Here is a 57,671-nt window from a genome sequence, read left to right on the forward strand (position 1 = left end):
TCTAGGCCGAATCGGCCGCCGCTTCGTGACCGCGGGCTGGCCTACGGGGGTCAGCGGCGCGCCGGCGGCGTCCAGTGCAGGCGTGCGTTGCGTGCCTGCAGCCACGCGTCCAGCGCGGCCGCGACCACGCGGTCGCCGGCGGCGAGGAGTTCGCCACCAGGCGTGGACAGCAGCGGCAGCTGCGCGCGTTCCCAGCGCGGCACGTCGAGCATCTGCAGTATCTGTTTCAGGCTGTGGTGATGGTCCCGCCCGGGCAGCCGGATGCGCTCGCCGCCGCGGCGCGCATGCACCCGCAACGGCACATCGAAGCGGGTTGGGCCCCCGGCCTCGAGCTGCAACCTGCCGCCATCGGGCAGTGCCAGCGGCGCGGCGCCATCCCATTCGAGATCGAGCTCCGCGCACAGCGGCACCTGCAGCGGCGCGGCGTGCAGCAGGTCGCGCCAGCGCTGCACCCGCGTGCCGGCGTAGTCGAAACAGGCATCGCCATCGCGCGCACCACCGGCGAGCATCCGTTCGATCTGCATCACGCCTTCGGCCGGCAGCGGCGGCAGCCCGAGCGTCGCGATCCAGTGCCGCAGCACGCGGGCACGGCGCGCCGACGGCAGCCCGCGCAGGGCATCCAGGCGCAACACCGCAGGAACATCGGTGCGTGCAGTGGCCATCGCAGCGGCATCGTCATCGGCCAGCAGGTCGCAGGCCTGCGCCGCGAGGCCCGCGCTGCGGGCGAGGCTTCCGGTGGCATGCGGCCAGCGTTCGCGCAGCCGGGGCAGCACCGCATGGCGCAGGAAGTTGCGGTCGGGGTCGAGCGCGGCATTGCTGGTGTCCTCGATCCACGCCAGCCCACGGGTGCGTGCGACCTGCAACACGTGCGCACGCGGCGTCGCCAGCAACGGGCGCCACAGCCAGCCCGCGCCATGTGCGCGCCACGGGCGCATGGCCGCCAGCCCCTCCACGCCGGACGCCCGCAGCGCGCGCAGCAGGAAGGTTTCCGCCTGGTCATCCAGATGGTGGGCCAGCGCGAGGATGTCGCCGGGCTGCAGCTGCGCCGCGAACGCGGCGTAACGTGCGCTACGCGCGGCCGCCTCGAGACCGCACCCCTCATCGGGCTGCACGTGGGCGCGGTGGATCTCCAGCGGTACGTCGAGCGCCGCGCAGACGTGCTGCGCATGCGCGGCCCAGTCGTCGGCGGCTGCGTGCAGGCCGTGGTGCACATGCACTGCACGCAGGCCGCGCGCGCGCGCGTCGGGATCGCCGGCAAGGCGGTGCAGCAGCACGGTGGAATCGAGCCCGCCGCTGAAACCGACCACGACCGGCGCGGCGGCGCTAGGCGGGATCCACAGTGGCAGGTCGACGGTGGACGCGGACATTCGCGCATGGTGCCACGCGCGCGACGCTGCGATCCGCGATGCGCATCTTGCGGTCAACCGGCTTCGCCTAGAGTGCGCTGTCCTCATGCGGGAGTCCTCGATGACCCGGTTGTTCGCACCGCTCGCCCAACGCTCCATCGTCATGCGCAACCGCATCGCGGTGTCGCCGATGTGCCAGTACAGCGCCACCGACGGCGTGCCCGACGCATGGCATCTCGTCCACCTGGGCAGCCGCGCGGTCGGCGGTGCGGGCGTGGTGATGGCCGAGGCCACCGCGGTGTCGCCGGAGGGGCGCATCTCTCCGGCCGATACCGGGCTGTGGAGCGTCGCGCAGGCGCAGGCATGGGCGCCGGTTGCCGCGTTCGCGCGTGCGCACGGCGCGGTGCCTGCGGTGCAGCTCGCGCACGCCGGCCGCAAGGCCAGTACGCAGGTGCCATGGTTGGGCCGCCTGGCGGTCCGGCCGGAGGACGGTGGCTGGCAGGTCGTGGCACCCTGCGGGGGCGCGTACGACGCCGGCTATCCGGAGCCCGTAGCGCTCGATGCCGCAGGCATCGGCAGGGTCATCGACGACTTCCGTGCCGCCGCACGGCGCGCGCTGGATGCCGGCTTCGAGCTGGTCGAGATCCACGCCGCGCATGGTTACCTGCTGCACCAGTTCCTCTCGCCGCTGACCAATCATCGCGACGATGCCTGGGGCGGGGACTTCGAAGGGCGGATCCGGCTGACGCTGGAAGTGATCGCCGCGGTGCGCGAGGTATGGCCGGAGCGCCTGCCGCTGTGGCTGCGGATCTCGGCAACCGACTGGGCCGACGACGGCTGGGACCTCGAGCAGAGCATCGCGCTGTGCAGGCAGCTGGGCGATGCCGGCGTGGACCTGGTCGATGTGTCCAGCGGCGGGCTGGTGCCCTGGCAGCGGATCGAGGTCGGCCCGGGTTACCAGGTGCCATTTGCCGGCGAGATCCGCCGCGCCAGCGGCATTTCCACCGGTGCGGTCGGGCTGATCACCAGCGCCACGCAGGCCGAGGACGTGCTGGCCCGCGAGGACGCCGACATGGTGCTGCTGGGCCGCGAACTGCTGCGCGACCCGTACTTCCCGCAGCACGCGGCACGCGAGCTGGGCGCCGATCTCCCGGTACCGGTGCAGTACGCCCGGGCGTGGTGAGGGGCCTCAGGGGTTCTGGCCGGGCCCAGTGCGGAGAATATCGGTGACGTCGAAGTAGAACGACCGCTTCCGCCCATTGTTCATGCGTACGTCGAGCCGGTCGTACGAACGGCCATCGTGTTGCACGACCGACTGGCGCCGCACCTCGCGCACGCCCAGCACATGACGGGCCAGCACGTACTCGTTGGAAGCCAGGCATGTCCGGAAGGCGCGGGCAGGGGACGCGCCGTCGCGTCCTTCGATCATCATCTCAAGCAACGCCGTTGCATAGGCGCGCCGGTCAGCGTGTCGCGCCGTATCGCCGGCGGCTTCAGCAAGTACCGCGAGCAGGAATTGCAATTCAAGCGACGGGAGTGCATCCAGGTCACCAAACTGCTCGGCGAGCTGGTCCAGGGTCGGCTGCGCGGCCGCGACAACGTCAGGTCCGGTCACGACGTTGCTTATCTCATCGATCGCGCCAAGCACGGCCAGATCGACGAGTCCGGGAAGCATCGGGCGGGTACCGACGCGTTCGCAGTCTGCAAGTGCGGCCTCCCGGTAAATCGTTGCCTCACCAGGTGGTGTTACCGGATCGCCTGCAAAGGCCGGCGACACGAAGAGTGCCGCAACGAGCGGCGTAACGAGTTTAGGCCGCACGGTTGTCCGGCTTGCGCGCAGGGTGCCAGCCATTTCGTACCTCCGTGTCGTGCTGATGGTTTTCCCGGCGTGCGTGGCGCTCCTCAGGCCGCCTCGTACGCCCCGTAGCCGCGCAGGCGCTCGTAGCGGCGCTGCAGGAGGTCGGGCAGCGGCAGCGCCTCGAGGGCGTCGAGTTCGTTGAGCAGCACCGACTTCAGGCGGATCGCGGTCTGGCGCGGATTGCGGTGCGCGCCGCCGATCGGTTCGCGGATCACCTTGTCCACCAGGCCCAGCCCGTGCAGGCGGCGCGCGGTCAGACCCAGTTGCTCGGCGGCGTCGCGCGCCTTGCCGGCGTCCTTCCACAGGATCGATGCACAGCCTTCCGGGGAGATCACCGAATAGGTGCTGTACTCGAACATCAGCGTGCGGTCGCCGACGCCGATGGCGAGCGCGCCGCCGGAGCCGCCTTCGCCGATCACCGTGCAGATGATCGGCGTCTTCAGCTCGGCCATCTCCATCAGGTTGCGGGCGATGGCTTCGGACTGCCCGCGCTCCTCGGCGCCGATGCCGGGATAGGCGCCCGGGGTGTCGATGAAGGTCAGCAGTGGCAGGCCGAAGCGCTCGGCCATCTTCATCAGCCGCAGCGCCTTGCGGTAACCCTCCGGGCGCGGCATGCCGAAGTTGCGGCGTACCTTGGACTTGGTGTCGCGGCCCTTCTGGTGGCCGATGATCATCACGCTGCGGCCGTTGATGCGGCCCAGGCCACCGACGATGGCGTGATCGTCGGCGTAGGCGCGATCACCGGCGAGTTCCTGGAACTCGTCGCAGATATGGCGGATGTAGTCGTGGGTGTAGGGCCGGGCAGGGTGGCGCGCGAGCTGCGACACCTGCCACGGAGTGAGGTCGCGGAAGATCTGCGCGGTGCGGCGGCGCAGCTTCTCCTGCAGCGCGTGCACTTCGTTGTCGACGTTCACCGCGGGGCCGGCACTGGCCTGGCGCAGTTCCTGGATCTTGGCTTCGAGGTCGGCGATGGGCTGCTCGAAGTCGAGGTAGTTCGGGTTCATCTGATACCGGGGCCCGGAAACAATCGCGAGAGTCTATCCGACCGCCTGCCACGGCACCGTACCCCGGCGTGTCGTCACGCGCGAACGACCACCGCGACGGGCAGACACCGTCACCCGCACGTGACGCGGCTTCTGGTGCCGTTGCCAGCCTCCGTACCGCCGGGACATCGGCCTCGACGAGGTCGCGAACAGGGGTTTTTAGAGATCGACGACCGCATCACCCTGCGTACCGCCTGCCGGATGGTCCGGACCCTTTGCCGACCCGATGGAGGGCCCGATGCTGACCCGGCTGCATGATCTTCTCGGCCTGCGGACCGGCCCGGTGACGTTCTTCGTCTCCGTGCTGGTCATCTTCGCCTTCGCCGCGGCGATGTCCTTGTTCCCGGGGCCCGTGCAGAGCGGCTTCGGCGTGGTGTCGGGCTACCTGCGCTACGAGCTCGGCTGGCTGTATACCCTCGGCACGACCGGACTGGTGGTGTTCGCCTTCGGGCTGGCGGCCAGCCGCTACGGGCGGGTGAAGCTCGGTGACGACGATGCGGAGCCGGAGTACTCCGGGGTGGCCTGGTTCGGCATGCTCTTCGCGGCGGGCGTGGGGGCCGTCCTGATGTTCTGGGGCGTGGCGGAGCCCATGAGCCACTACGCCAACCCGCCGCTCTACGGGACCGTGCCGGGGACCGACACGGCCGCCCTGCAGGCACTGGCCATCGCCAACTTCCATTTCGGCATCCACATGTGGGCCCTGCTGGTGATTCCGGGGCTGTGCTTCGGCTACTTCACCTACAAGCGCCGGCTGCCCCCGCGCGTGTCTTCAGCGCTGCAGCCACTGCTCGGGGAGGGGATCCACGGGCCGTGGGGGAGGGCGGTGGACATCATCTGCGTGGTGGCGACCGTCTTCGGGCTGGCGGTGTCGGTCGGTCTGGGCGCGATGCAGATCAACGCCGGCATGAACTACGTCATGGGCATTCCCATGAACGGATGGCTGCAGGCCGGCATCATCGCCGTCATCACCGCGCTCGCACTGGTCTCGGCGCTGGCCGGCCTCGACAAGGGGATCAAGCGGCTTTCCTACCTGAACATCGTCCTGATGGTCGCGTTGCTGGTGTTCGTGCTGATGTGGGGCGCCAGCATGGACACCATCCGCGGCATCGTGGAGTCGGCAGGGGCGTATGTGTCCCATCTGCCCATGCTTTCCTTCTTCAACGATTCCTTCGGCAATGGGCGATGGTCTGGCGACTGGACCGTTTTCTACTACGCATGGACCGTCACCTGGTCGCCCTTCGTCGGGCTGTTCATCGCGCGCATTTCGCGCGGCCGCTCGATCCGGGCCTTCGTCCTTGCATCGCTGTGCCTGCCGACGGCCTTCGTGGTCATCTGGATGGGCACCTTCGGCTTCAGTGCCTTCCGCATCGAACGGGCGCCCGCGACGGCCGGCACCCTGACCGAAACCATCGTGGCGAACGGGAATGTGGAAGCCGCGCTGTTCCAGTTCCTGCAGTCCTTCCCGTTCTTCGGGTTCACGGCTGTGCTGGCGCTGCTGGTGATCACCATCTTTTTCATCACGTCCCTCGACTCCGGGGCGCTGGTGCTCGACAACCTGGCTTCCGGTTACGAAGACGTGGGGCCCAAACGCCAGCGCGTGATCTGGGCCCTGTCGGTGGGCCTGGTCTGCACCGTGATCCTGGTGACCTCGGGCGAACACGGGCTCGCGGCATTGCAGGAGGTCATCATCGTCATCGGGGCCCCGGTGCTGATGCTGGTGGTGGGCCTGTGCCTGTTGCTCGTGCAGGCGTTGCGCGAGGACGCCGGTGCGGTCAAGCCGATGCGCACGCGCCAGTGGAAGAAGGTGCTTCCGGTAGAGGAGTACCAGCGGCGCGCACGGGAGGACGAGCACGACATGGCCGAGTACGTGATCCGGCCGGAGTACGAGCCGGGCACCGAGCCGGAATACGACATCTACCAGCCGGACACGCGGCAGTCGCGGCGGGCCCGCGGCGGGGCGGCGCTGCTGACCATCGGGCTGACCGGCGGTATCGGCTCGGGCCGGTCACTCGCCGCCCGCGATTTCCGCGCGCTGGGGGCGGTGGTGATCAGTGCCGACGAGCTGGTCGGCCGGGTGGTCGTGCCCGGAAGCCAGACACTGGAGGAAATCGCTGAGGTCTTTGGCGAGGACGTCATCACCGAAGACGGGGAACTGAACCGCTACGCCCTGGGCAAGCTCGTGTCCGGCAACGACACCGCCCGGGCCAGGCTCAACCGGATCATCCATCCGCGGGTACGCGCCGAGATCATGCGCTGCGCCGCGGAGGCCGGCCCCGACGCGGTGGTGGTGGCCGACGTGCCGTTGCTGGCCGAAACCGACGAGCCACGGGCCGGGCTCGACCTCGTGCTCGTGGTGGAGGCGCCTGCCGAGGTGCGGGTGGCGAGGCTGGTCAGCGAGCGCGGCATGTCCAGGAAGCAGGCCTGGGAGCGGGTGGACGCCCAGGCGACGGACGCGGAGCGTCGTGAAATCGCCGACGAAGTGATCGTCAACGATTCGGGACGCGAGGCGCTCGCCCAGGCGGTGCGCCGGTTCTGGAGCGAGCGGGTGCAGCCGCTGCTCGATCAGCATCGGGCCGCCGCGCGCGCGGACGACGCGCGCGGACGGGACGAGTGACTGGCTGCGGTTCCCGATGACCGAAAGCGCCTCCGACGCGGCGCGTGATGCCGAGGCGGTGAACCAGGCCCGGTCAGCGCATCAGGACGCTGCCCATGGGCGCGACATCGCCACCCGCACGTGCACGCCGTCACGCGCGCGCAGCGCGCCGATGAGGTCGGCATCCACCCGCACCGAGCGCGCGCCGTTGACCTCCAGGGTGCCGGCCGCGCCCGCGGGCACGGTGAGGTCGTAGCGCAGCGGGGTCTCGCCGGGGCGGTGGGCGTCGAGCAGGCGCTCGACATCCTGCAGCAGGCCGGGCATGCGCAGGTCCAGCCGCAGCGCGACGCGCTTCGCGATCTGCGGGCACAGCTGCAGGTAGTCCCAGGCGCGGCGCGCGCGCAGCGCGAAGCCGCCGCTGAACTCGTCCTCGCGCAGGCCACCCTCGACGATCAGGATGCGGTCGCGGGTCAACAGCGGGGCGAACTCCTGCCAGGCCTCGGCGAAGAATGCGCATTCCAGCCGCCCGTGGCCGTCCTCCAGCTGCACGAAGGCCTGGGTGTCGCCACGCTTGCGCATGCCCACCACCAGGCCGGCGACGATCGTGTTGACCTCGGGGCGCCAGCCACCACGACCGGAGTCCGGCCGCGCCGCCCACACCGCATCCAGCTCGCCGAGGTGGTGGCCGAGCAGGTCGCGCAACTCGGTGCGGTACGGGTCCATCGGGTGACCACTGAGGAACAGCCCCAGGGTCTCGCGCTCGCCGGCCAGCAGCTGCGCCAGCGGCCATTCGCTGGTCTCCGGCAGCTCGATGTGGATCGGTGCGGATTCGGACGGCCCGCCGAACAGCGACACCTGGCCGGCGGCGCGCTCGCGGGCGAGCTGGTCGCAGGCCTTGAGCACCTCCGGCAACTGCAGCATCAGCGAAGCGCGGTTGCTGCCCAGTGCATCCAGCGCACCGGCCTGGATCAGGGCTTCGAGCGTGCGCCGGTTGAGCCGCGCGCCTTCGCAGCGACGGCAGAAATCGAGCAGGTCCCGGAACGGCCCGCCGGACGTGCGCTGCGCGGCGATCGCCTCGCAGGCGCCGCGGCCGACGCCCTTCACCGCGCCCAGGCCGTAGCGGATGGTGGCGGGGTCGGTGGCCTCGAACATGTACGCCGAGGCGTTGACGTCGGGCGGCAGGACTTCGAGCCCCAGTGCACGCGCCTCGTCGAGGAAGCCGACGACCTTGTCGGTGTTGTCCATGTCCGACGACAGCACCGCGGCCATGAACTCGGCCGGGTAATGCACCTTCAGCCATGCGGTCTGGTAGGCGACCAGCGCATACGCCGCCGAGTGCGACTTGTTGAAGCCGTACTCGGCGAACTTCTCCATCAGGTCGAAGATGCCGGTGGCGACCTTGGGGTCGACGCCGTTCTCCGCGGCCCCGGCCTCGAACTTGGCGCGCTCCTTGGCCATCTCCTCGGGCTTCTTCTTGCCCATCGCGCGACGCAGCAGGTCGGCGCCGCCCAGCGAGTAACCCGCCAGGACCTGGGCGATCTGCATCACCTGTTCCTGGTAGACGATCACGCCGTAGGTCGGCTTGAGCACCGGCTCGAGCAGCGGATGCGGATAGGTGACCTCGGCATTGCCGTGCTTGCGGTCGACCCAGTCGCGGTCCATCCCCGAGCCCAGCGGGCCGGGGCGGAACAGCGCGGCCAGCGCGATGATGTCCTCGAAGGTGTCGGGTTTCGCGCGCTTCAACAGCTCGCGCATGCCGCGTGATTCGAACTGGAACACCGCCACCGTGTCGCCGCGCGCGAACAGTTCGTAGGACGCACGGTCGTCGAGCGGCAGCGCGGCGATGTCGAGCGGCGCCTCGCCACCCGTGGCACGCCGTGCGTTGATCGCCTTCACCGCCCAGTCGATGATCGTGAGCGTACGCAGGCCGAGGAAGTCGAACTTCACCAGGCCCACGGCTTCGACATCGTCCTTGTCGAACTGGGTGACCGGGTTGCGTCCGCGGCCGCCCTCGTCGTGTTCGGCGAACAGCGGGCAGAAGTCGGACAGCGGCGAGGGCGCGATCACCACGCCGCCGGCGTGCTTGCCGGCGTTGCGCGTCAGGTCCTCGAGCTGCAGGGCGAGGTCGATGAGGTCGCGGACCTCGTCCTCGTCCTGGTAGCGCTGGATGAGCTCCGGCGAGCGCCAGGCCTCGTCGCTGCGCGACTTGTCGGTGCGGCCCATCGCATCCGACAGCGAGATGCCCAGCACGTTGGGCACCAGCTTGGCGATGCCGTCGACCATGCCGTACGGGTAGCCGAGCACGCGGCCGACGTCGCGCACCACCGCCTTCGCCGCCATCGTGCCGTAGGTGATGATCTGGCTGACGCGGTCGCGGCCGTACTTCGCGGCGACGTAGTCGATGACCTCGTCGCGCCGGTCCATGCAGAAGTCGATGTCGAAGTCCGGCATCGACACGCGTTCGGGGTTGAGGAACCGCTCGAACAGCAGGTCGTAGGGCAGCGGGTCGATGTCGGTGATCTTCAGCGCCCACGCCACCAGCGAGCCGGCGCCGGAACCGCGGCCCGGGCCCACCGGGATGTCGTGCTCCTTGGCCCACCGGATGAAGTCCGACACGATCAGGAAGTAGCCCGGGAACCCCATCTTGGTGATGACGTCGAGCTCGATCTCCAGCCGCTCGGCGTAGCTCTCGCGGGTGTGGCCTGCGGCCACCGGATACTTCGCCAGCCGCTCCTCCAGGCCATCGCGCGCTTCCTTGCGGATCCAGCTGTCGAGGGTGTGGTCGTCCGGCACCGGGAACTGCGGCAGGTAGTACGTGCCCAGGCCGAGTTCGACGTTGCAGCGCTGCGCAAGCGCCACGGTGTTGTCGATCGCATCGGGGATGTCGGCGAACAGCTCGCACATCTCCTCGCTGGACTTCAGGTACTGCTCGCGGCTGTAGTCGCGCGGGCGGCGCGGATCGTCGAGCACGCGCCCGGAGGCGATGCACACGCGCGCCTCGTGCGCTTCGAAACCATCGGCGTCGAGGAAGCGCACGTCGTTGCTGGCGACCACCGGGATCCCGCGCACCGACGAGGCATGCAGGGCGAAGTCGTTGAACTGCGCCTCGCCATCGCGCCCGGTGCGGGTCAGTTCCAGATGCAGGCGGTCGTCGAAGGCGGCCTGCAGGTCGGCCAGCCAGCCGAGTGCGAGCTCGTGCTTGCCGGTGGCGGCGAGTCGCCCGGCTTCGGTGTGGCGGCCGACCAGCGCGAACAGGTCGCCGGCATGGGCCTTCAGCCAGTCCGGGCGCACCACCACGCCGTCATTGCGGTGGCCTTCCAGCCAGGCGCGGGTGAGCAGTCGCGAGAGATTGAGGTAGCCGTCGCGGTTGCGGCACAGCAGCGTCACCGGATACGCGGGCTCGTCGCCGAGGGCCACCAACACGTCGGCGCCGGCGATCGGCTTGACGCCTGCCGACTCGCACTTGCCGTAGAAGCCGACCAGCCCGAACAGGTTGTTGCGGTCGGTCACCGCCAGCGCCGGCTGGTTCAGCGCAGCACAACGCCCGACCAGCTGCGGAATGCGGATCGTCGAGTCGGCGAGCGAGAACTCGCTGTGGAGGTGGAGATGGACGAAGCGGCTGGACATCGGACGGGCGTCGCGTCAACTCCGCAGGGTAGGCCGGGGGCATGGACCCGACAAGACTTGACATGCCCCCCCGAAGAAAACCGGCGGCCGCAGGCCGCCCGCCGACGCCCCTCTCCTGCGAGGCGGGAGAGGGGGGTACCACCTGCGAAGGCAGGTGGTGGGGTGAGGGCAAGGCGCGACGGCTCGAGGTCAGCAGGCGTCGCGGTGCTGTCTTGCGGACGGGCCGTCTGCAGCGACCCGCGGAAGCCGCGGGTGATGGGTCAGGCGGGCACCAGCCCCACCGGTGCGAACAGGTCCCCGCAGACCGGCGCCGCGGGTTCCAGCGCCTGACGCACCGGGGCGAAGCTGCGGCGATGGATCACGCACGGCCCGTGCGCGCGCAATGCCGCCAGGTGCTCGGGGGTGGAATAGCCCTTGTGGCGGTCGAAGCCGTACGCCGGGTGGTCGGCATGCAGGGCGACCATCGCGCGGTCGCGCGCCACCTTGGCGAGGATCGACGCGGCCATGATCGCGCGGTCGCGTGCATCGCCGTCGATCCAGGCCTCGGCACGGCAGGGCAGGGCCTTGGGCAGGTGGTTGCCGTCGATGCGCGCCACGCAGCGTTCGCGCTCCAGCCCGGCAATGGCGTTCTCCAGCGCGCGGCGCATGCCCTGCATGGTGGCGTGGAAGATGTTGATGCGGTCGATCTCGTCGACGTCGACCGACACGATGCTCCACGCCAGCGCACGCTCGACGATGCGCGCATACAGCGTCTCTCGTCGTTCGGCGTTGAGTTGCTTGGAGTCGTTGAGACCATTGATGCGCGGCCGTGCGGGGTCGAAGACCACCGCTGCGACCACGACCGGCCCCGCCAGAGGGCCGCGGCCGGCCTCGTCGACGCCGACGATCCAGTCGCCTGGCGCACTCATGCGCGGCAGCCCCCGAGGACCCGGGAGGGCCCGGCGCTGGGACGCGGCATGACGGGAGTCGGGAACGGATGGTGCTGCACGCGGGCAGGGTATCGGCGACGGGCCGGTGCGACAAGGACGGCGAGCTGACTGCGTCAACCGGGCGCTGGGACGCGGCTCAGCGGCGGTCGATCAGGGTTTCGATGACATCCGCAGCACGTGCAGAGGCATCGCGACGGAGGCTGCGGTGGATCTCCGTGAATCGCGGCGCCAGTGCGGCGGCTGCGGCCGGGTCCTGCAGGAACCGCAGCACCGCCGCCGACAGGCGTTCCGCGGTGCAGTCCTCCTGGATCAGCTCCGGCACCACGGGCCTGCCGGCCAGCACGTTCGGCAACGAGTAGGTGTCGACCTTGAGCAGGCCCAGCGCGCGCACGATCGCCGCCGTGCTGCGCGACACGCGGTAGCCGACCACCATCGGACGCTTGGCCAGCAGGCCTTCCAGTGTGGCCGTGCCCGAGGCCAGCAGCACCACGTCGGCGGCGACCATCGCGTCACGCGCCTGGCCGTGGATGATGTGCAGCGCGTCGCCACGCAGCGGCGAGGCGGCGGCGATGGCGTCGAGCATGCGCCGGCAGGCCGCGTTGGCCGCAGGCACCACCACCTGCAGGCCGGGCGCGGCGCCGGCAACGAGCGCGGCGGCATCGAGGAAGACCTGGCCCAGCCGTGCGATCTCGCCCTGTCGCGAACCCGGAAGCACCGCCAGCACCGGCCCCTGCTTCTGCAGGCCGAGCCGCTGGCGCGCGGCGCGCCGATCGGGCTCGAGCGGCATCTCGTCGGCCATCGGGTGGCCGACGAAACGCGCGTCCACGCCGTACTTCGCGTAGATCGGCGGCTCCATCGGAAACAGACACAGCACCCGGTCCGCACTGCGGCCGAGCTTCGCGGCGCGGCCGCGGCGCCAGGCCCAGATCGACGGGCTGACGTAGTGCACGGTGCGCAGCCCGTGCTGCTTCAGGCGGCGCTCCAGGCCGAGGTTGAAGTCCGGTGCATCGATGCCGATGAAGACATCCGGTTGCCAGTCGAGCACGCGCTTGTGCAGGCCGGCGCGCAGGCGCAGCAGGCGCGGCAGGTGCGCGAGCACTTCGCTCAGGCCCATCACCGCGAGTTCGGAGGCGTCGTGCCAGGTATCGACGCCGGCGCGGCGCATCGCATCGCCGCCGACGCCGGCGAAGCTCGCCTGCGGGAAGCGTGCGCGCAGTGCATCGACAAGGCCGGCGCCGAGCAGGTCGCCGGAGGTTTCGCCCGCCACCAGCGCGAAACGCGGTGCCGCCGGCAGCGTGGCCGGGTGCGGGGACTGGAGCGCTGCGGTGGCCGGACGCGGTGCGGTCGTGGTCGTGGTGTTCACGGGCGCGCGTGGTTCCGGGCCGGGCCGGTCATCTTAGCAACGGGCGCTGCCCGGCCTCGACGAAGTCCAGGAAGGCGCGCACGTCCGCGCTGTCCGCGGCCAGATCGGCGAGCTTCGCGCGCGCCTCCTCCAGCGAACCGCCGCCCATGTACAGCGCGCGGTAGGCGCGCTTGATCGCCGCGGTGCGCGTGGTGTCGAAGCCACGGCGCTTGAGCCCCTCGCTGTTGATGCCGCGCGGGCGGCCATAGCCGTCCTGCGCCACCATCACGAACGGCGGCACGTCGCCGTTGACGAATGCGCCCATACCGATGAAGGCGTGCATGCCGATCCGGCAGAACTGGTGCACACCGACGAACCCGCTGAGGATCACGTGGTCGCCGACCTCGACATGGCCGGCCAGCGTGGCGTTGTTGGAAAACACGCAATGGTTGCCGACCACGCAGTCGTGGGCCACATGCGTATAGGCCAGCAACCAGTTGTCGTTGCCGATGCGGGTGCAGCCGCCGCCGTCCCCGGTGCCGCGGTTGATCGTGGTGAACTCGCGGATCGTGTTGCGGTCGCCGATCACAAGCTCCACCCGTTCGCCGTGGAACTTCTTGTCCTGCGGCTCGCCACCGATGGCGGCGTGGCCATGGATGCGGTTGTCGCGGCCGATCCGGGTCGGCCCGTGGATGCTGCAATGCGGCCCGATGCGGGTGCCGTCACCGATCTCGACCTCGGGCCCGACCAGCGTGAACGCGCCGATCTCGACGCCGTCACCCAGGCGCGCGGCCGGATCGACGACAGCGCTCGGATGGATCGTCGCGCCCGCAGCCATGTCAGCTGCGGGCCTCGGCGCAGAGGATCTCCGCGCAGGCGACTTCGTTGCCGTCCACCCGCGCGGTACCGCAGTACAGCGTCATGTTGCGGATCGCGCGCTTCAGGTGCACCTCGAGCTCCAGGCGGTCGCCCGGCATCACCATCCGCGAGAACTTGGCCTTGTCCACCTTGACCAGGTACGACAGCCCGCCGCGCTGGGTGGCGTCGAGGTCGAGGTGGCTGAGCACGCCGCCGGCCTGCGCCAGCGCCTCGATCACCAGCACGCCCGGCATCACCGGACGCCCGGGGAAGTGGCCCTGGAAGAACTGCTCGTTGCCGCTGACCGACTTGTGGCAGAGCACGCGCCTGCCACGCTCGTACTCGACCACGCGGTCGATCATCAGGAACGGGTACCGGTGCGGCAGCAGCTTGAGTACGCCGTCGTGCTCGATCGGCAGCTTGAATTCGTCGCTCATTCCTTCCCCTTCTCCAGCGCGCCGACGCGGCGCGCGAGCGCATCGAGTTGCCGGAAACGCGCTGCATTGCGGCGCCAGTCGCGCGTCGCCATGGCCGGCATTCCCGACGAATATTCCCCCGGCTCGGTGATCGAGCTCGACACCATCGACATCGCGTGCACCAGCACCCGGTCGCAGATCTCCAGATGACCGGAAATGCCGGCGGCGCCCGCGATCAGGCAGTACCGCCCGATGCGCGTGCTGCCAGCCACGCCGACGCAACCGGCCATCGCCGTATGCGCACCGACATGGACGTTGTGGGCGATCTGGATCAGGTTGTCCAGGCGCACGCCTTCTTCCAGCACGGTGTCGTCGAGTGCACCGCGGTCGACGGTGGTGTTGGCGCCGATCTCGACATCATCGCCGCAGACCACGCCGCCCAGCTGCGGCACCTTGATCCAGCGGCCGTCCTCCATCGCCATGCCGAAGCCTTCGGCGCCGAGCACCGCGCCCGGCTGGATCTGCACCCGCCTGCCGAGCCGCACGCGGCGGTCGAGGGTGACTCGGGCCACCAGCACGCAGTCGATATCGAGATGGCAGTCCTCGCCGATCACGCAGCCCGCGCCGACCACGCAGCCCGCGCCGATGCTGCTGCGCGCACCGATGCTCACCAGCGGGCCGATCTCGGCCTCCGGGTGCACCTGTGCCGTCGGGTCGACGACCGCGCTCGGATGGATGCCGGGGCGCGAAGGGCGTTTCGGCTCGAACAGCGCGGCGATCTTCGCGTAGGCCACGTACGGGTCGCGCGCGACCAGCGCGGTGCCCGCGAACGAGCCCGCGTCACCTTCGCGCAGCACCACGATGCCGGCGCCGGTCGATGCGAGCTGGTCGCGCAGCCGCGGGTTGGAGAGGAAGCTGAGTTCAGTCGCGGTGGCACGCGACAGCGGGGCCACGCCGGAGACCTGCACCTGCCCGTCGCCCCGCAGTTCCAGCCCGAAACGCCGCGCAAGATCGGCGGCGCTGTGGTATTGCGTATCCATCGTCGCGTTGCGGGCCGTCAGAACGCGCCGCCGAAGGTGAACTGCAGGCGCTCGGTCTCGTCGCCGCGGCGCAGGAGTTCGCCCGAGCCGCCGTACACGTCCTTCTGCGATTCCAGCGGGATCGCGTAGCTGATCGAGATCGGGCCCACCGGGGCGCGCCACATCAGCGCAACGCCGGCGGAAATGCGCAGGTCCTTGGCATCGAACGCGTCGAGGTCGCGGAACACGTTGCCGAAGTCGACGAACGCGGAAATGCGCGCGGCCGGCGAGTCGAGCAGGGTCGGGAAGTACATCTCCAGCGAGCCCACGGTCTTCAGCGCGCCACCGATCGGCTGCAGGTAGGTGCTTCCCTGCGCGGACTCGCGCGGCCCCAAGGTGTTGTCACGGAAGCCGCGCACCGAGCGCGTACCGCCGGCGTAGAAGTTCTCGAAGAACGGCAGGCCGGACGCGGTGATCGTGCGCAGGTAATCCGGCGAGGTCGGGTCGCAGGGGTTGGACGGGTCCGGACCCGGCTGGTACACCGGCGGCGTGGCCGGATCGTTGTCGTGATCGACCAGTTGCGGATCGGTGAAGCAGACATTGCGGGTGACGTCGTCGCCGTAGCTGTCGCCGTAGCCGATCTCGGCGCGGGTGTTGAGCACGAGGGCGCGGCTGATCGGCCAGTACTTGGAGAACTCGTAGTTGAGCTTGTAGAACTCCGCGGTCGAACCGGGCAGGGTGACCTCGAGGCCGACGCGCTGGTAGGTACCGCGGGTGGGCTGCAGGAAGTCGTTGCGGCTGTCGCGCGCCCAGCCGAGCTCGGTGCGCCACGAATTGAAGGTGCGCGAGCCGAAGGCGTCGATGTAGTCGACGATGGAATCCGGCGTGCCACCGCGCCAGGCGTAGATCTCGTTGCGGTCGATGCCGAACATCAGCGAGATGCTGTCGTTCTCGGTGATCGGAATCCCGAAGAACATCTGTGCCGCGGCATTGGTCGAGGAGTACTGCGCGGTGTTGAACTCGGAGTTGTCGAACTCGCGCCACCACAGGTTGTAGCCCAGCGACATGCCGTCGTCGGTGAAGTACGGGTTGAGGTAGGAGAACGCGTAGCGCTGCAGGTAGACGTTGCGGCTGGCCTCGATCGACACGCGGTTGCCGCTGCCGAGGAAGTTGTTCTGCGACAGCTGCACCGAGGTGGTGACGCCGGCCAGCTGCGAGTAGCCCAGGCCGAACACGAAGCTGCCCGACGCGGTTTCCTTGACGTTGAACACCACGTCGACCTGGTCGTCGCTGCCCGGGACCGGCTGGGTCTCGACGTTGACGCTGCCCGACTCGAAGAAGCCCAGGCGCTGCAGGCGCACCTTCGAGCGATCGACCGCGGCCTGCGAATACCAGCTGCCTTCGAACTGGCGCATCTCGCGGCGCAGCACCTCGTCGGAGGTGCGGGTGTTGCCCTTGAACACCACCCGGCGCACGTTGACGCGCGGGCCCGGCACCACCTGCATGTTGATGGCCACGGTGCGGTCGTCACGGTTGACGTCCGGGATCGGGTTCACCTGCGCGAACGCGTAGCCGATGTTGGACAGCGTGGCCACGATCGCGTCGGAGCTCAGTTCCAGCAGCGCGCGCGAGAACGTCTGGCCCTCGCGCACGAACACACGCTCCTCGATCTGCTCCCTGGGCAGGATCGTGTCGCCGGTGACCTCGACCCCCGAAATCGTGTAGATCTCGCCCTCGGTCAGGCCCGCGGTGAGGTACATGTCGCGGCGGTCTGGGCTGATCGCGACCTGCGTGCTGTCGATCGAGAAATCGACGTAGCCGCGGTCGAGATAGAAATTGTTGAGCTTCTCGAGGTCGCCGGAGAGCTTCTCGCGCGAGTACTGGTCGTCGCGGCGGTACCAGCTCAGCCAGTTGCTCTCGGACGACTCCCAGCTGTCGGTGATCGTCTCCTGGTCGTAGGTTTCGTTGCCGACCAGGTTGATGTGGCGGATCTTCGCCGCCTTGCCCTCGTCGACCGCGATCGTCACGTCGACGCGGTTGCGGTCGAGCTGCGAGACGGTCGGGGTGATGGTGACGTTGTACTTGCCGCGGTTGTTGTACTGGCGGGTCAGTTCCTGGGTGACGCGGTCGAGCGCGAGGCGGTCGAAGGTGTCGCCTTCCGACAGGCCGATGTCGGCCAGGCCGCGCTGCAGGTCCTCGGTCTTGATGTCCTTGTTGCCGGTCAGCGTGAGCCGGTTGATCGCCGGGCGCTCGGTCACGGCAACCACCAGGATGTCGCCCTGGCGGCCGACCTGCACGTCCTCGAAGAAGCCGGTGCGATACAGCGCGCGCACCGCCTCGCCGACGCGGACCTGGTCGATGGTGTCGCCACGCTCGATCGGCAGGTAGGTGAACACCGTGCCCGCGCCGATGCGCTGCAGGCCGTCGATGCGGATGTCGGAGACGGTGAACGCGCCGCTGGCCGCCGGTTGCGCGGCAGGTGCCTCCGGCATGGTCTGGGCCCAGGCGGGGGCGGTAAGGGCCGCGGACAGGGCAAGTGCAAGCAGGCGGCGGCTGGGAATTCGCGTCATCTAAAACGTCCGTTGGGGAAGCGCCCGCGGTGGTCGCGGGGCGGGATTCGTGCGGTCAGCGTTGCACCAGTTGCAGGATGTCGTTGTAGAACGCCAGCCCCATGAGGCCGGCCAGCAGCACCAGGCCGACCGATTGGCCGGCCGCCATCGCACGTTCGCTGACCGGGCTGCCTTTGACCAACTCGATAAGGTAATACAACAGGTGTCCGCCATCCAGCAGCGGGATCGGCAGCAGGTTGATGACCGCGAGGCTCAGCGAGAGCAGCGCGAGGATGGTCAGGTACCAGGCAACGCCCTGCTGCGCATAGGTATTCGTGGCCCGGGCGATGGTGATCGGGCCGGCCACGGTGTTCTCGACGGCAATGCGGCCGGTGAACGCGCGGCCGATCATCCCGACCAGTTGCCCGGTCAGATGCGCGGTTTCACGCAGCGCCGCCGGCACCGCCGCGAGCGGCCCATAGCGTTGCAGTGCGTCCTTGGCTGGCAGTTCCGTCCGTGCGGATTCGATGCCCAGCGCCCAGAAGTCACCGCGCGCGTCGTCGTGGATACGTCGCGGGGTGACCTCCAGCGCCATCCGCTCGCCGTTGCGCTCCACCTCGATCATCGCCGCGCCGCCGCGCTCGCCCAGCGCCTGCACCAGCGGGCCGATCTGGTCGAAGGTGGCCACCGGGTTGCCGTCGAGCGCGGTGACACGGTCGTCCTCGGCCAGCACGCCCCAGGCGGGCGAGTCCGGATGGACCCGGCCGATCACCGGCGATGCCAGCAGGTGTCGTGGCAGCACGCCGACGGCGGGCAGCAGCGCGCGGTCGTCGAGTTCCGGTGCCAGCTTCGACAGCGGTAGGGTGCGTTCGGCTGGGTTGCCATCGGCATCCACCACCGCCAGGCGTACGTCGGCGCGGTCGAGCGCCGCCGGCAGCAGCGCCATCTGCACTTCGTTCCAGGTCGGCGTCGCGCGCTCCCCGACCGCTTCGATACGGTCGCCGCGGGCCAGCCCGGCCTCGGCGGCCACGCCCTGCACATGGCCGACCACCGGAGCGTAATCCGGCCGGCCGACCACGAACATCGCCCACAGCAGCGCCACGCACAGCAACAGGTTGGCGGCAGGCCCGGCGGCGACGATCGCCATGCGCTGGCCAACCGACTTGCGGTTGAACGCCTGCGACACCTCGTCCGCAGCCACCGGTGCCTCGCGCTCGTCGAGCATCTTCACGTAGCCGCCGAGCGGGATCGCGGCGATCGCGTACTCGGTGCCGTCGCGGCCGCGGCGCATCCACAGCGGGCGGCCGAAGCCGACCGAGAAACGCAGCACCCTGACCCCGTTGCGGCGTGCCACCCAGTAGTGGCCGAACTCGTGGAACGTGACCAGCAGGCCCAGGCTCACGATGAGCCACCAGACCGAACCGAGGAAGTCGCTCATTGACGCGGGCTCATGGGGCGGGGCTCATGTCGTTCATGCGCAGGCATGACGGGGCAGGGCCAGGGTGGCGTGGTGGCGCGCCTGCGCGTCCGCCTCGCGTGCGGCCTCCAGCGAGGCGATCTCGACCGGGGGCAACGCCGCGAGCGCGGATTCGACGATGGCGGGAATGCTCAGGAAACCGATGCGGCCCTGAAGGAAGGCTGAAACCGCCACCTCGTTGGCGGCGTTGAGCACCGCCGGTGCCGAGCCGCCGGCATCCAGCGCCTCGCGCGCCAGGCGCAGGCAGGCGAAGGTGTCCATGTCGGGCGCCTCGAAGTCCAGCCGGCCGTGGGCGATGAGGTCGAGCGCGGGCACGCCGGACGGGATGCGTTCGGGCCATGCGAAGCCGACCGCGAGCGCGGTGCGCATGTCGGGCAGGCCCAGCTGGGCGATCGTGGAGCCGTCGGTGTATTCCACCAGCGCGTGCACCAGGCTCTGCGGATGCACGACCACGCCGATGCGTCCGTTGCCGAGCCCGAACAGGTGGTGGGCCTCGATCACCTCGAGACCCTTGTTCATCAGCGTCGCCGAATCGACCGAGATCTTGGGGCCCATCGACCACTTCGGATGCGCCACCGCCTGTGCCGGGGTGATCGATGCAAGCGAAGCGCGGTCGCGGCCACGGAACGGCCCGCCCGACGCGGTCAGCACCAGGCGCTGGACGCCGGCACCGACCCGGCCATCGGGCAGGCACTGGAACAGCGCGTTGTGTTCGCTGTCGATCGGCAGGATGCAGGCGCCCGACTCGCGTGCCGTGGCCATCACCAGGTCACCGGCCATCACCAGCGATTCCTTGTTGGCCAGCAGCAGCCGCTTGCCGGCGCGTGCCGCGGCCAGCGTCGAATCGAGCCCGGCGGCGCCGACGATCGCCGCGACCACACTGTCACAGGCGTCACCGGCCGCCAGCGCGCAGAGCGCCTCGTCGCCGGCGTGTGCCTCCGTCGCGAGCCCGGCCACGCGCAGGCCGTCGCGCAGCGCGCCGTAGAGGGCGGGCTCGCCGATGACCGCATGCGCCGGCTGGTGCTGCACGCACAGCGCGACCAGCGCGTCGACGTTGCGGCCGGCGGCCAGCACACTGGCCGACAGGTGCTGCGGATGGCGGGCGATGACGTCGAGCGCGGACCCGCCGATGGAGCCGGTTGCGCCGAGGACCGCGACGCGCTGCGGCTTCATCGCGTCGCCGTACGCGTGGACGGGGTGCTGCGCACGCTCAGAACCCCAGCCAGATCTGGCCGATGGCGAACACCGGCAGCGCGGCGATGACGCCATCGACGCGGTCGAGCAGGCCGCCGTGGCCGGGGATCAGGTTGCCGGAATCCTTCATGCCGACCTGGCGTTTGAGCAGGCTCTCGAACAGGTCGCCGACCACCGAGAACAGCACCGCGATCAACGCCACCAGCACCACCGCCCACAGCTGCGTGGCCGGCGTGCCCAGCAGCAGGGCGCCGGCCAGCGCCACGACCAGGCCGGCGAGCAGGCCACCCAGCAGCCCTTCCACGGTCTTGTTGGGGCTGATGCGCGGTGCCAGCTTGCGCCGCCCGAACTTCCTGCCGGCGAAGTAGGCGCCGGAATCGGCGGCCCAGACGATCATCAGTGCCACCAGCAACCAGCCGGCGCCTGCCGGCTCGCCGGCGTGGATCAGCCCGAGCGCGGCCCAGGCGGGAATGATCGCGGCGGTGCCGGCGGCGAGCTTGAGGATGCGCGCGCTGCCGGAGCCGGCGGTGCCGAATTCGAAACGGCGCAGCCAGGCCATCGCCACCAGCCACCAGCCGATGCCGGCCACGCACAGCAGCTTCAGCAGTACCAGCGACCTGCCGGGGTCGTTGGCCGATGCCCAGACCACCGCGACCATCAGCAGCAGGTTGGCCAGCAGCAGCACGCCACGCGCCGTGGTGTCCTCCACTTCGGCCAGCCGGTACCACTCCCACAGTGCGCCCAGGAACAGCACCGCGGCGAGCGCGGCCATCCAGGGGGTGGGAAGCAGCAGGACCGCGGCGATCGCCAGGGGCGCCATCACCAGTGCGGCGAGCACGCGGGTTCGGGTCATGCGTCTGGGGTATCCGTGTCGTGTGGGGCGGTGGGTGCGACCTGGGCGCTGGTGAGCCCGAAGCGCCGCTCGCGGGCGGCGTAGTCGGCCAACGCACGGTCGAGCACGGCCGCATCGAGGTCGGGCCACAGGGTATCGGTGAACCACAGTTCGGTATAGGCCAGCTGCCACAGCAGGAAGTTGCTGATGCGCAGGTCGCCGCCGGTGCGGATGAAGAGATCCGGCGGCGGCAGTTCGGCCAGCGCGACACGCGTGCCCAGCAGCTGCTCGTCGATGTCCTCGGGGCGCAGCCGGCCGGCGGCGACGTCGTGCGCCAGCGCGCGCGCGGCCGCGGCGATGTCCTGGCGGCCGCCATAGCTCACCGCGATGTTGAGCGCGAGACGCGAATGGCGCCCCGTGCGCGCTTCGGCCGTGGCCATGCGCGCCTGCAGCGGCGGCGCGAAACGGCTGCGTTCGCCGATGAAGCGGATGCGGATGCCGCGGCGGTCGAGCTCGTCGATCTCGCGGTCGAGCGCACCCATGAACAGCTTCATCAGCGCGCCGACTTCGTCCTCGGGCCGCCCCCAGTTCTCGCTGGAGAACGCGAACAGGGTGAGCGCGCCGATGCCACGTTCGACGCACCAGTCGATGCAGAGGTTGACCGCGCGCGCGCCGGCGCGGTGGCCGATCGCACGGGGGCGTCGGCGCCGCGCGGCCCAGCGGCCGTTGCCGTCCATGATGATCGCCAGGTGCCGTGGCACCGCGTCGACATCCCTGGCGCCGGCGACGGCCGGATCACGTGGATCCGGACGCGCGGGCGGGGGCCGGGCGTCAGCCGGCGCTGGTGTGTGTCCGATCACAACCCGCGACTGACCGGTCCTCAGACCGCCATCAGCTCCTGTTCCTTGGCCTTGACCACTTCGTCGACGTCCTTGATCGCCTTGTCGGTGAGCTTCTGGATCTCGTCTTCGCTGCGGCGCTCGTCGTCCTCGGAGATCAGCTTCTCCTTGAGGAGTTCCTTGACCTGCTGGTTGGCATCGCGGCGGATGTTGCGGATCGCGACCTTCGCGTCCTCACCCTCGCTGTGCACGACCTTGGACAGCTCGCGGCGACGCTCCTCGGTCAGGGCCGGCAGGTTCAGGCGGATGGTGGTGCCGGCGGTGTTGGGCGTCAGCCCGAGATCGGAGGCGAGGATCGCCTTCTCGACCGCGGCGACCATCGGCTTTTCCCACGGAGTGATCGTGAGCGAGCGTGCATCGCTCACCGACACGCTGGCGACCTGCGACAGCGGCATGTCGGAGCCGTAGTAGTTGACCTTCAGGTGCTCGACCAGCGCGGTCGAGGCACGGCCGGTACGGACCTTGACCAGCGTGTGGCGAAGCGCCTCGACGCTCTTGGCCATGCGGGTCTGGGTGTCTTTCTTGATATCGTCGAGCATCGCCGGCTCCAGCTGCGGTCGGGAACCGCGGGATTATACGTGCACCACGCGGCGCGACGCTGCCCGACGGGCTGGCGTGCGATCAGCGGCCGGTGACCAGGGTGCCGATCGCCTCGCCGCGCAGGATGCGCAGCAGCACGCCCGGCTGGCCCATGTCGAACACCCGCATCGGCAGGCTGCTGTCGCGGGCGAGCGCGAACGCCGCGGTATCCATGACCTCCAGGCCGCGCGAGATCACCTCGTCGTAGCTGAGCTGCTCGAAGCGCACCGCGTCGGCGTGCTTCTTGGGGTCCTTGTCGTAGACGCCATCGACCTTGGTCGCCTTGAGCAGCAGGTCGGCGCCGATCTCGATCGCGCGCAGCGCGGCGCCGGAATCGGTGGTGAAGAACGGGCTGCCGACACCGGCGGCGAAGATCACCAGGCGGCCCTTCTCGAGATGGCGGATCGCGCGGCGGCGGATGTAGTCCTCGCAGACGTCGTTGATCTTGATCGCGCTCATCACCCGCGCCTTGGCGCCGAGCTTCTCCAGCGCGTCCTGCATCGCCAGCGCGTTGATCACGGTGGCGAGCATGCCCATCTGGTCACCGGTGACGCGGTCCATGCCGCTGGCGGCCAGCCCGGCACCGCGGAAGATGTTGCCGCCGCCGATGACCAGCGCCACTTCCGCGCCGGCGTGCTGGGCCTCGATCACCTCGCGGGCGAGGCGGCCGATGACCTTGGGGTCGATGCCGTAATCCTCGTCGCCCATCAGGGCCTCGCCGGACAGTTTGAGCAGGACGCGGCGATAGGCGAGTGTGGACATGCGGGCCTCGGGGATGGGTAAACCGCCGGGATTCTAGCCGATCGCCCGCTCGCCGCGCCGTCGCGCGCTATGCACGATCCGGCGGGTACGCCGCGCGCGGCTGCATCGCCACCTGGTTGCGGCCCTCGCGCTTGGCGCCGTACAGCGCTTCGTCGGCGGCAGCGAGCATGGCGTGCGCATCAATGAAACGCGCGTCCTCGCCATGGGTCGCGAGGCCCGCGGAAAAGGTGATGTGGATGGGCGTGCCGTCCATCGTGGCCAGCGGCATCCCGGCGATGTCGGCGAGGATGCGTTCGAGGATCTGCCTGCCGCGTTCGGCGCCACAGCGGCGCAGCACCACCAGGAACTCCTCGCCGCCATAGCGCGCGAGCAGGTCGCTGGCGCGCAGCATCCGCGTCAGCGTCTGGCTGAACTCGCGCAGCACGGTGTCGCCGACGAGGTGCCCGTAGCGGTCGTTGACCAGCTTGAAGTCGTCGAGGTCGATGAAGGCGATCGACAGCGGCTCGCGGCGGCGCTCGGCCTCCTCGAACGCCTGCTGCAGGACATCCTCGAGCTGGCGGCGGTTGTATGCGCCGGTCAGCGGGTCGCGCCGCACCAGGTCGTCGAGCTCGCGGGTGCGCGCCTTCAGGCGTGTCGCCTCGCGCACCGCCTCCTGCAGGTCCTCGCGCTCGAGCAGGTGGCGGATCATCGCCAGTTCGCGGCCCTGCTGTTCGATCTCGCGCGCCTGTTCCTCGCGCTGGATGCGGATGTCGAACAGGGCCGACATCTCCGGCGCCAGCGCCGAGAGCCGGTCCACCAGCGTCTCGATGTCCAGCGGCTCCAGTTCCAGCGCCGTGGCCACCTGGCCGAGCTGCTGGCCGGCATGTTCGTCGTCCGGTCGCACCCACACATCGGCAAGCAAGCCGGCGGCCACCACGCAGCCCAGGGTGCGGTCGCCGGTCTCGACGGTCTCGCTGCCGCGGATCATCCGCTGCAGGTATGCCGACAGCCCCCAGCGGCCCGCAAGCCAGGCGCCGACTTCGGTGTGGTCACCGCCGAGATGGTCGCGTTCGACCTCCAGTCGCTCGCGGCCCTGCAGCGGCACCTGCGGCAGCTCCGCGTAACGCTCCGGCATGGCGTGCAGCAGGGCGAGGATGCCGATGTCCTGCAGCAGCGCGCCGAGCATCAGTTCTTCCGGACGCTCGAGCTGCAGGCGCTCGGCCAGCAGGCGCGCAGCCATCGCCGCGAGGGCGCTGCGCTGCCACACGCGTTCGTGCATGCCGGCCAGTGCATGGTCGGGCTGCAGCGTACGTGCGACCACGAACCCCAGCGCCAGGCTGAGCGCGGCGTTGAGCCCGAGCAGCGCGAGCGCCTGCGAGAGGGTGTCGACGCGCCGGCGGTGTGCGCTCGCGTACAGCGGCGAATTGGCGATGCGCAACAGCCGCGCGCTCAGTGCGGGATCCATCGCGATGGCATCGGCGGCCACGGCGAGGTCGGTTGCCGGATCCTCCGCCAGTTCGATCATGCGCAGCGCAACGCCCGGAAGCGTGGGCAGCGTCCGGCAGTGCGAGAGCAGGGAAACCAGTTCGGGGTGCATGGCGGCGATCGGTATGCGTCGACGGCCTTATCGGCGCGCGCCGGCGAACCTTTAGCGCGCAGGTGATGGGCGTCACGCCAGTGGACGGCGGTTGTTCATGCAGACGGGTGCGTGCCAGGGCCAACGCAGGCCTGCCATATCCTGCGGGCGTCCCTTGAGAAGACGCGCCTGTGGTGCCACGGAGTCCGGGCACACGGCGGAAGCTTGCAACCCCCGACTTCTGCCATGGCCAGGTGCGGACAAAAGAAAAAGCCGCGGAGGTCCGCGGCTTTTCCGGTACAGCGCGAAGCGTGACGCGTCAGGCCAGGCCGGCCTGCTTCATCACTTCGGCGGCGTAGTCCTCAACCACCTTCTCGATGCCTTCGCCCACGGCCAGGCGCTGGAAGCCGACGACTTCGGCGCCGGCGGCCTTGAGCACCTGCTCGACGGTCTTGTCGGTGTCGAGCACGTACGGCTGGCCCGCCAGGGTCACCTCGTTGACGATCTTGGCGATCTTGCCGCTGATGATCTTCTCGAGGATCTCGGCCGGCTTGGCCTTGTCCTTCTCGGACATCTTCGCCAGCTCGATTTCCTTTTCCTTGGCGACGAAGTCGGCCGGCACGTCGGCGGCGTTGTTGTACGGCGGGTTCATCGCGGCCACGTGCATCGCCAGGCCGCGGGCGAGGTCGGCGTCACCGCCCTTGACCTCGACCAGCACGCCGATGCGGCCACCGTGCACGTAGGCGGCGATGTTGTTGCCGCTGTCCACGCGCGCCATGCGGCGCACCTGCACGTTCTCGCCGACCTTGGCGATCAGCGCGGCGCGGGCTTCCTCGACGGTCTCGCCGGAGGCGAGCTTCGCGGCCTTGAGCGACTCGACATCGGTGCCGTCGATTGCCAGCGCGGCAGCGGCCACGGCATCGGTGAAGGCGAGGAAGTTCTCGTCCTTGGCCACGAAATCGGTCTCGGAGTTGACCTCGACCAGCACGGCACGGCCATCCGCCTGGGCGGTGGCCACGCGGCCTTCCGCGGCAACGCGGCTGGCCTTCTTGTCGGCCTTGGCCAGGCCGGACTTGCGCAGCGCCTCGGCGGCTGCGTCGACGTCGCCATTGGCTTCGGTGAGTGCCTTCTTGCACTCCATCATGCCGGCGCCGGTGCGCTCGCGCAGTTCCTTGACCAGGCTTGCGGTGATTTCCATCGGATACCTCGAGATAGCGGAATGGGGTCGCGGGACGGAACAGCCGTCCCGGTACGGCGCGGCCCGGAGGCCGCGTCGCGGGCCGCCGCGGGTGGCGGCGGCGTGCCTGGGCTGCCTTACTCGGCAGCCGGTGCCGGTGCCGGTGCCGGTGCGGCGGCTTCTTCGGCCTCGTCGGCCTTCTTGCCCTTGCGAGCGCCCGGCTTGCGGCCACGGCCTTCGCCACCCTCGGCGAACTCTTCCTCGCGCACGCTGGCGGCGGACGGTGCAGCGGCCTTGCCCTCGAGCACGGCGTCGGCGGCGGCGCTGGCGTACAGCTGCACGGCGCGGATGGCGTCGTCATTGCCCGGGATGGCGTAGTCGACCAGCTCCGGGTTGTAGTTGGTGTCGACCACCGCGATCACCGGGATACCGAGCTTCTTGGCTTCCTTGATCGCGATGTCCTCATGGCCGATGTCGACCACGAACAGCGCGTCGGGCAGGCGCGCCATGTCCTTGATGCCGCCCAGCGAGGCCAGCAGCTTCTCGCGCTCGCGGCGCAGGCCCAGCACTTCGTGCTTGACCAGCTTCTCGAAGGTGCCGTCGGTTTCGGCGGCTTCCAGCTCCTTCAGGCGCGACACCGACTTCTTGACGGTGGCGAAGTTGGTCAGCGTGCCGCCCAGCCAGCGCTGGGTCATGTACGGCATGCCGCAACGCTCGGCCTCTTCCTTGATCGCGTCGCGCGCGCTGCGCTTGGTGCCGACGAACAGGATGATGCCGCGCTTCTGGGCGATGCCCGAGATGAAGTTCATCGCGTCGTTGAACAGCGGAACCGTCTTCTCGAGGTTGATGATGTGGATCTTGCCGCGGGCACCGAAGATGTACGGCGACATCTTGGGGTTCCAGTAGCGGGTCTGGTGGCCGAAGTGGACGCCGGCCTCCAGCATCTGGCGCATGGTGATCTGGGGCATTGCTGATGACTCCAGTGATGGAACCGCCGCCCGGCATGTGGTGGGCGGGCGCAGGGCAGGGCCGTGCGCGATGGTTCCGGGGTTGGTCCTCCCCGCCGCCTCCGTGACCGACGCCATGCCGCACCAGCCCGGGGGCTCTTGCCTGCACGCGCACCCCGGCACGGGGGTTTGCAGCGGGTGTGTATTTGCCGGTGACGTCCGGCATCGACGGACCGGCCCGGGCGGGCAGGTCAGCCGGCGATCATACGCCGGCGGCCGGGGGCGGGCAAGTTGGCGCAATTTTGCTGCCGGACCCGCGGCGGCGGCGACGGCGTGCCGGCGCGCGGTGACCGCGGGAGGCAGCGCGGCGCGCGATCGGGGATAATGCCGTGATGGCCATCAACCTGAAGACTCCCCAAGACATCGAGAAGATGCGCGAGGCCGGCCGCCTGGCCGCCGAGGTGCTGCATATGGTCGCCCCGTACGTGAAGCCGGGCGTGACCACCGAGGAACTCGACCGCATCTGCCACGACCATATCGTCCAGGTGCAGGGCGCGGTGCCGGCGAACGTCGGCTACCGCGGCTACCCGCGTGCCACCTGCATCTCCGCCAACAACGTCATCTGCCACGGCATCCCGGGCGACAAGGTGCTCAAGGACGGCGACATCATCAATATCGATGTCACCGTCATCAAGGACGGCTGGCATGGCGACACCAGCCGCATGTACTACGTCGGCACGCCCTCGGTGATGGCGCGCCGGCTGGTCGAGGTGACGCGCCAGGCGCTGTTCGAGGGCATCCGCGCGGTGCGCCCGGGCGCCACCCTCGGCGACGTCGGCCACGCCATTCAGACCTATGCGGAGTCCGAGCGCTTCAGCGTGGTGCGCGAGTACTGCGGGCACGGCATCGGCAAGGTCTACCACGACGAGCCGCAGGTGCTGCACTACGGGCGTCCGGGCGAGGGCCTGGTGCTGCAGGAGGGCATGACCTTCACCATCGAGCCGATGATCAACGAGGGCGCACGGCATACCCGCGTGCTGCCGGATGGCTGGACCGTGGTCACCAGGGACCGCAAGCTCTCGGCGCAGTGGGAACACACCGTCGCCGTGACCGCTGACGGGTTCGACATCCTGACCCGCCTGCCGGGCGACGACAACGACGCGTTCCTGTAGGCGTCGATACCGATGCACACCGTCGGGCCACGCTGCCGCTCCCGCCATCGGCTGCCGCAATACGCGGCGCCAGTGGCGATCCGGCGGCGCTGACGATGGCCACCATGCCGCCGCCCCCCGGAGCGGAGCGCGAGTCCACGAGTGATGCGGCGTGGGCTGCCGAGGCCCGCGCCGCGCTCGCCGACCACGATGCCCAGCTCGCCGCGCGCTTCGACGACGGTGAGGATGTCGACCGCCTGCTTGCCGCCCGCGCCACCGCGGTCGACGGCTGGGTGCGCCAGGCATGGGCGCGCTGCGTGCCTGCGGATGCGCCACTGGCGCTGTTCGCGGTCGGCGGCTACGGCCGCGGCGAACTGTTCCCGCATTCCGACATCGATGTGCTCGCGCTCGCCGGCGAGGGCGCCGGGGCGCCGCATGCCGACGCCCTTGGCCGGCTGTTCGCGCTGCTCTGGGACGCCGGCCTCAAGGTGGGCCACGCGGTGCGTACCGCAGGCGAATGCACCTGCGAGGCCGACGCCGACCTGACCGTGCAGACCAACCTCCAGGATGCGCGCCCGTTGCTGGCAAGCCAGCAGGACGTGCGCACGCTGGCGCAGGCCATCGCCCCCGAGCGCACCGGTTGGACCGCGCAGCGCTACTTCGACGGCAAGCGCGAGGAGCAGGCCCGTCGCCACGCGCGCTTCGGCGACACCGCCGACAACCTCGAGCCGAACCTCAAGGACGGTCCGGGCGGCCTGCGCGACATCCAGACCCTGCGCTGGATGGCGCGCGCGGTGTTCGGCGTGCACGGCTTCGAGCAGCTGATCGCGCTCGGCCAGCTCGGCGTCGACGAACTGGCTACCCTGGAGCGCGAACGCCAGGCGCTGTCGCGGTTGCGCTTCGGCCTGCACCTGGTGGCCGGCAAGGCCGAGGAACGCCTGCGGTTCGACCACCAGAAGGCGCTCGCCGCCCGGCTCGACCACGTCGGGGAAGCCGACAACGCACTGGTCGAGCAGATGATGCAGGGCTTCTACCGCAGTGCCGCGGTGGTGCTGCGCATCAACGATCGCCTGCTGCAGCGCTTCGAGGAACATATCGAGGGCGAGGGCGAGCTGGTGGTGCTGGATGCGGCCTTCGTGTCGCGCCGCGGCTATCTTGCCGCGCGCGACGAGGTGTGGCCGCGCGCGGATATCGGTGCCGTGTTCGACCTGTTTGCCGCCTGGGCGGCGCAATCCGATCTGCGCGGACTGCACTCGCAGACCGCGCGCGCGCTGGCCGAGTCCCTGCATGCATTGCCGTCGTGGCGCGACGCCACGGCCGCAGAACGCCTGCGTTTCCTGGAGTTGCTGCGCGGGCCGGTGCCGGTGCGCACGCTCGAGCGCATGGCGCGCCTGGGCGTGCTCGGCACCTGGATCCCCGAGTTCGCGCGGGTGACCGGGCGCATGCAGTTCGACCTGTTCCACGTCTACACCGTGGATCAGCACACGCTGGCGGTGCTGCGCAACATCGCGAGTTTCGCCGACGAGGCCGACGACGCGCGCTTTTCCGGCGCGCACGGGGTCTGGCCGGCGCTGCGCAAGCCCGAGCTGCTGTTGCTGGCCGGGCTGTTCCACGACATCGCCAAGGGCCGCGGTGGCGATCATTCCGAGCTCGGCGCGGTGGACGCCCGTGAGTTCTGCGAAGGCCACGGCCTGGCGGACGCGGACACCGCGCTGGTCGAATGGCTGGTCCGCCAGCACCTGCTGATGTCGACGGTGGCGCAGAAGCACGACATCTCCGACCCCGCGGTGATCCACCGCTTCGCCGGCGAGGTCGCCGACCGCGAGCGGCTGGACTATCTGTACCTGCTGACCTGCGCGGATATCGCCGGCACCTCGCCGCGCCTGTGGAACGCCTGGAAGGACCGCCTGCTGACCGACCTGCGCACCGCCACCCGGCTGGCCCTGCGGCGTGGCCTGGAGCACCCGGTTGCGGCCGCCCAGCGCATTGCCGAAACGCGCGACCAGGCCCGCGGGTTGCTTGCCGCGCGCGGTGTGGACGAGGCCGATGCGCTGTTCGCGCGGATGCCGGAAGAGGCCTTCCTGCGCGGTCGTGCCGACCAGGTCGCCTGGCAGGCGCTGTCGCTGCGCGGCGCCGCTGCCGGTGACACCGTCGTGCGCGTGCGCAGGCTGGCCGAGGGCGTGCCTGCACTCGAGGTGTTCGTGCACTCGCCCGACCGCGATGGCCTGTTCACCGCCATCGCGATCACCCTCGACCGCAGCGGGCTTGCGATCCAGCTGGCGCGTGCGCTCGATGGCCCGGCCGGCACGATCTTCGACGTGTTCCAGGTGCTGCCGTCCGATCCGCGCCACATGCCCGACCCGCAGGCGATCGAGCGCAAGCTGGCCAGCGTGCTTGCCGGCTCGCTCGACGTGCACCCGGCGCGCCGCACCCAGCCGCGCCATCTGCGGCATTTCCGCGTGGTGCCGCAGATCGGCTTCGACGACAGCGCCGACGGCCGCCACACCATCTTCAGCCTGGTGGCCACCGACCGCCCGGGCCTGCTCGCCGATGTCGCCCATGTGCTGCGCAGCCAGCGCATGCGGGTGCACGATGCCCGCATCGCCACCTTCGGCGAGCGCGTCGAGGACGTGTTCCGGCTGAGCGACCGCCACAACCAACCACTCGACGGGCCCGCGCGCGATGCACTGCGCGAGGCGCTGCTCTCGACCCTGGACGCCGGCTGAGCAATCGCCGGCGTCTTCCACCGCACTACGTACGGATCCCCCGATGACCCTGCCCACGTTCAACACCGACCCCGCCGCCGTGGCGGTCCTGCACACCACCATCGACAGCGCGTTCGACCGCCGCGGCACGCTGACCCCCGAGGAGGTGGACGGCGCCGTGCGTCCGGCCGTCGAGCAGACCATGGTCGGGCTGGAAAGCGGCGAGCTGCGCGTGGCCGAGCCCGACGGCCGCGGCGGCTGGCAGGTCAACGAGTGGGTGAAGAAGGCGGTGCTGCTGTATTTCCGCATCAACGAGATGGCGATGGTGGAGGCCGACCCCGCGCCGTACTGGGACAAGGTGGAGGCACGGTTCGCCGATTACGACGAGACCATGTTCCGCGAAGCCGGTGTGCGCGTGGTGCCCGGGGCGTACGTGCGGCGTGGCAGCCATGTCGCACGCGACGTGGTGCTGATGCCGAGCTTCGTCAATATCGGCGCGTACGTGGGCGGGGGCACGATGGTTGACACCTGGGCCACCGTGGGGTCCTGCGCGCAGGTCGGCAGGCACTGCCACATCTCCGGCGGCGCCGGCATCGGCGGCGTGCTGGAGCCGTTGCAGGCGGCGCCGACCATCATCGAGGACCACTGCTTCATCGGGGCGCGCTCGGAGGTGGTGGAGGGCGTCGTGGTCGGCCACCACAGCGTGATCGGCATGGGCGTGTTCCTCGGCCAGTCGACGCGCATCTACAACCGCGCCACCCGCGAGGTGAGCTACGGCTACGTGCCGCCGGGCAGCGTGGTGGTGGCGGGTTCGCTGCCGGCAGAGGACGGCAGCCATTCGCTGTACTGCGCGGTGATCGTCAAGCAGGTCGACGAGCGCACCCGCGCCAAGACCAGCGTCAACGACCTGCTGCGCGGACTGGCGGGCTGAGCATGGCGACCACGCTGTATGGCCTGAAGAACTGCGACACCTGCAAAAAGGCACGCAAGTGGCTGGACCGCTTCGGCGTTGCCCATGGGTTCGTCGATTACCGCGACACCCCGCAGCCGCCCGACGTGCTGGCCGGCTGGGCGCAACAGGCCGGTGGCTGGGACGCGCTGGTCAACCGCTCGTCCACCACCTGGCGCACGCTGCCTGCAAACCGCAAGGCGCCGGGCAGCGACGCCGAATGGAAGCTGCTGCTGCGCGAATATCCGCAGCTGATGCGTCGACCGGTGGTCGTCACCGATGACGGTGTGGTCACCCAGGGCTTTACCGACAACGGCTTCAAGAAACGCTTCGGCGTGGGCTGAGCGACCCGCGATGTCCGACGTCCTCGACCTCACCTGCGAACTGATCGCGCGTCCCTCGGTGACACCGGATGACGCCGGTTGCCAGAGCATGCTTGCCGATCGTCTGGCCCGCGCCGGTTTCGCCTGCGAGCACCTGCGCTTCGGTGCCGTCGACAACCTCTGGGCCACGCATGGCAGCGGCGGGCCGGTGCTGGTGCTGCTGGGCCATACCGATGTGGTGCCGCCGGGCCCGCGCGAGGCGTGGACCAGCGATCCGTTCGTGCCGGAGGTCCGCGACGGCGTGCTGTACGGGCGCGGGGCCGCCGACATGAAGAGTGGCGTGGCCGCCTTCGTGGTGGCCGCCGAGCGTTTCGTCGCAGCACACCCCGATCACCCCGGGACGCTGGCCCTGCTGCTGACCTCCGACGAGGAAGGCGACGCCATCGACGGCGTACGCCGGGTGGCCGAACACTTCCGCCAACGTGGCCAGCGCATCGACTGGTGCATCACCGGAGAACCGTCGTCCACGGCGGTGCTCGGCGACCTGCTGCGGGTCGGTCGCCGCGGGTCGCTGTCGGCCACGCTCACCGTGCGCGGCGTGCAGGGGCACGTGGCCTATCCGCAGCTGGCGCGCAATCCCGTGCACGAGGCGATGCCGCTGCTGGCCGAACTCACCGCGCGTACGTGGGATGACGGCTACGAGAGCTTTCCGCCGACCAGCCTGCAGGTCAGCAACATCCATGCCGGGACCGGCGCGACCAACGTGGTGCCGGGCACGCTCGAGGTGCAGTTCAACCTGCGCTACAACCCGCACTGGACCGCCGACCGGCTGATCCAGGCCATCGAGGCGATGTGCCTGCGCCACGGGTTGGACCATGCGCTGTCCTGGCACCGCAGCGGCGAACCCTTCCATACCCCGGAGGGTCCCCTGCGCGCGGCCGCGCGCGAGGTGCTGGCGGCATTCGCCGGCGCGGCGCCGGAGGAGAGCACCGGGGGTGGCACCTCGGATGCGCGCTTCATTGCGCCGCTTGGCGCGCAGTGCATCGAGATCGGCCCGGTCAACGCCAGCATCCACAAGGTCGACGAGCACGTGCGGGTGGCGGATCTCGAAGCGCTGCCGGGGCTGTACCTCGCGATCATCGAGCGGCTGCTGGCGGCCAACGCTGGCGTTTGAGGAGGCGGACGGTTGCCGTTGAAACCGTTGCGGCGCGCACCCGTGCGGTGTAGCGTCGGCCCATGTCCCGCCATGGCCACAACCGCAATCCCAACGGCAACGTCGCGCGCGCGAACAATCGCACGTGGCCGACGCGGGATCGTGGACCGGCGTAGCAGGACAGGCCCCGCCAGGACACCGGAACCCGCATCGGCCGATGCGGGTTTTTTTATTGGCCGCGATACCGATGGCCTGCGGTCCCGGCGGATTGCGTTGCTTCCAACCTGAGGCGGGGGACTTCCATATGTGTTCGATCTTCGGCGTGTTCGACCTGCAACCCGGCGACGACCTCGCCAGCCTGCGCCGGGAGGCCCTGGAGTGTTCCCTGCGGCAGCGCCATCGCGGCCCGGACTGGAGCGGCGTGCACGTCGACGCCGGTGCGATCCTGGTCCACGAGCGGCTGGCCATCGTCGATCCGGCCGGCGGCGCGCAGCCGCTGCGGTCGGAGGACGGCGCGCTGGTGCTCGCGGTCAATGGCGAGATCTACAACCACCAGGCGCTGCGGGCGGACCTGGGCGACCGCTACGCCTTCCAGAGCGGTTCCGATTGCGAGGTCATCAACGCCCTGTATCGCGAGGAGGCGCCGGAGGTATTCCTCGAGCGCCTCAACGGCATCTTCGCGTTCGCGCTGTGGGACCGTGCCGCCAGCCGCGTGCTGATCGCGCGTGACCCGATCGGCGTGGTGCCGCTGTACTGGGGGCACGATCGCGAGGGACGCCTGCGCGTGGCCTCCGAGATGAAGGCGCTTGCCGGCAGCTGCGCCGACGTCGCGCAGTTCCCGCCCGGGCACTGCTACGACAGCGCTACCGGCGCGCTGACCCGCTACTACAGGCCGGGCTGGCGCGACTACGCCGCCGTAGAGGGTGAGCCGGTGTCGCTGACCGGGCTGCGGGAGGCCTTCGAGGCCGCCGTGCACCGCCAGCTGATGACCGACGTGCCGTACGGCGTGCTGTTGTCGGGTGGGCTGGATTCGTCGCTGGTCGCCGCCGTCGCCGCGCGCTACGCACGCCATCGCATCGAGGATGGCGACCGCAGCGAAGCCTGGTGGCCGCGCCTGCATTCATTCGCGATCGGGCTGAAAGGGTCGCCGGACCTTGCCGCGGCCGAGGTTGCCGCCCGGGCGCTGGGCACCGTGCACCACGGATTCGAATACAGCTTCGAGGAAGGCCTGGATGCCCTGCCGGAGGTGATCCGCCATATCGAGACCTACGACGTCACCACCATCCGCGCCTCCACCCCGATGTTCCTGCTGGCCCGGCGGATCAAGGCGATGGGAGTGAAGATGGTGCTGTCGGGCGAGGGCAGCGACGAGGTGTTCGGCGGTTACCTGTATTTCCACAAGGCACCGGATGCGCGCGAGTTCCACGACGAGCTGGTGCGCAAGCTCGATGGACTGCACAACTACGACTGCCTGCGTGCCAACAAGTCGATGATGGCCTGGGGCGTCGAGCCGCGCGTGCCCTTCCTCGACCGTGAATTCCTCGATGTCGCGATGCGCATCGATGCGCGCCACAAGATGGTCGAGAAGGGGTCCTCGGGCCCGCAACGGATGGAGAAGGGCGTGCTGCGCCAGGCCTTCGAGGGCTGGCTGCCCGACGAGATCCTCTGGCGGCAGAAAGAGCAGTTCAGCGATGGCGTCGGCTATGGCTGGATCGACGGTCTCAAGGCCTGTGCCGGCACCCGGGTCAGCGACCGCGAACTCGCCGCCGCGGCGCGGCGCTTCCCGCACAACCCGCCGCAGACGAAGGAGGCGTACTGGTATCGCTGCCTGTTCGAGCAGCAGTTTCCCGGCGCCGCGGCGGCGGAAACGGTACCCGGCGGAAAGTCGATCGCCTGCTCGTCGCCGGCGGCGATTGCATGGGACGCGTCGTTCGCCAATGCCGCCGACCCCTCCGGTCGCGCGGTTGCGGGCGTGCACAACGATGCGGTCGTGGTTGATCCGCAGCCGTCGCCGGTGATCGCGGCCTGACGCTGGCATCGGCCGGAGAACCCGGGCCATGCGGTATGGCAGCGCGCCTGCGCGAAGGCCTTCCCGCGGGGGCTGGCCGCGGCCGGGGCCGCTCCTGTCAGGCGCCACCATCGACCCGCGTACGGACGGTCGCCGACGACCGCGCAGTAAACTTGCCCGTCTGTCCGACTGGCAACGAGCACACCGTGATCATCCAACCCAAGGTCCGCGGCTTCATCTGCACCACCACCCATCCGACTGGTTGCGCGCTCAACGTGCGCGACCAGATCGCGGCGACGAAGGCACAGGGGGTGCGCAACGACGGGCCGAAGAAGGTGCTGGTGATCGGCGCATCCAGCGGCTACGGGCTGGCCGCACGCATCAGCGCCGCGTTCGGTTTCGGCGCGGACACACTGGGCGTGTTCTTCGAGAAGCCGGGTAGCGAGAAGAAGCCCGGTACCGCCGGCTGGTACAACGCCGCCGCGTTCGACCGCGAAGCCAAAGCGGCGGGCCTGTACAGCCGCTCGATCAACGGCGATGCGTTCTCCGATGCCGCACGCGAGAAGGTGATCGAGCTGATCCGCGACGAAATGGGTGGGCAGGTGGACCTGGTGGTCTATTCGCTGGCATCGCCTGTGCGCAAGCTGCCCGACACCGGCGAGGTCAAGCGTTCGGCGCTCAAGCCGATCGGCGAGGCCTACACCTCGACCGCCATCGATACCAACAGGGACCAGGTCATCGAGGCCACGATCGAGCCGGCCAGCGAGCAGGAGATCGAGGACACCATCGCGGTGATGGGCGGCCAGGACTGGCAGCTGTGGATCGACGCGCTGGAGGCCGCTGGCGTGCTCGCCGATGGCGCCAGGACGGTGGCCTTCAGCTATATCGGCACCGAGATCACCTGGCCGATCTACTGGCATGGCGCGCTGGGCCGCGCCAAGGTCGACCTCGATGCCACCGCGCGGCGGCTTGATGCAAGGCTCGCCGCGAACGGCGGCAGCGCGAACGTCGCGGTGCTGAAGTCGGTGGTCACCCAGGCCAGCGCGGCGATCCCGGTGCTGCCGCTGTACATCGCCATCGTGTTCAAGGTGATGAAGGAAAAGGGCCTGCACGAAGGCACCATCGAACAGCTCGACCGCCTGTTCCGCGAGCGCATGTACCGCGCCGACGGCACTGTCGGTGAAGTCGACGACGAAGGGCGTTTCCGCCTCGACGACTGGGAACTGCGCGACGACGTGCAGGCGCAATGTCAGGCCGTGTGGCCGCAGGTGCGCACGGAGAACCTGTTCGAGCTGACCGACTACGCCAGCTACAAGCACGAGTTCCTGAAGTTGTTCGGCTTCGAGCGCGACGACGTCGACTACGACGCCGAGGTGGATCCGGTGGCCGATTTCGACGTGATCGAACTCTGACGGGCAGACAGGCCGATGGCGGGGTGCACAAAAGGCGGATGACGGGATACGCGGACGCCAGCCGTCCGCGTTTACTCACGCCTTGCCGGCACCTCCCGGCCCATGAAACGATTCATCCCGGCGATCGTTCTGTTTTTGCGGCGAAAGGCCCATAGCCTTCTCTCATCCATCCACTGATGAGCAGATGCCCATGTCCCAGACCTTTCTCGATGCCATCCGTCGTCGCCGCAGCCAGTACGCGCTGGGCCCCGAGCTGCCGCTGTCGCGTGACGACACCACCGCGCTGATCCAGGAGGCGATCCGCCTGGCGCCGTCGTCGTTCAACTCGCAGAGCTCGCGCGCGGTGATCCTCCACGGCGACGAGAGCCTGCGCTTCTGGGACATCGTCCGCGAGGCGCTGCGCGGGATCGTGCCGGCCGAGGCGTTCGCCGCCACCGGGCAGAAGATCGACAGCTTCGCCGCCGGCGCCGGCACCGTGCTGTTCTACGAGGACCAGGACGTGGTGAAGGCCCTGCAGGAACAGTTCCCGCTGTATGCCGACAACTTCCCGGTGTGGTCCGAACATTCCACCGGTATCGCCCAGTTCGCGGTCTGGACCGCGCTGGCCAATGCCGGGATCGGCGCCAGCCTGCAGCACTACAACCCGCTGCCCGACGAGGCCGCGGCGCAGGCCTGGAACCTGCCGGCGAGCTGGAAGCTGCGCGCGCAGATGCCGTTCGGCGCCAACGCAGGCCCGATCGGCGAGAAGACCTTTATCGACGACAGCGCCCGTTTCCGCGTCTTCGGCTGAGCGGCGGCTGGCGCTGACGGGATCGCCTATCGGCGAAGCGGCTGCCGGGTCGAAAGCGTGGCCCCGGCGGCAGGCATCGCACGAAAGCGCTCCCAGCGGTTACGCGTTTCGTTTGGGAGCGGCCTGGCCGCGGTTGCGCCCTTGACCCAAAGGGATGTGCAGTGCCTGGTCGGACCGGGGTCGCGCCGCCGGTCGGGCGCATGGACGTCAGTCGCCCGCGGCGCTCGCCGGCGACAGCAGGAGCTGGTGGCGGGTTTCTCCGGGCAGGAACGGCGAGGCGCGGCCACGGGCCCAGTCGTCATGGCCGGCGCCCCAGAACGGCGACAGCGGATGGCCGCTCTGGCCGCCGGGCATGTGGGCGATGCCATCGGCCTCGTGCCCCGGGGCCACCACCATCCGCTGCGAGGCGCCGAAGCCGGGGCCCTGCACGCGCGGCATCATGCTGTCGCCCGGCAGTGGCTCGGCCGGCATGCACAGCAGACGACGACCGATGAGCGGAATCGCACCCGCCAGCGGATGGCAGATCGAGGCGGTGTTGCGTTCGCCCCAGGTCCGCGCCGCCAGAGGGCCGGTTTGGCCGAGCTCGTCGCGCACCTGGGCTGCCGCATCCTCGAGCAGCGCGGTCCAGCCATCGCGGGCGTCGTCGCAGACGGCGTCGCCGGGTGCGCGCGTCGCGCAGCTGTAGCGGCGCGGCAGCAGATGCGCAGGACGTGCGCCCAGCAATGGCCATGCCACGCCTTCGAGGTGTGGCAACGACGGCAGCGCGAAGTCGGTACCCAGAGTTGCCAGCGCGGGCGAGGCCAGGCCGTCGGCGATCCGCGCATGCACCGCCAGGCGCCAGGCCCGCACGATGCGGTAACTCGCCGAATCGACATCGGCGTGGCCGCTCCAGTCAGCGGATGCCGCCGCAAGCGCGCGCAGCGCGGGCGCGTTGTGGTCGTCGCTGCCGGCGGTCGCGTCGTTGCCAGCGAACGTGCGCAGCAGTTCCCACCAGCGCGTCATCAGCAGCGCGCGATCGTCGAGCTGGATGTCCAGCAGGTCGCGCTCGTCGAACCGTTCGCGTGCGGCCAGGGCGTCACGGATCTGCCTCGCGCGTGCGCCGAGGGTGGCGCCGCCGTCGCCGACGCGGCGGAACGCCTCGCCATCGACGATGCGGTTGTTGGCCGTCCACAACCGGTCCGCCGTGGGCGAGCGCAGCAGCGGGGATGCGTTGGTGGCGATCGGCCAGGGCTCGCAGGTCGTGCCGTCGCCATCGCCATCGCCACCGGGCGCGGTGGAAATCCGCGCGCCGTCGCAACCCGGCGCGCGCTGTGGCAGCGGGCCGAGCAGCCGCCAGGCGATCGCGCCATGGCGGTCGCCGGCGACGAGGTTCTGCGTGGGCGTGGCGGTGCGGTTGGCGATCTGCAGCAGATGGTCGAGGTTGCGTGCGCGCACGAAATCCGCAAGCCCGAAGTCCAGTGATCCGGGCAGGTGTGCCACCCAGCGCAGCGCCAGCGCGCTGCCGTCGGCCTCGCGATGCAGGATCGGGCCCCATGCGGTTTCGTCGACCGCCACGGTGACGGGTTCGCCGCCAGCCACCGCGATCCGTTCCTCGTGGCGTTCGTAGCCGGTGCAACCCGCCGTGGTCGCCGGCCCGGGCGCGGCGCACGGCCGTACCCGCTGCCAGTCGAGGTAGTCGCCGTAGCTGTTGGTGAAACCCCAGGCCACGTGGCCGGTGCTGCCCACGATCACCGCGGGCAGGCCGGGCAGGGTGAAGCCGGTGACATCGACCTGCCCGCCGGGTGCGGTGGCGTCGGGATAGCGCAGGCGCACGCGGAACCAGATGTTCGGCGCGCGCAGGCCGAGGTGCATGTCGTCGGCCACCAGTGCACGGCCGTCGTCGGTGAGTCGGCCGGAAACCGCGAAATTGTTGCTGCCGGGCAGGAGGTCGGTCTCCGCAGGCAAGCCGCCAATGAATCTCTCCGGCATCACGGCAGAGAGGGCGAGCGACCGCGGAGCGGACGGTGGAGTGAGGGCAGACATTCCGGACGCAAGGCGCGCGCCACCGCTCCTGTCGCCCGTCCCCGGCACCGATCCGATCAGCTGCTGGGCCGGCGCCACCGGTGTATCCGCTGCCGGCGTGGGCAACGTCCGCAGGTCGAGGACGGCGGCATCGGGCAGCGTCGCGTCGCCCCAGACCTTGCCGGACAGCGGCGCATCCCAGCTGCTGCCCGAGTGGGCGAGCAGGCTATAGAGCGGTGGCGGCAGCTGGTCGCGCAGGCGCGCCAGCGCCAGCTCGCGCGTGTTGGCCGCGTCCTGCAGGTCGAAGTACATCGCATAGCCCGCCAGCACCGAGTCGGACGTGGTCCACGGTTGCGGTCGCTGGCGCAGCAGCAGGTAGGGCCACGGGCGTACGCGCAATGCGTCGCGGCCTGCGTTGACGCCATCCACATAGGCCTGCAGCGCCGCCTCGCGGCCGGCGACGATTTCCGGCAGCCGCGCCTCCACGCGTGCGCGCATGCGATGCATGCGGTTGGCGCGGTCCACGTCCAGGGCGCGGGCGCCGAACAGCGCCGACAGTTCGCCCGCCGGCACCCGACGCATCAGGTCCATCTCGAAATAGCGCTCCTGCGCGTGCACCCAGCCCAGCACGCGCATCGCATCGGCCTCGCTGCCGGCCTCGATGGTCACAACGCCGCGCGCGTCGCGGCTGACCGACACCGGCGCCTCCAAGCCCTGGAGGCCGGAATCGCCGTCCAGCCGCGGCACGCTGCCGCGCAGCAGCAGCCACGCCGCCATGGCCATCAGCGCCGCCAACAGAATGATCGCGATCAGCAACAGCGCGCCCGCGCGTAGCGGGCGCCGGATTCCAGGCCGCATGGTCCATCCCCCTTGTCGAAGGTCCGATTCTAGGAGAGCGCGGCGTGGAAGCAGCGGCGGACCTTGCCGGACCCTGCCGACACGCGAATGCGACTCGGACGGATTCTCATCCGATCGCGCCCGCGCACAAGCCGGCATACTCCGGCCGTCCAGCTGTCCGTCGAGAGGTCGCGTCATGAAGGGTCACCCCGAAGTCATCGAATACCTGAAGGAGCTGCTGCGCGGCGAGCTGGCGGCGCGCGACCAGTACTTCCTGCATTCGCGCCGCTACGAGGACCTCGGGCTGCACCGCCTCTACGAGCGCATCAACCACGAGATGGAGGAGGAAACCCATCACGCCGATGCGCTGCTGCGGCGGATCCTGTTCCTGGAAGGCGATCCCGACATGCGCCCGCACGCGTTCGAACCCGGGCGCACGGTGGAGGAGATGCTGCAGCGCGACCTCGACCTCGAGTACAAGGTGCGCGGCGATCTCGCCCGCGGCATCGCGCTGTGCGAGCAGCACCAGGACTACGTGAGCCGGGAAGTGCTGGTCACCCAGCTCGCCGACACCGAGGAAGATCACACCTACTGGCTGGAACAGCAGCTGCGCCTGATCAGGATGATCGGCCTAGAGAACTACCAGCAGAGCGGGATGGGCGAGGCCGGCGGCACGGACGCCGGCACGCACTAGGGGGTCCGCGCCGCGTGCGATTTCGACGCGGCCGCATACGTCCTTTCCGGACACCCTGGATTCGCGGATGTGCAACGCAACCCCACGCGTCGCCACGCGCTGCGTTACTCGACTGCGAGCGCCTCCACCTTCTGCCAACCGCGCGGCAACAGTCCGCCACGACTCGCCCGCACCCCGATGTAGCTTTCCAGGTCCTTCCACGACAGCGACATCGTGCGCGCGCCGGACTTCACCTGCAGTGTCTGCCCGGCGCCGAGCACCGCCACCGCGACCACCCGCTCCGTGCCCCGCTTGGCCTTGGGGATCTCGATGATCTTGTTGCCCTTGCCGCGCTCGAGTTCCGGCAGTTCGCTGACCGGAAACGCCAGCAGGTGCCCGGCGCTGGTCACCGCGACGATGCGGTCGTCCGCGCCGCCGGTCAGCTGTGCGGGCTGCAGCACCTGCGCGCCTTCCGACAGCGACAGCATCGCCTTGCCGGCCTTCTGCCGGCCGACCAGGTTCTCGAAGCGGGTCACGAAGCCGTAGCCCTGCGACGACGCCAGTACGAAGCGCGCATCCGGCTCGCCGCTGGCCAGGGCCACGAACGATGCGCCGGGCGCCGGCGAGAAGCGCCCGGTCAGCGGTTCGCCGTTGCCGCGCGCCGATGGCAGGCTGTGGGCGATCGTCGAATAACTGCGGCCGCCGGAATCGAGGAACACCACGGTCTGCGTGCTGCGGCCACGCACCGCCGCCAGCAGCTGGTCGCCCTCGCGGTACGAAAGCCCGGCCGGGTCGACGTCATGGCCCTTGGCCGCGCGCACCCAGCCCTTGGCGCTGAGCGCGATGGTCACCGGCTCGCTGGGCACCAGGTCGGTCTCCGCCAGCGCCTGGGCCGCGCCGCGCGCCACCAGCGGCGAACGCCGTTGGTCGCCGTACTTCTTCGCGTCGGCCAGCAGCTCGTCCTTGACCAGCTTCTTCAGCTTCGCATTCGAGCCCAGCGTCGCAGTGATGCGGTCGCGCTCGGTGGCGAGTTCGTCCTGCTCGCCGCGGATCTTCATTTCCTCCAGCCGTGCCAGCTGGCGCAGGCGCGTCTCGAGGATGTACTCGGCCTGTTCCTCCGAGAGGCCGAAGCGCGCGATCAGCGCCGGCTTCGGCTCGTCCTCGGTGCGGATGATGCGGATCACCTCGTCGAGGTTGAGGAACGCCACCAGCAGGCCTTCCAGCAGGTGCAGGCGGCGCTCGACCTTCTCCAGGCGGTGCTGCAGGCGGCGGGTCACGGTGGCGAAGCGGAACTCCAGCCATTCCGACAGCAGCATCTTCAGGTTCTTCACCTGCGGGCGGCCGTCGAGCCCGATGACATTGAAGTTCGCGCGGTAGCTGCGCTCGAGGTCGGTCGTGGCGAACAGGTGGCCCATCAGCTGTTCGGCATCGACACGGTTCGAGCGCGGCACCATCACGATGCGGGTCGGGTTGGCGTGGTCGGACTCGTCGCGGATGTCCTCCAGCCACGGCAGCTTCTTGGCGCGCATCTGCGCGGCGATCTGCTCGATCACCTTCGAAGGCGAGACCTGGTGCGGCAGCGCGGTCACCACGATGTTGTGCGCCTCGCGCGCCCAGGTCGCGCGCGCGCGGATCGCGCCGCTGCCGGTCTCGTACAGCGTCAGCAGGTCGGATGCCGGGGTGATGATCTCGGCGGTGGTCGGGTAGTCCGGGCCGCGCACGTGCTCGCAGAGGTCGCGCACGCTGGCGTCCGGATCCTCGAGCAGGCGCACGCACGCGCTCACCACCTCGTTGAGGTTGTGCGGCGGCACGTCGGTGGCCATGCCGACCGCGATGCCGGTGGTGCCGTTGAGCAGCAGGTGCGGCAGCCGCGCCGGCAGCCACGAAGGCTCGTCGAGGGTGCCGTCGAAGTTGGCGGTCCAGTCGACGGTGCCGTGCGCGAGTTCGCCCAGCAGCATCTCCGCGATCGGGGTCATCTTCGATTCGGTGTAGCGCATCGCGGCGAACGACTTCGGGTCGTCGCTGGAGCCGAAGTTGCCCTGGCCGTCGATCAGTGGATAGCGGTACGAGAACGGCTGCGCCATCAGCACCATCGCCTCGTAGCAGGCGCTGTCGCCGTGCGGGTGGTACTTGCCGATCACGTCACCCACGGTGCGCGCGGACTTCTTCGGCTTGGCCGCGGAGCCCAGGCCGAGCTCGCTCATCGCATAGATGATCCGGCGCTGCACCGGCTTCAGGCCGTCGCCGATGAAGGGCAGGGCGCGGTCCAGCACCACGTACATCGAGTAGTCGAGATAGGCGCGTTCGGCGTACTCGCGCAGCGGGATCTGCTCGAAGCCATGGAAGACGGGACGGACGGTGTCGTTCATCGGGACCGGTACTGCGGGGAAACCGTCGATTCTACCGGGGCAGCCAGGGTTCACGCCCTGCCTGGCTAGAATGACCACCCGCGACGGAGTCCATGATGAGCAAGCGCGCCAGCCCGCAGGCGGCTCCGCAAGGAGTACGCGGGCGCACCGATGCACCGCGACGCGAGCCCCACGTGGGCTGCGACGGGTGCCTGGCCCGGCACCTGTCGGTGTGCGCGTCGCTGCCGCAGGAGGAAACCCGCAATCTGGAGGCCGCGGCCGGCAAGCTGCGGCTGCCGGCGGGCGCCACGCTGGCGCGCGAGGGCGCGCCGCGCCGTGATGTCTACACCGTCACCAGCGGCATGCTGCGCCAGGTGCGCGTGCTGGCCGATGGCCGCCGCCTGGTGGCCGGGTTCCTGCAGGCCGGCGACTTCATCGGCCTGACCGGTTCGCTGACCCACCGGCACACCATCGAGGCGATCAGCGACACCGCGCTGTGCGCGTTCCCGCTGCAGGGCATGCGCGCGCTGTGCGAGCGCCACCCGGAGCTCGGTTCGGGCATGCTCGACCGCGCGTTCAACGCCCTCGATGCCAGCGAATCCAACCACATGGCGCTGGCACGGATGACGCCGCTCGAACGCCTCGCGGGCTTCCTGCTCGACATGGCCGCGCGCCAGCACCAGCGCGGTGGCGAGGCGGATCGCGTCGATCTGCCGATGACGCGCGCCGATATCGCCGACCATCTCGGGCTCACGGTGGAAACCGTCAGCCGCAGCTTCACCCGGCTGCGCCGGGAGGAGTTCGTGCATTTCGACGATCCGCACCACATCCAACTGCGCGCGCCCGACCGGCTGCGCGCGCTGGTGCAGCCCTCGGGCTGAGCGTTCCTCGCGGCAAGGCCCGCGGCGCTATGCGTCGGCCGCTTGCAGCTGACCATCGCGCAGGCGGTAGCGCCGGTGCACGACGCCCGCGGGCAGGGTGTCGTGACTGATCATCAGCACGCTGCGGCCTTCGGCAAGGCGGGCGACGTCGTGCAGCAGCGCATGCGCGGTGTCCACGTCGAGGCCTTCGGTGGGTTCATCGAGCAGGATCACCGGCGCATCGCGCAGCAATGCACGCGCCAGCGCCAGCCGCCGTGCCTGCCCGCCGGAGAGGCTGCTGCCGCTCTCGCCGATCCAGCCGTCGAGTCCACCCTGCAGGCCGCGCACGGTGTCACCGAGACGCACCGCCTCCAGTACCTGCCACATGCGTGCGTCGTCGGCGGCGGCGTCGCCCATCGCGAGGTTGTCGCGCACGCTGCCGGCGAACACCGGCGCATCCTGCGGCAGCCAGGCGAGCCTCGCGTGCCAGTCCGCGAGGTCGGCTTCGCGCAGATCCACCCCGCCGAACGCGATGTGCCCGGCATCGGGATCGCGCAGCCGCAGCAGCAGCGCCATCAACGAGGATTTCCCGGCGCCGCTGTCGCCGGAGATCGCAACGCGTTCGCCGGGGCGCAGTTCGAGGTCGACGCCGTCGAGTACCGCGCGCGGTGCAGCACCGCCCCAGTCGAAGCGCACGCCGGACAGCTGCAGCATGCCCTGTGCCGGCAGCGCGACAGGTTCCGCCGGTGGCTCCACCGGCGCTGCACGCATCGCGATGTCATCGAGCCGCCGCAGCGAGGCCCGTGCCGCTCGCAGCGCCTGCCAGGCCTGGCCGACGCCGGCCGCGACCTCGAACAGGGCGACGCCTGCAAACAGCACCGCCGCGGCGGCCGCGGTGCCGATCTCGCCGGCATGGTGCGCCACCAGTAGCAGCCACAGCAGCGCCGGCAATGCGAGCGCGACCACCAGCGCATGCACCAGTCCCGACCAGGACAGGCGCTGCAGCAGCCGCGATTCGCGCGCGGCCAGTTCGCCGGCAGCGGCGTCGATGCGAGCCAGCTGCCCGGCCTGTGCGTCCAGTGCGATCAGGTCGGCCGCGCCTTCGATGCCTTCCTGCATCGCCTGCCGCAGCCCGGAACGTGCGGTCGCGCGGTCGTGCTCGGCATTGCGCGCGCCCCAGCCGGTGGTCGCCGGCACACCCACGCCGATCGCCAGCGCCGCGGCTAGCAGGCACAGCGCAGCGGGCGGCAACACCAGTGCGGTGGCCGCGATCACCACCACCGTGATGGCTGCCAGTGCCAGCAGCGGGCCGAGTGCACGGATCAGCAGGCCGTCGGCGGTCTCGATATCGCCCACCAGCCGCGCCAGCAGGTCGCCCAGCCGCTCGCGGCCGAGCCCCAGCGGCGCCTGCGGCAGGGCGCGTGCGAAGAACCACACCCGCAGGTCGCGCGCGAGGCGCAGGGTGACGTCGTGCCCGTAGAGCTTTTCCGCATAGCGCGAGACGATGCGCGCGAAGGTCAGCGCGCGGATCCCGGCCGACGGTCCGAAGAAATTGAATCCCGATGCCAGTCCGCCGGCGAGCGCGGCCGCGGTGAGGAAATGGCCCGAGAGTGCCAGCAACCCGGTGCCCGCGGCCACGGTCGCCGCCAGCAACAGGATCGCCAGCGTGATCGGCAGCGCATGGCGGCGGAACACCGCCGCCGAACCGGTCGCGGGTCCGCTCATTGCAGGCCACCCGCGGCATGGAGTTTCACCACCCGGCCGGCTGCTTCGAGTGCCGCATCGCTGTGGGTGGCCACGATCAGCGTGCGCCCGCGGGCGAAGGCCACCAGCGCCTCGAGCACGGCGCGTTCGGTGTCGGGGTCGAGGAACGCGGTGGGCTCGTCGAGCAGGGCGAGGGCGGGGTCACGCAGGAACAGCCGCGCCAGCGCAATGCGCCGGGCCTCGCCGCCGGACAGCCCGAAGCCGCGCTCGCCGATCACGGTGTCGAGCCCGCCGGGCAGGCGGGTGGCGAAACGCATGACCTGCGCGGCTTCGGCGGCGGCCTGCAGCGACGCGTCGTCGGCGTCGGGACGGGCGATGCGCAGGTTGTCGGCGATGCTGCCGTGGAACAGGTAAGGACGCTGCGGCGCATAGCCGATGCGCGCGTCGTGCGGCGCGATGACGATGCGGCCCTCGCGCAGCGGCAGCCAGCCGGCGATCGCTTCCAGCAACGTGCTCTTGCCACTGCCGCTGCCACCCGCCAGGGCCACGAATTCACCGGGCGCGATCTCCAGGTCGAGCGCGGACAGCGCGTCGCGCCCGGCGCCGGCGTGGCGCACGCTGATCCCCTGCAACGTCACCGCAGGTGCAGTGGTGGATGCCGCCGGGGCTAGGGACGTGGACCGGATCGGCTCGTCCGCCTGTGGCGCCGCACTGGATGCGGGTTCGACGTCGTCGGCCAGCGCATGCTCGATCTCCTCCAGCGCGGCCAGCGCGCTCGCACGGTCGTGGTAGTGCGCGGCCAGCCGGCGCATCGGTGCGTAGAACTCCGGGGCGAGCAGCAGCAGGAACAGCCCGGTGCCCAGTGTCAGCGGCGCACCGCCGCGCAGGTCGATCATGCCGAGGTAGCTCATGCCCAGGTACAGCGCGATCACCGCCACGCTCACCGAGGCGAAGAATTCCAGCACCGTCGACGACAGGAAGGCGATCCGCAGGACCTTCAGGCTGCGCTCGCGCAGGCCCTCGGCCGCGCCTTCGATGCCCGCGAGTTCGGCGTCGCCACGCCCGTAGAGGCGGATCAGGCCGAGTCCGCGCAGGCGGTCGGCAAAATGACCGCCCATCCGCGACAGCGCACGCAGCTGGCGCTGGCTCGCCGCCTGCGCGCCCCATCCGACCAGCATCATGAAGACCGGTGCCAGCGGCATCGTCACCAGCAGCAGCACGCCGACCACGGGTTCCACCAACAGGGCCGCCACCAGCATCGCCAGCGGCACCAGCATCACTTCCAGCCGCGCCAGCAGGTAGCCACCGAAGTAGCCGTCGAGCGCGTCGACATGGGTGCCCGTGAGTTCACTCAATGCACCACTGCGCTGGCGCCGCAGCCATGGCGCCCCGCGGCCGAGCACGCGCACGGCAAGGGTGCGACGCAGGCTGGCGCGCAGTGTGGTGCCGGCGGCATCGGCGGTGCGGCGGGCACCCAGCAGCAGCGCGGCGCGTGCCAGTCCTACCGCGACCAGCGCCAGCAGGGCGGGCGCGAGCGAGGCCGGGGCCGCGCCTTCCACCAGCCCGCGCTGGACCAGCAGTGCGATCAGCGCGGCCTGGGCGATCAGCAGCCAGCCCGCGACCACCGTGCATCCGCCGGCCACACGCAGTCGCCCGCGCACCGGCGCTGCGAGCGCATCGAGGCGGCGGATCTGGTCGGCACGGGATACGGAGGCTTGCGGCAGCGGTTCCGCCGCGTCTGCTGGATCCATGGAGGACGGTTCGACGATGGGAGCGCGGAGCGCGCGGCCATTGTAGCCGCGTCACCAGGCGCGTCCGTGGCTCCCCGTGCATCTGTGGCGCGTGTCCGTCGTGGATGGCGTGTCGCCATCGCGACCCCGGCAACGCCCGTACCCGGCCAACAAAAAACCCCGCTTTCGGCGGGGTTTCTTCATCACCTCGGGAGTTGCTGCAGCGTCCCGACGTTGTTGCTTGGTGCCCAGGAGAGGACTCGAACCTCCACGGTTTTACCCGCTAGTACCTGAAACTAGTGCGTCTACCAATTCCGCCACCTGGGCAGGTGAGGCGCGTATGTTGCGGTGCGGAGGAGACCTTGTCAACGCTTCGCATGCATCCGCATCACGCGTCGTCGCGGAAGCCGCCATGTACCATCGGCGCCATGGCAAAGACACCAGGCAAACGCGGCCAGAAGCGCGTCGACGGCACCTCCGCAACGCGCGGGGGCACACAGAAAAGCGGCACGCCGAAGGCCAAAGGCCGCGGCGCCGATGCACTTCCGGGCTGGATGCCGGACACGCTGCGCGACGCGCCGCGCGCCACGTCCGGCAAGTCACCCGGCAAGCCTCCGACGGGCCGCAAGCCGGGCGGCGCCGGCAAGCCGGGCGGGTTCCGCGATCCGCAGGCCGAGCGCGAGGCGGGCCGTTACGAGAATCCGATCGTCAGCCGCGAAGCCATCCTGCTGTGGCTGGGCGAGGCCGATGGCCCGCAGACGGCCGATGACCTCGCCACCCACTTCGCGCTGACCGAGCCGGAGCGCTTCGATGCGCTGGGCAAGCGCCTGGGCGCGATGGTGCGCGATGGCCAGCTGCTGCAGAACCGGCGCGGCGGCTTCGTGCCGGCGGCGCGCATGGACCTGATCCCCGGCACGGTGATCGCCAACCCCGAGGGCTTCGGCTTCCTGCGTCCCGACACCGGTGCCGGCGACGACCTGTTCCTGCCGCCGGGCGAGATGCGCAAGGTGATGCACGGTGACCGGGTGATGGCCAGTGTCACCGGCATGGATCGCCGGGGTCGCCGCGAAGGCGCGATCGTCGAGGTGCTGGAACGCAGGCTGACGCGCCTGATCGGCCGCTACATGGTGGAGTCGGGCATCAGCTACGTGGTGCCCGACGACCGCCGCATCCAGCGCAACGTGCAGGTGCCGCAGGATTCGCGCAATGGCGCCGAGCACAGCCAGCTGGTGGTATGCGAGATCGTCAACGCCGGCGATGCCAGGCGCCCGCCGATCGGCCGGGTGCTGGCGGTGCTGGGCGATGCGCTGACGCCATCGCTGGTGGTGGAGGCCGCCATCCACGGCCACGACCTGCCGCACGAGTTCCCGCAGGAGGTCATCGACCAGGCCACGGCGATCCCGCTGGAGGTCGACATTCCCACTGCCAACGCGCGCCGCGATCTTCGCCGGCTGCCGCTGGTGACCATCGATGGCGAGGACGCCAAGGACTTCGACGACGCGGTCTGGTGCGAACCCAACCGCGACGGCTTCCGCCTGGTGGTGGCGATCGCCGACGTCTCGCACTACGTGCAGCCGGGCACGCCGCTCGACAACGAGGCGCAGCTGCGCGCCACCAGCGTGTACTTCCCGGGGTTCGTGGTGCCGATGCTGCCGGAGACGCTGTCCAACGGCATCTGCTCGCTGCGTCCTGAAGTGGACCGCCTGTGCTTCGTCTGCGACATGCAGGTCGGCCGCGACGGCAGCGTGCACCAGTCCGAGTTCTACGAGGCGGTGATGCACTCGCATGCGCGCCTGACCTACACGCAGGTGTGGAACGCGGTCGGCGAGGAGGATCCGGATGCGCAGGCGCAGGTCGGTGCGCTGATGCCGCAGCTGCGCCACCTGCACCAGCTCTACAAGGTGCTGTCGAAGGCGCGCAACAAGCGCGGGGCGATCGAGTTCGAGACCTCGGAGGTGCGCTTCGTCCTCGACAACCGCGGTGAGGTGGTACAGGCCGGCATGCTGTTGCGCAACGACGCACACAAGCTGATCGAGGAATGCATGATCGCCGCGAACGTGGAGGCGGCGAAGGCGTTGCTGGCCTCCGAGGTGCCGGGCATGTACCGCATCCACGACAAGCCGCCGGAATCCAAGTACGCCGACCTGCTGGAGTTCCTGAAGGAGTTCCAGCTGCGCATGCCGCCGTGGGGCAAGGTGCAGCCGAAGGACTTCACCGCGCTCTTGACCAAGGTGCGCGAACGTCCGGATGCCGCGCTGCTGGAATCGGTGCTGCTGCGCAGCCAGAGCCTGGCGGTGTATTCGGCCGAAAACATCGGCCACTTCGGGCTGGCGCTGGAGGCGTACTCGCACTTCACCTCGCCGATCCGTCGCTACCCCGACCTGCTGGTGCACCGCGCGATCAAGCACGTGCTGTCGGGCAGGAAGCCGTCGTCGTTCCGCTATTCGACCAACGACATGGCCGCGCTGGCACTGCAGTGCTCCGAGCGCGGTCGGCGTGCCGACGAGGCCGAGCGCGAGGTGGACGAGCGCTACCGCGCGGCGTGGATGGAGCAGCACGTCGGCGGCGAGTTCTCCGGCGTGATCAGCGGCGTGACCAGCTTCGGCCTGTTCGTCGAGCTCGACCAGTCCAAGGTCAACGGGCTGATCCACGTCACCCAGCTGCCGCGCGACTTCTACCACTTCGATCCGCTGCGCAAGACGCTGGCCGGCGAGCGCACCGGGCGCGAGTTCCGCCTCGGCGACCGCCTCGACGTGCGCGTGCTCAAGGCCAGCCTCGAGGAACGCAAGATCGATTTCGGGCTGGTCGAGGAGGATCGCGGACCGAAGCCGCCGCCGCCGCGCGGCAAGCCGGCCAAGCGGGTCAAGAAGCCCTACGGGTGATCCCGGGCGGCGGCCCCTGCCGTCCGTCTACAATGGGCGCCCCCTCGAGTACCGCGGACCGCGATGAGCAAGCAGACCTCCTGGATCGCCGGCATCAACGCCGTTGCGGCGGCCGTCGAGCACGATGCCGGGAACGTCCGCGAGGTGCTGCTGGAGGCGGGCGCGAAGAACCCGCGCATCGCCGAGATCGAATCCGCGGCGCGGCGTCGCGACATCGACGTGCGCCGCGTCAACCAGCAGGCGCTCGACGGCGTGGCCGGCGGGCTGCGGCACCAGGGCGTGGCCGCGCGGTATATCGCGGCCAGAACCTGGGATGAGCATGACCTCGCCGCCATGGTGGAGGCTGCCGGTGGCAAGGCGCTGGTGCTGGTACTGGATGGCGTGCAGGACCCGCACAACCTCGGCGCCTGCCTGCGCAGTGCCGCGGCGGCCGGCGCCACCGCGGTGGTGATCCCGAAGGACAAGGCGGTGCAGGTCAACGCCACGGTGCGCAAGACCTCCGCCGGTGCCGCCGATACCGTGCCTGTGGTGCGTGCGACCAATCTCTCCCGCACCCTGCGCGAACTGCAGAAGCAGGGCGTGTGGATCCACGGCCTGGCCGGTGATGCCGAAACCTCGATGTACAGCCTGGACCTGCGCGGAAACGTGGCGCTGGTACTGGGCGGCGAGGCCGATGGCCTGCGCCGCCTCACCCGCGAACACTGCGACAGCCTGGCGCGCATCCCGATGCCGGGTGAATTCGAAAGCCTCAACGTGTCGGTGGCCACGGGCATCGCACTGTTCGAGGCCGTGCGCCAGCGCCTGACGGGCTGAATCCGTGGCCGTGGCACACGTGCCGCGGCCCGCAGTCCGGGGCCCTGGAGGCGGCGGGTGCGCGCGCGGCATGTTCGCGTACGGCATGGCCGCGTACGTGGCGGGCGCCCTGCGTCGCATCTGCGTTCTCGGCTGTCTGCTGCTGGGCATGGCCTGGCCGGCAGCGGCGTTTCCGGCAACCGCCGTCACCACGCAGGCCACCGCACTGCCGGCGGCGCCGCTGCGCGATTACCTGGTCGACCGCTGGACCACGCGCCACGGCCTGCCGCACAACTCGATCCGCGATATCGCGCAGACGCCCGATGGTTTCCTGTGGTTCGCCACCTGGGAAGGCCTGGTGCGCTACGACGGCCTCGAATTCACCGTCTTCGATCGCAGCACCAGCCAGCCGGCCCTGCCCGACAACGGCGTGGGCGCGCTGTATGTCGATGGCGACGGCGCACTGTGGAGCAGCGACTCGCGCGGCAACCTCGGCCGCCGCTCCCCGGACGGCCGCGACTGGACGTTCTGGTCCGGCGAGGGCCGTTGGCCGCAGGTACTGATCCACGCGATGGCCAAGGATGCCGACGGGCGCATGTGGCTGCTGTTCGAGGGGCACGGCCTCGGCTGCCTGCATCCCGATGGCCGCTTCGAATACTTCGACGCGCCCGGCGACGTGCCGCTGAGGCTGAGCTACCCGAAGCTTGCGATCGGCGATGACGAGCGGATCTGGATCGGCGGCATCGATGGCATCGTGGTGCGTGATCCCGATGGCACCTTCCGGCGCGCACCGGCATCGTTCGGTCTCGCGGCCGGCCTGGCCTGGCCGTACCGGGCGCCGGATGGCGCGATCTGGCTGGTCGCGGGCGAGGGCGTGCATCGTGTCGACGGCGCCAACGCGCCGCGGCTGCATCGCGTCGTCGGCCAGGGGCTGCTGACCGCGCTGCTGCAGGACCGCCGTGGCGACCTGTGGGTCGGCAGCGAGAACCGCGGGGTGCTGCGCATCGGCCCGCGTGGCGTCGAGCGGCCCTCGCCGGACGAGGAGCGGCCGCCGGGGCGCATCGTCAACCTGATCGAGGATGCCGAGGGCAGCGTGTGGGCCGGCGCCAATGGCGGCCTGTTCCGGCTGCGCGAAACGCTGTTCACCCGCTGGACCCGGCGCCACGGCCTCAGCGGCGACTACGTGCGCGCGGTGCTCGAGGACGATGCGGGAGTGCTGTGGATCGGCAGCGCCGGTGGGCTGGACCGGATGCCGCGCGGCGGTACACCGCGGCCGGTGCCGTTGCTCGACGGCATCCAGCCTTCGGTGCTGGGCCTGGCGCAGACCGGCAATGGCGATCTCTGGGTCGGCACCTATGGCGGGCGCGTGCTGCAGTTGCGCAACGGCCGCGTGCTGCACCGCTACGAAGGCCTGGCCGGGCATGTGCGCGCGCTGGCAGCCGCGGACGCGGCGTCGGTGTGGGCAGCCACCCATCGCGGGCCGGTGCGGCTGACGGGGGGGCGGGTGGAGCCACTCGCTGCCGATGGGCTCGCGGACGCGCTGGTCACCGCGCTGGCGGTGATCGACGGTGCGCTGTGGATCGGCTCGGTGGACGGCGCCCACGAGGTCCGGGATGGCCGGGTGCGGCGGATCGCCCTGGAGACGCTGTCCGGTGCGCGCTCGGTGTTCGGCTTCAGCGCCATCGGCAGCGATGTGTGGATCGCCACCGACCGCGGCCTCTATCGCGAACGCGCTGGCGCGCTGGCGCGGGTGGGGCTGGAGCACGGCCTGCCGGTCGACTCGGTGTTCCAATTGGTCGGCGATCGCCTCGGCAACGCGTGGATCAGCAGCAACCGCGGCATGTTGCGGATGCGCTTCGACGACCTGCATGCCGTCGCCGATGGCCGCCTGGCGCGGCTGCCGGTGGACCGCTACAGCGAGATCGACGGCATGTCGAACGCGCAGGGCAACGGCAGCTCCGGGCCGTCGGTGATCGTGCGCGCCGACGGCACGGTGTGGATGGTGACGGCCGGTGGCCTGAGCGTCGTCGATCCCCAGCGCTGGCATGGGCTGCGGCGACGCCCGCCGCCGGTGCCACGGATCGAATCGGTGCGGCTGGCCGGCGAGCCGGTGGCGTGGTCGGATGGCGTGCGCGTGCCGGGCCGTACCCGGATCTCGGTGTCCTACATCGGCCTGAGCTTCCTGATGCCCGAGCGGATCCGCTTCCGCACCCGCCTCGACGGCCTCGACGACGACTGGGTGGAGCACGGGCGCCAGCGCAGCGTCGACTACGTGGGCCTGCCGCCCGGCGCGTACACGCTGCGGGTCTCGGCCGCGCACGCCGAGGGCGACTGGAGCATGCGCGAGGCGCGATGGCAGTTCGTGGTCGAGCCGCTGTGGTGGCAGCGCCCCTGGGTGCGGCTGGCCGCTGTGCTCGCGATGGCCCTGCTGCTGCTGGCCGCCTACCGCATCCGCATGCGCCGCTACCGCTCCGCCAACGAACGCCTGTCGCGATTGGTGGATGAGCGCACCAGCGCGCTGCAGCAGCGCACGGAGCAGTTGCTGCGTGCCGACAGCGAGAAGTCGGAACTGCTGTCGCGACTGCGTTCGCAGGCCGAAGCGTTCGAGCGCCAGGCCTACGAGGACGCGCTGACGGGGCTGCCCAACCGGCGCAGTTTCGACGAGGCGCTGCAACGCGAGTTCGCCCGCGCGCGCCGCAAGCGGCAGCCGCTGTGCGTGCTCACGCTCGACGTCGACCATTTCAAGGCGATCAACGACGCCCATACCCATGCCGGTGGCGACGCGGTGCTGCGCGAGATGGGGGGGTTGCTGGTCGACACCCTGCGCGCCTCCGACATGGCCGCACGCATCGGCGGCGAGGAGTTCGCCGTGCTGCTGGTGGACGGCACCCTCGACGATGCCGCGGCCCTGCATGCGCGCCTGCGCGCGCGCCTGGCCGCGCGCAGCGACTGGGGCGGCCTCTCCGGGCTGCGGGTGACCGTCAGCGCCGGCGCGTCGATGCTGGAGCCGCGCGATGCGTCGCCGGCGGATGTCTATCGTCGGGCCGACGAGGCGCTGTACCGCGCCAAGAGCGCGGGCCGCGACCGCATCCACATGGCCTGAGTGGTCATCCCCGGGTCACGCGGCGCGGCGGCCGCTGGCTAGAATGCCGCCATCGAGGACGCGGGGACGACCCCGCCGCTCCAACCGCAACGGGGACGGCCCCGGCCTACCGGAGTGTTCCCATGCACTGGACCATCCTGTTTTTCGCCGGCCTGTTCGAGGTCGTGTGGGCGGTCGGGCTCAAGTACACCGAAGGCTTCACCCGCCTGTGGCCCACCGTCGGCACCCTCGCCGCGATGGCGATCAGCTTCGGCCTGCTGGCCCAGGCGATGAAGGCGCTGCCGCTGGGCACCGCCTACGCGGTCTGGGTCGGCATCGGTGCGGTCGGCACCGCACTGGTCGGCATCACGCTGCTGGGCGAGCCGGCGAATCCGGGCCGGCTGATCAGCATCGCGCTGATCGTGGCGGGGGTGATCGGGTTGAAGCTGGCGACCGCCTGACCGCCTGACCGCCTGACCGCCTGACCGCCGGTGCCGGTGCCGGCTGTGGCGTCGGCGGTCAGACCGGGACTGCGGGTGGCGCCGGGGGCGGCGGCGCCGGCCATGCGTTGACGATGGTGCAGAACAGCCGCGCGGTCTGCTCGGCGTCGTACACGGCCGAATGCGCATCGGCGGCATTCCACTCGAAGCCCGCCGCCTGCACCGCGCGCGCCAGCACGGTCTGGCCATAGGCCACGCCGGCCAGGGTCACGGTGTCGAACACGCTGAACGGGTGGAACGGGTTGCGCTTGTGGCCGCTGCGCGCCACCGCTGCGTTGAGGAAGTTGAGGTCGAAATGGGCGTTGTGGCCGACCAGGATGGCGCGCTGGCAACCATGCCGCTTCAGCGCGGTGCGCACCGGCGCGAACACGTGGCTGAGTGCATCGCGCTCGGGCTTGGCGAAACGGAACGGATGGTCGAGGTCGATGCCGGTCACCTCGAGCGACTTCGGGTCGATCTCGGTGCCTGCCGCCGGCACCAGGTGGGCGCTGGCGGTCTCGCCGAGCACCAGCCTGCCCTCGGCGTCGACATCCAGCGGCACCGCGGCGATCTCCAGCAGCGCGTGGCGGTTCCAGTCGAAACCGCCGGTTTCCACATCCACCACCACTGGCAGATAGCCGCGGAAGCGCTTGGCCAGCAGGCTCGGCGGCGCGGGGACGTCCTGCGTGGTGGAAGGCTCGTTCATGGGTTCGCCGCGCTCAGTCGGCGCGGCCGGAGAATTCGCCGGTGGTGGTGTTGACCAGCACGCGCTCTCCGTTGGCGATGTATTCCGGCACCTGGATTTCCAGACCGGTCGACAGCGTGGCCGGCTTCGGGCGCTTGGTGGCGGTGCCGCCCTTGAGTTCCGGCGGGGTGTCGACGATCTCCAGCGTCACCGTCTGCGGCAGCTGCAGCCCCACCGGCTGGTCGTCGATGACCTGCACGAAGCAGCCACCCAGGCCGTCGGTGATGTAGCCGGCGTCATCGCCGACCACGTCGGCATCGAGCTGGTACGGGGTGTAGTCCTCGTCATCGAGGAACACGAACGCGTCGCCATCCTTGTAGGAGAAGCTGGCCTGGCGGCGCAGCAGTTCGACCTCGGGCAGGCTGTCGTCGGCGTCGAAGCTCGCGTCGAGCTTGTTGCCACCCGGCACGCTGTACATGGTGAAGCGGAAGCGCACGTTGCCGCCGCGCCCCTGCGGGGAGCTGCGCTCGATGTCGCGGACCTGGTACACGCCACCGTTGTATTCGACGACGTTGCCCTTCTTGATGTCGCTGGCTTTCATGGATGTGTTCGGTCGATGTGGGTGGACCGCGGCACGCCTGCGCCGCGGCAGTGGTGTTACTTCGCGGGCGTCACTTCGGCGCCAGCCGCACCGCGCCGTCGAGGCGGATGGTCTCGCCGTTGATGTAGCGGTTGCCGAGCAGATAGGCGACGAGGTCGGCGAATTCCTCCGGTCGCCCCAGTCGCGACGGGAAGGGGATGGAGGCCGACAGCGAGGCCTGCACATCGTCGGGCATGCCGTCCACCATCGGGGTCCAGAAGATTCCCGGCGCGATGGTGTTGACGCGAATGCCGAAGCGCGAGAACTCGCGCGCCATCGGCAGGGTCATGCCGACCACGCCGGCCTTGGAGGCGGAGTAGGCCGCCTGGCCGATCTGGCCCTCATAGGCAGCGACGGATGCGGTGTTGACGATCGCGCCGCGCTCGCCATCGTCGCCGGCCTCGTTGTGCTGCATCACCGCGGCGGCGGCCTTGGCGACGTTGAAGCTGCCGACCAGGTTGACCATCACCGTCTTCGAGAAGTGCTCCAGCGCCATCGCCCCGTCGCGGCCGAGCACGCGCCCGGCGCCCAGGATGCCGGCGCAATTGATGCAGGCGTTGAGGCCGCCGAGGAACCCGCGGGCGGCGGCGACATTGGTGGCCACGCCGGTCTCGTCGGTGACATCGGTGCGGAAGTAGCGCGCGTTGTCGTCGCTCAGCGCGGCGACCGCTTCGGCGCCCTTGCCGTCGTTGACGTCGAACAGCGCGACCTTGCCGCCCCGGGCGACGAGATGCTCGGCGACGGCCAGGCCGAGCCCGGAAACGCCACCGGTGACGATGGCGCGGATGTCGGACAGCTGCATGGGAACTCCTGCGGCGAAAGGACGCGATTCTACCCGGCGGCTGGCAGCGACGTCCGCGGCAGCACCTCGAACGAGGCGCCGGCGGCCGCACCATCGGGGCCGAAGCGCCGTTCCGCGAACACCAGCGACTGCGCCTCGACCAGCACCACCGAGCTGCAGCGCGTGCCGTAGACCGGATCGCGGATGAAGGCCGGCGACAGCCGGCGCTCCAGCGCAAGCCCGACGCCGGTATCGGGCAGCCGCTCGTCCGGCGCCTGTGCGGTGTCGGCGAGTGCGTCGAACAGGGGCGCCAGCATCTGCGGAGTCACGACCGATCCATCGCGACCGGGCAGGGCGTCGAGCCACGCGGCAAGGGCGCCGGTCGCATGTGCGCTTTTTGGCCAGCTTGCGTCGAACGCGCCGTTGGACATCGCGTGCAGGCCCGGTGCCACCGGCATCGCAACCGGTTCCGGCACGTTGCTGGCGAAGGCCAGGGTCTCGCCATCCCAGACCAGCAGGTTGAAACGGCCGTATGCGCGGGCCTGTGGCTGCAGCGCTTCGGCAAACGCCATCGCACCGTCCCGGGCGCGCACGAAATCGCGCACCAGCCAGCCGCGCGAACGTCGCGCCTGCTCCGGTTCGAGCCCGCGCCGCACATTGGTGACGGCCGCCAGCCGGCCACGC

43 protein-coding genes and 1 tRNA gene (1 of these 44 only partly in view) are annotated in these 57,671 nt (G+C 70.2%); 16 read left to right on the top strand and 28 right to left on the bottom strand.

Features of this window, described 5'->3' with window-relative positions:
* Positions 1–50 precede the first annotated feature (50 nt).
* Positions 51–1,367 (bottom strand): tRNA lysidine(34) synthetase TilS, encoded by a 1,317-nt coding sequence (gene tilS / locus ERL55_RS05705; RefSeq protein ID WP_129135565.1) that lies wholly within the window; start codon positions 1,365–1,367, stop codon positions 51–53.
* 100 nt (positions 1,368–1,467) lie between these two features.
* Here tilS and ERL55_RS05710 point away from each other — a divergent pair, with 100 nt between their 5' ends.
* Positions 1,468–2,529 (top strand): NADH:flavin oxidoreductase/NADH oxidase, encoded by a 1,062-nt coding sequence (locus ERL55_RS05710; protein WP_129135566.1) that lies wholly within the window; start codon positions 1,468–1,470, stop codon positions 2,527–2,529.
* A gap of 6 nt (positions 2,530–2,535) precedes the next feature.
* Here the strand turns inward: ERL55_RS05710 and ERL55_RS05715 are convergent, their stop codons facing one another.
* The gene (locus ERL55_RS05715; protein ID WP_129135567.1) at positions 2,536–3,198 is read right to left on the bottom strand and encodes a hypothetical protein; all 663 of its coding nucleotides are present in this window, start codon (positions 3,196–3,198) and stop codon (positions 2,536–2,538) included.
* 50 nt (positions 3,199–3,248) lie between these two features.
* Positions 3,249–4,208: an acetyl-CoA carboxylase carboxyltransferase subunit alpha gene (locus tag ERL55_RS05720; protein WP_129135568.1), complete on the bottom strand. Its 960-nt coding sequence runs from the start codon at positions 4,206–4,208 to the stop codon at positions 3,249–3,251.
* 277 nt (positions 4,209–4,485) lie between these two features.
* Between ERL55_RS05720 and coaE the strand changes: the two genes are divergently transcribed.
* Positions 4,486–6,861, top strand: a complete 2,376-nt coding sequence (coaE, locus tag ERL55_RS05725; RefSeq protein ID WP_206733372.1) for a dephospho-CoA kinase — start codon at positions 4,486–4,488, stop codon at positions 6,859–6,861.
* 81 nt (positions 6,862–6,942) lie between these two features.
* On the opposite strand, the gene dnaE is transcribed toward coaE, so the two are convergent.
* The 16 genes from dnaE to rpsB form a co-directional block, all read right to left on the bottom strand.
* Complete coding sequence (dnaE, locus tag ERL55_RS05730; RefSeq protein ID WP_129135570.1) at positions 6,943–10,467, bottom strand: DNA polymerase III subunit alpha; 3,525 nt, start codon at positions 10,465–10,467, stop codon at positions 6,943–6,945.
* A gap of 260 nt (positions 10,468–10,727) precedes the next feature.
* Positions 10,728–11,375, bottom strand: coding sequence for a ribonuclease HII (locus ERL55_RS05735; protein ID WP_129135571.1), 648 nt, complete (start codon positions 11,373–11,375; stop codon positions 10,728–10,730).
* Between the two features lie 157 nt (positions 11,376–11,532).
* Entirely contained in the window at positions 11,533–12,690 is a 1,158-nt protein-coding gene (gene lpxB / locus ERL55_RS05740) for a lipid-A-disaccharide synthase (RefSeq protein WP_241685877.1), read from the bottom strand.
* 97 nt (positions 12,691–12,787) lie between these two features.
* Positions 12,788–13,576 carry an acyl-ACP--UDP-N-acetylglucosamine O-acyltransferase gene (lpxA, locus tag ERL55_RS05745; RefSeq protein WP_129135573.1) on the bottom strand — a complete coding sequence of 263 codons (789 nt, stop codon included), beginning with the start codon at positions 13,574–13,576 and terminating at the stop codon, positions 12,788–12,790.
* A 1-nt stretch (position 13,577) separates the two neighbouring features.
* On the bottom strand, positions 13,578–14,033 hold the full coding sequence (gene fabZ, locus ERL55_RS05750; protein WP_129135574.1) for a 3-hydroxyacyl-ACP dehydratase FabZ: 456 nt from the start codon (positions 14,031–14,033) through the stop codon (positions 13,578–13,580).
* Positions 14,030–15,052, bottom strand: a complete 1,023-nt coding sequence (gene lpxD / locus ERL55_RS05755; protein WP_129135575.1) for a UDP-3-O-(3-hydroxymyristoyl)glucosamine N-acyltransferase — start codon at positions 15,050–15,052, stop codon at positions 14,030–14,032. The genes fabZ and lpxD overlap by 4 nt, the downstream gene beginning before the upstream one ends.
* A 17-nt stretch (positions 15,053–15,069) precedes the next feature.
* Positions 15,070–17,601 (bottom strand): outer membrane protein assembly factor BamA, encoded by a 2,532-nt coding sequence (gene bamA, locus ERL55_RS05760; protein WP_129135576.1) that lies wholly within the window; start codon positions 17,599–17,601, stop codon positions 15,070–15,072.
* 55 nt (positions 17,602–17,656) lie between these two features.
* Entirely contained in the window at positions 17,657–19,018 is a 1,362-nt protein-coding gene (rseP, locus tag ERL55_RS05765; RefSeq protein WP_129135577.1) for an RIP metalloprotease RseP, read from the bottom strand.
* A gap of 33 nt (positions 19,019–19,051) precedes the next feature.
* Positions 19,052–20,230 carry a 1-deoxy-D-xylulose-5-phosphate reductoisomerase gene (gene dxr, locus ERL55_RS05770; protein WP_129135578.1) on the bottom strand — a complete coding sequence of 393 codons (1,179 nt, stop codon included), beginning with the start codon at positions 20,228–20,230 and terminating at the stop codon, positions 19,052–19,054.
* 37 nt (positions 20,231–20,267) lie between these two features.
* Positions 20,268–21,104: a phosphatidate cytidylyltransferase gene (locus ERL55_RS05775; RefSeq protein WP_129135579.1), complete on the bottom strand. Its 837-nt coding sequence runs from the start codon at positions 21,102–21,104 to the stop codon at positions 20,268–20,270.
* On the bottom strand, positions 21,101–21,844 hold the full coding sequence (gene uppS / locus ERL55_RS05780; protein WP_129135580.1) for a polyprenyl diphosphate synthase: 744 nt from the start codon (positions 21,842–21,844) through the stop codon (positions 21,101–21,103). The genes ERL55_RS05775 and uppS overlap by 4 nt, the downstream gene beginning before the upstream one ends.
* Before the next feature lie 119 nt (positions 21,845–21,963).
* Positions 21,964–22,521 (bottom strand): ribosome recycling factor, encoded by a 558-nt coding sequence (gene frr, locus ERL55_RS05785; protein WP_129135581.1) that lies wholly within the window; start codon positions 22,519–22,521, stop codon positions 21,964–21,966.
* An 82-nt stretch (positions 22,522–22,603) separates the two neighbouring features.
* The gene (gene pyrH / locus ERL55_RS05790; protein WP_129135582.1) at positions 22,604–23,323 is read right to left on the bottom strand and encodes a UMP kinase; all 720 of its coding nucleotides are present in this window, start codon (positions 23,321–23,323) and stop codon (positions 22,604–22,606) included.
* 67 nt (positions 23,324–23,390) lie between these two features.
* The gene (locus ERL55_RS05795) at positions 23,391–24,899 is read right to left on the bottom strand and encodes a GGDEF domain-containing protein (RefSeq protein ID WP_129135583.1); all 1,509 of its coding nucleotides are present in this window, start codon (positions 24,897–24,899) and stop codon (positions 23,391–23,393) included.
* Positions 24,900–25,197: 298 nt separating this feature from the next.
* Positions 25,198–26,076 carry a translation elongation factor Ts gene (gene tsf / locus ERL55_RS05800; protein ID WP_129135584.1) on the bottom strand — a complete coding sequence of 293 codons (879 nt, stop codon included), beginning with the start codon at positions 26,074–26,076 and terminating at the stop codon, positions 25,198–25,200.
* Positions 26,077–26,192: 116 nt separating this feature from the next.
* On the bottom strand, positions 26,193–27,023 hold the full coding sequence (gene rpsB, locus ERL55_RS05805) for a 30S ribosomal protein S2 (RefSeq protein WP_129135585.1): 831 nt from the start codon (positions 27,021–27,023) through the stop codon (positions 26,193–26,195).
* 371 nt (positions 27,024–27,394) lie between these two features.
* Here rpsB and map point away from each other — a divergent pair, with 371 nt between their 5' ends.
* The 8 genes from map to ERL55_RS05845 all read left to right on the top strand — a co-directional run bounded on the left by map (position 27,395) and on the right by ERL55_RS05845 (position 37,493).
* Positions 27,395–28,174 carry a type I methionyl aminopeptidase gene (gene map, locus ERL55_RS05810; protein WP_129135586.1) on the top strand — a complete coding sequence of 260 codons (780 nt, stop codon included), beginning with the start codon at positions 27,395–27,397 and terminating at the stop codon, positions 28,172–28,174.
* Positions 28,175–28,278: 104 nt separating this feature from the next.
* Complete coding sequence (glnD, locus tag ERL55_RS05815) at positions 28,279–30,879, top strand: [protein-PII] uridylyltransferase (protein ID WP_129135587.1); 2,601 nt, start codon at positions 28,279–28,281, stop codon at positions 30,877–30,879.
* Positions 30,880–30,922: 43 nt separating this feature from the next.
* A complete protein-coding gene (dapD, locus tag ERL55_RS05820; RefSeq protein ID WP_129135588.1) occupies positions 30,923–31,789 on the top strand; it encodes a 2,3,4,5-tetrahydropyridine-2,6-dicarboxylate N-succinyltransferase in 867 nt (288 codons plus the stop codon).
* A 2-nt stretch (positions 31,790–31,791) separates the two neighbouring features.
* Positions 31,792–32,151: a Spx/MgsR family RNA polymerase-binding regulatory protein gene (locus tag ERL55_RS05825; protein ID WP_129135589.1), complete on the top strand. Its 360-nt coding sequence runs from the start codon at positions 31,792–31,794 to the stop codon at positions 32,149–32,151.
* 10 nt (positions 32,152–32,161) lie between these two features.
* Positions 32,162–33,304 (top strand): succinyl-diaminopimelate desuccinylase, encoded by a 1,143-nt coding sequence (dapE, locus tag ERL55_RS05830; protein WP_129135590.1) that lies wholly within the window; start codon positions 32,162–32,164, stop codon positions 33,302–33,304.
* Positions 33,305–33,587: 283 nt separating this feature from the next.
* Entirely contained in the window at positions 33,588–35,312 is a 1,725-nt protein-coding gene (gene asnB / locus ERL55_RS05835) for an asparagine synthase B (protein ID WP_129135591.1), read from the top strand.
* A 185-nt stretch (positions 35,313–35,497) separates the two neighbouring features.
* A complete protein-coding gene (gene fabV, locus ERL55_RS05840; protein WP_129135592.1) occupies positions 35,498–36,703 on the top strand; it encodes an enoyl-ACP reductase FabV in 1,206 nt (401 codons plus the stop codon).
* Between the two features lie 190 nt (positions 36,704–36,893).
* Positions 36,894–37,493, top strand: a complete 600-nt coding sequence (locus ERL55_RS05845) for a nitroreductase family protein (RefSeq protein ID WP_129135593.1) — start codon at positions 36,894–36,896, stop codon at positions 37,491–37,493.
* A gap of 207 nt (positions 37,494–37,700) precedes the next feature.
* Here ERL55_RS05845 and ERL55_RS05850 read toward each other — a convergent pair whose 3' ends face one another.
* On the bottom strand, positions 37,701–40,352 hold the full coding sequence (locus ERL55_RS05850) for a penicillin acylase family protein (RefSeq protein ID WP_164972124.1): 2,652 nt from the start codon (positions 40,350–40,352) through the stop codon (positions 37,701–37,703).
* A gap of 175 nt (positions 40,353–40,527) precedes the next feature.
* Here ERL55_RS05850 and bfr point away from each other — a divergent pair, with 175 nt between their 5' ends.
* A complete protein-coding gene (gene bfr / locus ERL55_RS05855; protein WP_129135595.1) occupies positions 40,528–41,025 on the top strand; it encodes a bacterioferritin in 498 nt (165 codons plus the stop codon).
* Between the two features lie 104 nt (positions 41,026–41,129).
* Here bfr and parC read toward each other — a convergent pair whose 3' ends face one another.
* Entirely contained in the window at positions 41,130–43,373 is a 2,244-nt protein-coding gene (parC, locus tag ERL55_RS05860) for a DNA topoisomerase IV subunit A (RefSeq protein ID WP_129135596.1), read from the bottom strand.
* Between the two features lie 95 nt (positions 43,374–43,468).
* On the opposite strand from parC, the gene ERL55_RS05865 reads away from it, so the two are divergent.
* Positions 43,469–44,233, top strand: coding sequence for a helix-turn-helix domain-containing protein (locus ERL55_RS05865; RefSeq protein WP_164972125.1), 765 nt, complete (start codon positions 43,469–43,471; stop codon positions 44,231–44,233).
* 27 nt (positions 44,234–44,260) lie between these two features.
* Here the strand turns inward: ERL55_RS05865 and cydC are convergent, their stop codons facing one another.
* From cydC to ERL55_RS05880, 3 genes are all read right to left on the bottom strand, one after another.
* Positions 44,261–45,937 (bottom strand): thiol reductant ABC exporter subunit CydC, encoded by a 1,677-nt coding sequence (gene cydC, locus ERL55_RS05870; RefSeq protein ID WP_129135598.1) that lies wholly within the window; start codon positions 45,935–45,937, stop codon positions 44,261–44,263.
* Positions 45,934–47,667 carry a thiol reductant ABC exporter subunit CydD gene (gene cydD / locus ERL55_RS05875; RefSeq protein WP_129135599.1) on the bottom strand — a complete coding sequence of 578 codons (1,734 nt, stop codon included), beginning with the start codon at positions 47,665–47,667 and terminating at the stop codon, positions 45,934–45,936. The genes cydC and cydD overlap by 4 nt, the downstream gene beginning before the upstream one ends.
* A 221-nt stretch (positions 47,668–47,888) precedes the next feature.
* Positions 47,889–47,973, bottom strand: a tRNA-Leu gene (locus ERL55_RS05880).
* A 227-nt stretch (positions 47,974–48,200) separates the two neighbouring features.
* On the opposite strand from ERL55_RS05880, the gene rnr reads away from it, so the two are divergent.
* The 4 genes from rnr to sugE all read left to right on the top strand — a co-directional run bounded on the left by rnr (position 48,201) and on the right by sugE (position 54,863).
* Positions 48,201–50,528: a ribonuclease R gene (gene rnr, locus ERL55_RS05885; protein ID WP_241685879.1), complete on the top strand. Its 2,328-nt coding sequence runs from the start codon at positions 48,201–48,203 to the stop codon at positions 50,526–50,528.
* Positions 50,529–50,591: 63 nt separating this feature from the next.
* The gene (rlmB, locus tag ERL55_RS05890; RefSeq protein WP_129135601.1) at positions 50,592–51,341 is read left to right on the top strand and encodes a 23S rRNA (guanosine(2251)-2'-O)-methyltransferase RlmB; all 750 of its coding nucleotides are present in this window, start codon (positions 50,592–50,594) and stop codon (positions 51,339–51,341) included.
* A 70-nt stretch (positions 51,342–51,411) separates the two neighbouring features.
* Complete coding sequence (locus tag ERL55_RS05895; protein WP_241685853.1) at positions 51,412–54,423, top strand: ligand-binding sensor domain-containing diguanylate cyclase; 3,012 nt, start codon at positions 51,412–51,414, stop codon at positions 54,421–54,423.
* A 122-nt stretch (positions 54,424–54,545) separates the two neighbouring features.
* Entirely contained in the window at positions 54,546–54,863 is a 318-nt protein-coding gene (sugE, locus tag ERL55_RS05900; RefSeq protein ID WP_129135602.1) for a quaternary ammonium compound efflux SMR transporter SugE, read from the top strand.
* 58 nt (positions 54,864–54,921) lie between these two features.
* Here sugE and rnt read toward each other — a convergent pair whose 3' ends face one another.
* The 4 genes from rnt to ERL55_RS05920 form a co-directional block, all read right to left on the bottom strand.
* Positions 54,922–55,587 carry a ribonuclease T gene (gene rnt, locus ERL55_RS05905; protein ID WP_129135603.1) on the bottom strand — a complete coding sequence of 222 codons (666 nt, stop codon included), beginning with the start codon at positions 55,585–55,587 and terminating at the stop codon, positions 54,922–54,924.
* 13 nt (positions 55,588–55,600) lie between these two features.
* A complete protein-coding gene (gene yeiP / locus ERL55_RS05910; protein ID WP_129135604.1) occupies positions 55,601–56,167 on the bottom strand; it encodes an elongation factor P-like protein YeiP in 567 nt (188 codons plus the stop codon).
* 70 nt (positions 56,168–56,237) lie between these two features.
* Entirely contained in the window at positions 56,238–57,008 is a 771-nt protein-coding gene (locus ERL55_RS05915; protein ID WP_129135605.1) for an SDR family oxidoreductase, read from the bottom strand.
* A 29-nt stretch (positions 57,009–57,037) separates the two neighbouring features.
* Positions 57,038–57,671 carry the 3' portion of an NRDE family protein gene (locus ERL55_RS05920; RefSeq protein WP_129135606.1) on the bottom strand. The gene runs 185 nt beyond the window's last position, so only the last 634 of its 819 coding nucleotides appear in the window; its start codon lies off the right edge, out of view; the stop codon is at positions 57,038–57,040.

Source organism: Luteimonas sp. YGD11-2 (assembly GCF_004118975.1).
Taxonomy (GTDB): domain Bacteria; phylum Pseudomonadota; class Gammaproteobacteria; order Xanthomonadales; family Xanthomonadaceae; genus Luteimonas; species Luteimonas muca.

Bases quoted from the DNA above. Each gene is read 5' to 3' on its own strand.
- tilS (WP_129135565.1), bottom strand. From the start codon at position 1,367: ATGTCCGCGTCCACCGTCGACCTGCCACTGTGGATCCCGCCTAGCGCC.
- ERL55_RS05710 (WP_129135566.1), top strand. From the start codon at position 1,468: ATGACCCGGTTGTTCGCACCGCTCGCCCAACGCTCCATCGTCATGCGC.
- ERL55_RS05715 (WP_129135567.1), bottom strand. From the start codon at position 3,198: ATGGCTGGCACCCTGCGCGCAAGCCGGACAACCGTGCGGCCTAAACTC.
- ERL55_RS05720 (WP_129135568.1), bottom strand. From the start codon at position 4,208: ATGAACCCGAACTACCTCGACTTCGAGCAGCCCATCGCCGACCTCGAA.
- coaE (WP_206733372.1), top strand. From the start codon at position 4,486: ATGCTGACCCGGCTGCATGATCTTCTCGGCCTGCGGACCGGCCCGGTG.
- dnaE (WP_129135570.1), bottom strand. From the start codon at position 10,467: ATGTCCAGCCGCTTCGTCCATCTCCACCTCCACAGCGAGTTCTCGCTC.
- ERL55_RS05735 (WP_129135571.1), bottom strand. From the start codon at position 11,375: ATGAGTGCGCCAGGCGACTGGATCGTCGGCGTCGACGAGGCCGGCCGC.
- lpxA (WP_129135573.1), bottom strand. From the start codon at position 13,576: ATGGCTGCGGGCGCGACGATCCATCCGAGCGCTGTCGTCGATCCGGCC.
- fabZ (WP_129135574.1), bottom strand. From the start codon at position 14,033: ATGAGCGACGAATTCAAGCTGCCGATCGAGCACGACGGCGTACTCAAG.
- lpxD (WP_129135575.1), bottom strand. From the start codon at position 15,052: ATGGATACGCAATACCACAGCGCCGCCGATCTTGCGCGGCGTTTCGGG.
- bamA (WP_129135576.1), bottom strand. From the start codon at position 17,601: ATGACGCGAATTCCCAGCCGCCGCCTGCTTGCACTTGCCCTGTCCGCG.
- rseP (WP_129135577.1), bottom strand. From the start codon at position 19,018: ATGAGCGACTTCCTCGGTTCGGTCTGGTGGCTCATCGTGAGCCTGGGC.
- dxr (WP_129135578.1), bottom strand. From the start codon at position 20,230: ATGAAGCCGCAGCGCGTCGCGGTCCTCGGCGCAACCGGCTCCATCGGC.
- ERL55_RS05775 (WP_129135579.1), bottom strand. From the start codon at position 21,104: ATGACCCGAACCCGCGTGCTCGCCGCACTGGTGATGGCGCCCCTGGCG.
- frr (WP_129135581.1), bottom strand. From the start codon at position 22,521: ATGCTCGACGATATCAAGAAAGACACCCAGACCCGCATGGCCAAGAGC.
- pyrH (WP_129135582.1), bottom strand. From the start codon at position 23,323: ATGTCCACACTCGCCTATCGCCGCGTCCTGCTCAAACTGTCCGGCGAG.
- ERL55_RS05795 (WP_129135583.1), bottom strand. From the start codon at position 24,899: ATGCACCCCGAACTGGTTTCCCTGCTCTCGCACTGCCGGACGCTGCCC.
- tsf (WP_129135584.1), bottom strand. From the start codon at position 26,076: ATGGAAATCACCGCAAGCCTGGTCAAGGAACTGCGCGAGCGCACCGGC.
- rpsB (WP_129135585.1), bottom strand. From the start codon at position 27,023: ATGCCCCAGATCACCATGCGCCAGATGCTGGAGGCCGGCGTCCACTTC.
- map (WP_129135586.1), top strand. From the start codon at position 27,395: ATGGCCATCAACCTGAAGACTCCCCAAGACATCGAGAAGATGCGCGAG.
- glnD (WP_129135587.1), top strand. From the start codon at position 28,279: ATGCCGCCGCCCCCCGGAGCGGAGCGCGAGTCCACGAGTGATGCGGCG.
- dapD (WP_129135588.1), top strand. From the start codon at position 30,923: ATGACCCTGCCCACGTTCAACACCGACCCCGCCGCCGTGGCGGTCCTG.
- ERL55_RS05825 (WP_129135589.1), top strand. From the start codon at position 31,792: ATGGCGACCACGCTGTATGGCCTGAAGAACTGCGACACCTGCAAAAAG.
- dapE (WP_129135590.1), top strand. From the start codon at position 32,162: ATGTCCGACGTCCTCGACCTCACCTGCGAACTGATCGCGCGTCCCTCG.
- asnB (WP_129135591.1), top strand. From the start codon at position 33,588: ATGTGTTCGATCTTCGGCGTGTTCGACCTGCAACCCGGCGACGACCTC.
- ERL55_RS05845 (WP_129135593.1), top strand. From the start codon at position 36,894: ATGTCCCAGACCTTTCTCGATGCCATCCGTCGTCGCCGCAGCCAGTAC.
- ERL55_RS05850 (WP_164972124.1), bottom strand. From the start codon at position 40,352: ATGCGGCCTGGAATCCGGCGCCCGCTACGCGCGGGCGCGCTGTTGCTG.
- bfr (WP_129135595.1), top strand. From the start codon at position 40,528: ATGAAGGGTCACCCCGAAGTCATCGAATACCTGAAGGAGCTGCTGCGC.
- parC (WP_129135596.1), bottom strand. From the start codon at position 43,373: ATGAACGACACCGTCCGTCCCGTCTTCCATGGCTTCGAGCAGATCCCG.
- ERL55_RS05865 (WP_164972125.1), top strand. From the start codon at position 43,469: ATGAGCAAGCGCGCCAGCCCGCAGGCGGCTCCGCAAGGAGTACGCGGG.
- cydC (WP_129135598.1), bottom strand. From the start codon at position 45,937: ATGAGCGGACCCGCGACCGGTTCGGCGGCGGTGTTCCGCCGCCATGCG.
- cydD (WP_129135599.1), bottom strand. From the start codon at position 47,667: ATGGATCCAGCAGACGCGGCGGAACCGCTGCCGCAAGCCTCCGTATCC.
- rnr (WP_241685879.1), top strand. From the start codon at position 48,201: ATGCCGGACACGCTGCGCGACGCGCCGCGCGCCACGTCCGGCAAGTCA.
- rlmB (WP_129135601.1), top strand. From the start codon at position 50,592: ATGAGCAAGCAGACCTCCTGGATCGCCGGCATCAACGCCGTTGCGGCG.
- ERL55_RS05895 (WP_241685853.1), top strand. From the start codon at position 51,412: ATGTTCGCGTACGGCATGGCCGCGTACGTGGCGGGCGCCCTGCGTCGC.
- sugE (WP_129135602.1), top strand. From the start codon at position 54,546: ATGCACTGGACCATCCTGTTTTTCGCCGGCCTGTTCGAGGTCGTGTGG.
- rnt (WP_129135603.1), bottom strand. From the start codon at position 55,587: ATGAACGAGCCTTCCACCACGCAGGACGTCCCCGCGCCGCCGAGCCTG.
- yeiP (WP_129135604.1), bottom strand. From the start codon at position 56,167: ATGAAAGCCAGCGACATCAAGAAGGGCAACGTCGTCGAATACAACGGT.
- ERL55_RS05915 (WP_129135605.1), bottom strand. From the start codon at position 57,008: ATGCAGCTGTCCGACATCCGCGCCATCGTCACCGGTGGCGTTTCCGGG.